The organism is Polynucleobacter ibericus (assembly GCF_018687955.1).
GTDB lineage: Bacteria > Pseudomonadota > Gammaproteobacteria > Burkholderiales > Burkholderiaceae > Polynucleobacter > Polynucleobacter ibericus.
In genome coordinates, this window is the sequence record NZ_CP061309.1 from 1,313,291 (window position 1) to 1,370,961 (window position 57,671).

Sequence of the window (57,671 nt, forward strand, 5' to 3'; positions counted from 1 at the left end):
TGGCCTTCTTGGCATTGGTGGCGGCATGATTCTCGTACCATTCATGATCCTGGTTTTTAATCACCAAGGATTCAGTCAAGAAGTGATTGTTCACATGGCAATTGCTACCGGCATGGCTACTATTTTATTTACAACTACCTCGGCAATTTGGGCACACCACAAGCATGGTTCGATTGATTGGAAGCTGGTTGCCTCTTTAAGTCCCGGCCTAATCATTGGGAGCTTAATCGGTGGCAGCGAAATCTTTGAGGCCTTAAATACCTCCTGGCTCTCACTGTTCTTTGCCATCTTTATTGTTTACACATCCATACAGATGCTACTCAATAAAAAGCCAAAACCTGGCAGAGACCTACCCGGGACGGCCGGCCTATTTTCTTTTGGGGCATTTGCCGGAGCGCTTGCTAGCCTAGTTGGGGCTGGGGGCGCATTTATTACCGTGCCTTTTATGCTTTGGTGCAATGTAAAACCTCACGTTGCTATGGCTAGCTCGTCTGGCTTGGGCTTTCCGATTGCGGCGGCAGCAACTGTGGGCTATATGTATGGCAGTTGGGGGCACCCCAACCTACCATCGGGGTCATTAGGCTTTGTTTACTTACCCGCCGTGGTTTGTATCGCAGTAGTTAGTATATTTACAGCACCACTAGGCGCAAAAATGGCACGCAAATTAGACGTTGCGCAACTGAAGCGTATTTTCGGGGTGATGCTGTTAATGCTTGCAGCCTTCATGTTTAATGAAAGCCGCAAAGCGTTTGGATACTAACTAGGCAGTGTACTGTTGGCGCAAAATATTCTTTTGCACCTTACCCATAGCATTGCGCGGTAAATCAGCAACAATCTCAACACGTTTTGGAATCTTAAAGTTCGCAATTTGCGTTTTCAATGTAGCAATCATTGCTTCAGCATTTAACTTTGCCCCAGCTTTAGGCACCACTACCGCCATCACTGCCTCACCAAAATCCGGGTGCGGAATACCAATGACAGCACTCTCATCTACACCAGGCATATCATCGATAAAGCTTTCGATTTCTTTTGGATAGACGTTGTAGCCACCAGAAATAATCAAGTCTTTGCTACGACCCACGATGCATAAATATTCTTTCGGAGCTTTGCCACCATTGGCATCACCACCCCAACGACCTACGTCACCCGTCTTAAACCAGCCGTCTTTCGTAAACTCTTCAGCCGTCTTCTCAGGCATGCGCCAGTAGCCCTTAAATATATTGGGGCCCTTCACCTGAATGCCGCCGATTTCATCTACTTTGCAAGGCTTATTGTCTTCGTTCACAACACGCACCTGTACACCCGGCAAAGGCAAGCCAACAGAGCCACCTACCCGCTTACCTTTATATGGGTTTGAGACCAACATTACCGTCTCGCTCATGCCGTAACGTTCAAGAATCGGTTGACCGATAACTTCCTTGAAACTGTTAAATGTTTCTGTCAGCAGAGGCGCTGATCCAGAAATAAACAAACGCATATTACGCGCTACGTTTTTATTAAAGCCCTTGTCAGCCAACAAGCGTACATAGAATGTTGGAACACCCATCATCACAGTTGACTTAGGCATATGCTTGAGCAACTGCGCCGTATCTAAGCGTGGCAACCAAATCATTTTGCTACCATTGATCAAGGCGCCATGCGCAGCTACAAATAAACCATGCACATGGAAAATCGGTAAGGCATGCAATAAGACATCGCCCTTCTTCCAACCCCAAAACTTTTGCAATACCTGTGCATTGCTACCCAAGTTTTTATGGGTCAACATGGCACCTTTACTGCGTCCAGTAGTACCTGATGTATACAGAATGGCTGCCAGGTCATCATCTTTAGCGGGTACAGTCTTGAACTGATCGCTTAAGCCACCTGCACGCTCTAATAAAGTACCCGTACGGTTCTCGTCTAAGGTAAAGACATGTTTAGTGCCCGCCTTCGCTGCCACCTTAGAAACCCAAGAGAGATTCTTGCTACTGCAAACCACGACTGCTGGCTCTGCGTTCTCCAAGAAGTACTGGATCTCTGCAGATTGGTAAGCAGTATTGAGGGGTAAATACACATAGCCCGCGCGAATAGTAGCCAAATACAGGAAAAGGGCCTCAGGTGATTTCTCAACCTGAACAGCAACCCTCGCCCCCTTTGGTAACTTCAAACTGGCAAGCAAATTTGCCAGCTTGGCAGTTGCTGCCTCTAGGTCACCCCATGAGTAATAGAGACCATCATGCGTCTCGAGAGCGCATGCTTTTTTATCTTTTGGAAAACCTTTTTCCAATAGTGAATATAAATTCATTCGAACCTCAAACCCCAGGGGTGATATTAATAAAAATTCTTAATCCAACTTAGCGCCAGAGGCCTTGGCAACAGCAGCCCAACGCTTAATATCGGCACTTACAAACCTGCCAAATGCATCCCCTGTGAGAGTTGGAGTTTCAGAACCGTTGTTTGCCCAAGTGGCCTTGATCTCTGGAGTGGAAAGCGCCTTTTGAACTTCAGAAATCATCTTATCGACGATAGGCTGTGGAGTGCCCTTAGGGGCAAATAAACCATACCAAGTGGAAACTTCATAACCCACTAAACCTGCTTCAGCAGCTGTAGGTACATTCGGAAATCCAGGGGCACGCTTCTGTGAAGCAACTGCTAAGGCTACGATAGAGCCATTTTTGATTTGAGGAGCCGAAGATCCAAGGCCATCAAATTCAACATCTACTTGACCTGCTATAAGATCTTGCATTGCTGGCCCAGCGCCGCGATAAGGAATGTGAGTAATGAAAGTCTTTGTCAACATCTTGAAATCTTCAGCAGCTAAATGGTGAGTAGTGCCATTACCAGCGCTAGCGTAATTAAACTTACCTGGGTTTTTCTTCAAGAGTGCAATAAATTCCTTCAAGTCTTTTACTTGAACGTTCTTTGGATTTACTACGATCACCTGAGGTGGGCTTGCAATCATCGCAACAGGGACAAAGCTTTTCTCAATGTCGTAATCTAAATTGGGGTACATGGATGGCGCAATTGCATGATGCGCAGCACCTACAAAAAAGGTGTAGCCATCGGGTGCAGCCTTAGAGGCAATAGAGGCGCCCAAAGTGCCACCAGCACCACCGCGGTTATCAATAATAAATTGCTTGCCTAATTGCTTAGTTAATTGCGCTGCTAAAGGTCTAGCAAATGCATCCGTTCCTCCACCGGCTGGAAACGGAACTACGAACGTAACTGGCTTATTTGGCCATTCCTGCGCCATTACTACTAAGGGTGCTGCACAAACTAAAAAAGCGACTCTCTTGATGATGGCCGCAAGGCTTGCTTGATTAAACATTGTTATCTCCTCCACCTGCCACTATTTGTGGCTATGTACATTATTAAAACTACCAAATCCGATACCATACTACTTTCTGAGTCTTAATGCCCAGTTCGCTCTTTTACTCTAAGGTGAACCTCTTTGGATTCTGCCCCAGAATGCCTCCTCCTGAATTCTTGACTAGGGTGCCATCAACTTCCCTACCGACCTGGAATAGACAATCTCTCCATTGGCAAATTTCTCATGATTCTCTTCCACGCTACCTAAGTCGTAGAGATAATTCACCATTAAACCGGCAGACTGACGCAAACCTTTGCGCGATAAATCTCCAGCCCAGTTCACTAAATGAAGTTTTGCGCCATTGCCCAAATGGAATTTAGCTACCGGATTACCATTGCGTCCAGTTGAACCCAATCCAAGGTAAATAGATGCCAAACAAAGTAGTGCATCTTGTTCTTTTGGTGATGCTAAATCAGGATGCCATCCAGCACTTAATTTTTCCGTCCAAGATTGCGCATCTAATTTCAAGGTGGCCAAAGCCTGATCACGAGCTGCTCTTAAATTAGGCTTTAATCTTTCTACTGGAACGTCCTCACCCAAATTAGCGCCTGCAGATACCCAATCCATAAATCCAGGGATCGGTGACAAGGTAACAAAAGTTTTCAGTCCCGGAAACTCTGCATGCAATTGCTCAGCAACGCGCTTAATCAAAAAGTTGCCCATCGAGACACCGCGAAGACCTGGCTCACAGTTACTAATGGAATAGAAAACAGCAACTTTGTACTGAGATGGCTGATCTACAGTCTCCGCCTTCTTATCCACCAAGGGAGTAATCACCGTAGGGATCTCAGGCAATAGCGCTACCTCAACGAAGATTAAAGGCTCACTGGGAAGTTGTGGATGAAAAAACGCAAAGCAACGACGATCAGGCTGCAGGCGGCGACGCAAATCGTCCCAGCCATCAATGGCATGCACCGCCTCATGTTGAATAAGCTTTTCCAAAACTTCAGCAGGAGATTTCCAATCAACGCGATGCATCTTCAAAAATCCTGGATTAAACCAAGATGAAAGTAGATGACGCATATCAAAGTCCACTGCAGCAAGCTCTGGCTTCTTGTCCAGAAGTTGCAAAAGGTCGCGGCGCATTTGCACTACCGCAGCAGTACCATGACCGGCACGATTGAGGCGGCGAAATAGTTCCTGCCGAGGGGACTCAGAAACTTTTTGCAGATAAATATAATTTCGCGCCGAAGCTTCGGCTGAAAAATTTTGTGCCGCTTTAAGAACGGCATCTACTTGAGGGTTTAACTTCTCGAATAGGTAAGTAAAAAATGGAATGTGCTGATCTTTAGTCAACTTGCGATAGTTGTTCACTACATCATCCGCCATGCTGACGGCATTGGATTCGCCTCGCTCAGAAATCAAGCGCTTAATGGCGTTATTTGCCTTCGATAGGTTGCGAGCTTTTGCTAACTTTTCTAGCATGTAATCTTTTCAAAAAGAAATCGACAAAATTAGATTCAATTCAATTTATTACTCAAGACATGCAAAATCAATTAAGTTGAATGAGTATTCATTAACTTAAGGTTAACTAAAGAAGCAAAGGGTTAGGGTAAATCAGGAGTTTTTGCGATGCAGCATGCGGGCTTCAGCTGCAAGTGCCAATATATTGGGATTAGATTCATTAGCTTGAAGGTACATTAAGCCGATTCTTTGGATAACCTGGTACTTTGGTAGCAAAGGGGTAAATTCAATCGCATTACCCATTAAAGCTTTTACCCTACCGGGCAATAAAGATCTTCCTAAATCGCCCGAAACCATGTTCATGAGGGAGAAAATATCTCCAACCTTCATGACCACATTAGGCTTAAAGCCAGCCAGCTGAAAAGCCTCATAAAACCCTGAGGTGGTAGCAAAGCCATCTTGCAGGGTCAGAAATTTTTCATGTCGATATTCAGATAGGTCGACCTCAGCTTGAGTGGGCTTAGCGCCTTTCGATGAAGCTAAAAACAATTGGTCCTCAAAAAGGGACACTACCTGTAAGCCTTCAGGGAGATCTTTTGCTGGGACTGCGATTACCACCGCATCCACACTACCCTCAGTCAATCTCTTCATAAGATCTTCATTCGAACCTAGATATAAATCAATATCTAGGTCTGGCCTACGAATTTTGGTGCCCATGATGATTCGTGGAATGATATTGGCAGTCAATGAGTACATCGATCCTAGACGAATCTGTCCACTCTCGACACCTGATTTAGCCCTGGTCTTTTTGAGAATGCGATCTACATCCCCCAATAAATCAGCGCTTTCTTCGGCTAAATAAAGGGCAGCAGGTAGGGCCTTTAATTGGCGCCCTTCTTTCACAAAAAGCGGACACCCAATTCCTGACTCAAGTGAGTGGAGGGCCTTATGAATGCTGACTGAACTGAGATGCAACTCTTCGGCTGTTTTAGAAAGACTTCCAGTCCGAACGAATGAGCAGAGTATTTCTAGCTTGCGTAGCGTAAGCTCTTCATTCAACATAAGTTACTGACTCTTGGCTTTAAATGTGGTCATGAGATAGGCACCAAACACCATCATGGGCACGCATAACCACTGGCCCATAGATAAACCCAAGCCCAGAAGACCTAAAAAGGAATCTGGTTCGCGTGCATACTCTGACAAGAATCGGCAAATGCCGTAACCCAATAGGAAGAGCCCAGAAACCTGACCAATTCTTCTAGGTTTGCCAGCATAGATCCACAGAATAATTCCTAGCAAAACACCTTCACCTAGCATTTGATAAATCTGCGATGGATGACGCGGCACTGAATCCACGAATGGGAAAATCATGGCCCAAGGTAAATCAGTAGGCCTACCCCAGAGCTCACCATTGATAAAGTTTCCTAAGCGACCAAAAGCCAATCCAAATGGAACTAAAGGCGCTACCAAATCACTCACCACAAAAAAAGTGGTTTTGCGTTTTTTAGCAAACCAATACAGTGCAAGCAGCACTCCGAGCAAACCCCCATGAAAAGACATGCCGCCTTCCCAGATTTTGAGAATGCTTAAAGGGTGAGACAAGTAAAAGCCAGGCATATAAAACAGGATGTAACCCAGGCGACCACCCAACACTACCCCAAGGACGCCCGCAAAGAGCAAGTCTTCCAGATCTTTATAAGTCCAACCGAGCGCTTGATAGCGTGGTGAGCGAATCCGTAAGCGACCTAAGAGCAAGAATTGAGCAAAGGCCATGAGATACATCAAGCCATACCAATGAATTGCAAAAGAACCAATACGAATTGCTGCAGGGTCAAACTCAGGATGAATCAACATGGATATTAACTTTTGGATTGGTCAAAGTTACGCAGCTCATGACCAAGATCCCGATAGGCCTTGTAGCGCTCGCGCCCTGCCAAGCGCTCTGCCTCATTGACGGTAACTACCTCAACGATTCTGGGGAAGCGCGCTACCAGGGCCGGTACGTCTGCTGGCATACGTATTCCCAAATGAATCATGACGTCCGCATGGGGAATACTATTTAGAGCCGAAGAAGCAAAATCATCTGTGAGGACTATGGGCGTTTCGGCAGCAGCTTCATCATCTATAAAGCAGTGGGGTAAAAAATCAACGCCACTAAAGGACCAAAGTAGCTCATTTAACTTTTGTAGATCCGCTTTCTCGCCTACCATCACAATATTGCGCACCGGCTCACCCTCGGATGTAGTACTCCATATCTTGCGGGTTAAACGACAAGCGTATTCCAGCTTATCGGAAACATTGCTATGAAAATCAATTCGCGCCATTCAATCGGTATCCAGTGATCTGCCGTCTTATTACTTACGCTCAAGCAAGAAATTCACTAAGAGCGGCACTGGTCGGCCAGTAGAGCCTTTGGCAGCGCCACTTTTCCATGCAGTTCCAGCAATATCTAAGTGAGCCCATTTGTACTTCTCAGTAAAGCGAGAGAGGAAACAAGCTGCGGTCACACTACCAGCGGGACGTCCACCAATATTGGCAACATCTGCAAAGTTCGATTTGAGTTGCTCATGATATGCGGCATCTAAAGGCAGACGCCACACTGTATCCAATGAAACGTGGCCCGCTTTAGTGAGTTCGTTCACTAAATTCTCATCCTCAGAGAATAAACCGCTATGCACATGACCCAAGGCAATCACACAAGCGCCAGTTAAGGTAGCAACGTCGATGACTGCTGCAGGCTTGAATCGCTCTACATAAGTAAGCGCATCACATAGAATGAGGCGTCCCTCTGCATCGGTGTTGAGAACTTCAATGGTTTGCCCAGACATACTCTTGACGATATCGCCAGGACGAGTGGCTCTACCTGACGGCATATTTTCACAAGTAGGCACTACACCAATCACATTCTTTTTTAAATTCATCAAAGCAACGGAGTACATCGTACCGATTACTGAAGCCGCACCACACATGTCGTACTTCATTTCATCCATGGCTTCGCCTGGCTTTAATGAAATACCACCCGTGTCAAAAGTAATACCTTTACCAACCAGAACAATCGGTGCCTCTCCAGCCTTACCGCCTTGATGGCGCATTACAATAAATTGCGGTGGCGTATCGGATCCTTTGGCCACAGACAAGAATGAACCCATACCTAGAGCCTCAATCTGCTTAAGCCCCAGTACCTCAACTTTGAGATTGGTCTTCTTGCTTAAGCCCTGTGCAGCCTTACCTAAATAAGTTGGCGTACAGATATTTGGCGGAAGATTGCCTAGATCCTTTGCCAAGTTCATACCCTCTACCATAGATATACCTTGCTCTACAGCAGCCTTTAATTCCTTGGCGCAAGCATCATTACCAGCAAATATCAAATGCTTAAATGCATCTGCACTATCTTTTGCTTTGAATTTCATGGCAGGCTGACGTACGCCAAAACGATAAGCTTGATCGCCGGCATATTGAACTGTTAAGCGTACCTCTTCTGCAATGAAGTCAGCTTGATGTGCAAGCGCAAAGCTGGGAGTAAACCAAAGAGCATTCCCAATCGATCCACCACTCAACACCTTCAATGCTGCACGAGCTACCTTGGAATAGGTCGTTAAACTACGCTCGCTAGCAAGATGAACATCACCCAAACTCACAAGCAACACCCTTTTCGCTTTAACGCCATTACTAGACCAAGATCTTTCTGCGCGCAACATGCAGACGTTTGCCTGCTTGGAATCTAGATCTCCAACGATATTGGCATGATTAACCGAGCCTCCCAGCAGTAGGTCTAATTCCGATAAAAAGCCCGTTTTTGCCTTAATACTCTTAACCCCTGAAAAGCTATCCAAATCCGCTTTCGAGTAAGCCAACACTACGCAGTCGGTGCTTTGGCTCAGCAAGGTCTTGAGGCTAGATTTCTGGAGTTTTAGGCTCTGCAGATCAGCTTGAGGGAAAATCTTGGTACTAAATTGGATTGTCATAATCTATTGCGGTATTTTGGTCGATTCAAAAGGGAGGTAAATGCTAATTTGGGACGTTTATCCATTATCCTCCGACATGAGATGAACTTCCCTTACTAGTATCAATATAAGCCATTTGTAGCCACCAATAACCACACAAATCCAGACTCTTATTTCACATGATTTTTAACCAGGCCCTTCGCCGCGAACTCAGTTTTACGACTGGCGGGGTCTTTTTGGTTTTAGTCACCATTATGGTGACTACTTTGGTCATCCGAATCTTGGGTTATGCCGCCAACGGGGCTGTGAATCCAGAGGATGCCCTTGTTTTAATTGCCTTGGCTACCTTGGGATATCTTGCGGTTCTTTTGACAGTATCCCTATTTGTTGCAACCCTGATTGTTTTAGTTCGTTGGTATAAAGACTCTGAAATGATCGTTTGGTTTGCAAGCGGCTTAAGTATTACCAATCTCATTCGCCCCATTCTGCAATTTGCTACCCCCCTGATTATTGTCATCGCCCTGTTAGCGCTTTTCGTATGGCCATGGGCAAATCGTGAGTCAACATTAATTAGTCAACGCTTTCAGCAACGCGATGATGTATCCATGGTGAGCGCCGGACAATTTAAAGAATCTGCAAAAGCAGAACGTGTATTTTTTATTGAAGAGCTTGACGTTGATAAGAGTGAAGTGAAGAACATCTTTGTAGCTGATTCTAAGAATGGTCGACTAAGTATTGCCGTATCTTCTACTGGCTATATCCAAAACTCTGATGGTGGCGAGAAATCCATCGTACTCAATAACGGTAGGCGCTATGAGGGACAACCCACTCAGCCTGATTTTAGGATTCTAGAGTTTGATGAATACAGCACTAAGATCCGCAGTAAAGATGCTTTGGCACCAGCACCGCGTGATCGCGAAAAGACCGTCCATGAGCTTTTGAATGACCCCAACCCTGCATCAATTAATGCTAATCGTGCTGAGTTACTCTGGCGTGTTGGTCTACCATTAATGGCCTTAGGCCTAGTGCTAATTGCCATACCTCTTGCCTATGTGAACCCTCGTCTAGGCAATTACACTGCCATGTTCTACGCAGTCTTAATTTATCTGATTTACAGTAACTTACTTAACCTTACTCAGAATTTTGTTTCGCAAGGTAAGGTAAGTGTGTTTACTGCAATCTGGCCAATTCATCTACTTGCGCTCTTGATGGCAGCAGTCCTGATTCGCAATCGTATTAATCCTTCTCTGAAATGGTGGCGGCGTCAACTGCCTGCCGCAGTGACTCGCAAATGAAATTACTTTTCCCCTTCATTTATGAGCGCTATTTAGCTAAGCAAATTTATGCTGCTTTTGGCTTCATCTTATTTGCTTTGGTTGCTTTGTTTTTGTTCTTTGATATCTTGAGTGAGCTCGGCTCCGTTCAAGGCGCCTACACACTGCCTCTGGCATTACTTCACGTTCTCTTAAAGGCCCCAAGCCGCATCTCTGAAATCATCCCCATTGCGGGCCTCATTGGCAGTATTTATGTGTTTGCCATGCTAGCAAGCCAGTCTGAGTTCACCATCTTACGTATCGCCGGGCTGGACGTTAAGCGGGGTTTAATCACCCTTACTAAGATTTCCATCCCCCTGATTGTGCTCACCCTCATCATGAGTGAATGGATTGGCCCGTATACCGAAGCTAAGTCTGATCAAATTCGCATGAGGGCAATGGGCTCTGCCTACTCATCCCAATTTAGAACTGGCGTCTGGGTCAAAGATCGCTTGCGTGATGAAGATGGTAGTGGTCCAGTTCGTCCTGGAGTGCGCTATGTCAACGTAGGAAAAGTCGATAAAGATAATGAGATTCACAATATCCGTATGTACGAGTTTAATGACTCCTACCACCTCCTCTCCATACGCAGCGCGGTCTCTGGACAGTTTGATGAAAGTGGTGTCTGGGTCTTAAATGATGTGACCGAAACTCGCTTCAAAGAAACCAAACAATCTGACCCACTCAATCCTGTTTTTTCTGCAAAAACTTTTACCCACCCAATTCTTACTTTAGAGTCTGAAGTCACGCCGCAAATTTTGAGCGTACTTTTAATCAGCCCAGAAAAAATGTCGATCATGAGCTTGGGTCGTTTCATTTCTCATCTACGTGATAACAAGCAAGATGCACATCGACATTCGATCGCCTTTTGGAAAAAAATCATTTACCCCTTCACTATTTTTGTGATGTTGACACTTGCCCTCCCCTTTGCCTATTTAAAAGTGCGGGCGGGTAGCGTTGGCATCAAGGTATTTGGGGGGATCATGCTCGGTATGAGTTTTCAGCTCTTTAATTCCCTATTCTCTAACGTGGGTCTGCTGGGATCGTGGCCCGCACTGATAACAGCCCTCACCCCGCCTTTGCTGTACTTCCTATTGGCGCTCGTGGGATTACGCTGGGTCTCCAAGGCTTAAGACCAAAAAATCATTTAGAATTTGATTCCTATATCTTTGTTGATATATAGATAGGAGTCCGCATGAATCTTCACCAGTTCCGCTTTGTCCGCGAAGCCGTTAGGCAAAACTTTAACCTCACAACCGCTGCAAAAGCGCTGTTTACATCTCAACCAGGCGTTTCTAAAGCCATCATTGAGTTAGAAGATGAATTAGGGGTGGAGATTTTTCGTCGCCACGGTAAACGTATTCGCTCCCTCACCGAACCAGGCAAACGAATCTTGACCTCAATTGAGCGCATCCTCGATGAAGTCGAAACATTAAAAAGAGTGGGCAAGGATTTTGCCAGTCAAGATCAAGGCAGCTTTGTCATTGCAACTACTCACACTCAAGCACGTTATGCACTCCCCAAAGTGCTTACGGAATTTACTAAGCGCTTCCCTAAGGTAAAGGTGAGTATTCAGCAAGGTAGCCCAGGTCAAATTGCTGAACTACTGACACACGATCGCGCTGATATTGCGATCGCAACCGAAGGCATTGCCAATACCCCTGGTGTGTTAGCCCTACCAGGCTACCAATGGCAACACGTACTCATGGTGCCTTTGAGTCACCCCCTTTTAAACCAAGCCACATTGACGCTTGAGGAGATTGCTAAGTACCCCATCATTACGTATGACAAAGCATTTGCTGGTCGCAGTAAGATTGATGCCGCTTTTGCCCAAAGAAACATTACACCCGATATTATTTTGGAAGCAATTGATGCAGACGTGATTAAGACCTATGTAGAAACGGGCATGGGTATCGGCATTGTTGCGGGTCATGCTTATGATCCGGACAGAGATCGCAATCTCAAAGTGATTCCCGCCGGACATTTATTCGGAAATAACGTTACCCATCTTGGAGTGAAGCAAGGTGCATACTTGCGCTCATTTGTTTACACCTTCATCGAACTCTTTTCGCCAACACTCACCAAGAAAATAGTTGAGCAAGCGATGTCGAACGAATCGGATTCTTACGAAATTTAGAGTGTCTAGGAATGCTCAAGGACAAATTAGTCTTTGAGTGGTGCCTCGGGGCGGACTCGAACCGCCACGCCTTGCGGCACCGGATTTTGAGTCCGGCACGTCTACCAATTCCATCACCGAGGCAGGTGTTTGCAGTGGAAATTCTGCTTACTTTGCTACTTTGTTACTGCTAAGACATGAGAGTGTAACAAAAAATGCTTAGATACCCCCTACCTTGGGTCTAGAACCCCTTAAAATGAGGTCTTCTAGCCAAATTATTAAAAGGACTTACCCGTATGGCCGGCCATTCGAAATGGGCCAATATTCAGCACCGCAAAGGTCGTCAGGACGAAAAACGCGGCAAGATTTGGACCAAACTCATTAAAGAAATTACTGTTGCTGCCAAATTAGGTGGCGGTGACGTTGCTACCAATCCCCGTTTACGTCTGGCAATTGATAAAGCTAAAGACTCCAATATGCCAAACGACAACGTGCAAAGAGCGATTCAACGCGGCACTGGATCACTTGAGGGCGTGAACTACGAAGAGATTCGTTACGAGGGTTACGGCATGAATGGTGCAGCCATCATCGTAGATTGTTTAACTGACAACCGTACTCGCACTGTTGCAGAGGTTCGTCATGCTTTCAATAAAAATGGCGGCAATATGGGTGCCGAAGGTTCAGTTGCCTTCTTATTTAAGCATTGTGGCCAGATGCTGTTCGCACCAGGCACGAGCGAAGATCAACTCATGGAAGTAGCTCTGGATGCTGGGGCAGAAGATGTCATTACTCATGAGGACGGTTCTTTTGAGGTGCTCTCCCCTGTTCCTGATTTTTCTAATGTGCAAGATGCCATTAGCAAAGCAGGTTTAAAGCCTGAGCTTGCAACCGTTGCTATGCGACCTGAGACTGAGATTGCTTTAGAGGGCGATCAAGCTGAAAGCATGCAAAAGTTGTTGGATGCACTCGAGAGCTTGGATGACGTTCAAGAAGTATTTACGAACGCTGCGCTTTAATTTTTTAGTTAATTACTACAGATAGCTTGTTATGAAAATTCTACTCATCGGATCTGGCGGACGTGAACATGCGCTTGCCTGGAAGTTGGCCCAATCTCCACAAGTGCAAACGGTTTATGTTGCCCCCGGTAATGGTGGTACAGCTACTGCCAAGCAAACTGCTGCGGGCATTGAGAACCTGCCAATTACTGGTTTGCAGGAGTTAGCTGATTTTGCTAAGCGTGAGAAGATTCATCTGACTGTTGTGGGCCCCGAGGCTCCACTCGCTGCTGGCATCGTGGATGTATTTCGCAATAATGGTCTCCGTATTTTTGGACCAACTCAACTGGCCGCTCAATTAGAGTCCTCTAAAGACTTCTCTAAAGCCTTTATGAAGCGTCATGGCATTCCAACAGCCGACTATCAAACCTTCTCTAATGCACTTGAGGCCCATGCATACATTAATGCCAAGGGTGCGCCAATCGTGATTAAGGCAGATGGCCTGGCTGCCGGCAAAGGCGTAGTTGTCGCGATGAATCTCGAAGAGGCCCATGCTGCGGTTGACATGATGTTGGCTGATAACAAACTCGGCAATGCAGGTGCCCGTGTAGTAATCGAAGAGTTCCTGACCGGTGAAGAGGCTAGCTTTATTGTTTTAGTGGATGGCAAAAATGTTCTTGCTTTAGCAACTAGCCAAGATCACAAGCGTTTACTAGATGCTGACCAAGGACCAAATACTGGCGGTATGGGCGCTTACTCCCCTGCCCCAGTGGTTACCCCAGAAATTCATGCACGTGCATTACGTGAAGTCATCATGCCGACAGTTCAAGGTATGAAGGCAGACGGCATTCCTTACACAGGCTTCCTATATGCGGGCCTGATGATCGCCCCTGATGGCAAGATCAAAACTTTGGAATTTAACTGCCGTATGGGCGACCCAGAAACGCAACCTATCATGGCGCGCCTCCGTAGCGATCTCGTCAATGCATTGGATCATGCGGTAGATGGCACGCTGAATGAAGTGGCACTGGAATGGGATCGCCGTACCGCCCTAGGCGTTGTGCTTGCTGCCCATAACTACCCAGACACTCCTCGCGCTGGTGATGTCATCACAGGCATTCCAGCCGATACCGAAGATCAAATTACTTTCCATGCAGGCACTAAGTTGCAAGATGGCAAATTGGTGACATCGGGTGGGCGCGTAATGTGTGTTGTTGGTCTTGCTGATACTGTTCGCGGCGCCCAACAAAAGGCATATGAAGCAATCAATCACATTAAGTTTGATGGCATGCAATATCGTCAAGATATTGGCTATCGCGCTATTAAGTAAACCCTCTAAGTTAGAACGCCTTGTCAGATCAACATACCCAAATTGATATCGCTGCCTTAAAGGATTATTTTTTAGGCTTACAGGAACGCATCACCAGCGCGATGAGCGCTTTGGATGGCAAACTTTTTGTTGCTGACGAATGGCACAAGCCAGAAGACAGCAAACTCAAAGGTTATGGTCGCACCTGTATTTTGGATGGCGGCAATATTCTGGAAAAAGGTGGGGTTGGTTTCTCACATGTGCGCGGCGATCAAATGCCCCCTTCTGCATCGCATCATCGCCCAGAAGTAGCGGGACGCAGTTTTGAAGCCATGGGTGTTTCCTTGGTCTTTCATCCCAATAATCCCAAAGTACCCACTACCCATATGAATGTACGCTGCTTTATTGCACAAGCACCCGGCAAAGAGCCAGTGTGGTGGTTTGGTGGTGGCTTTGACCTCACTCCTTATTACGGTGCGGATGAAGACTGCAAACACTTTCATCAAACCGCTAAAGATGCATTGGATCCATTTAGCGAAGAACTCTACCCTCGCTTTAAAAAATGGTGTGATGAATACTTTTACTTAAAACATCGTGAAGAGCCACGAGGTATTGGTGGTGTTTTCTTTGACGACTTTAATGAACTTGGCTTTGAGAAGAGCTTTGCCATGACTCGTGCAGTGGGTGATGCATTTATCAACGCTTATCTACCGATCGTACAACGTCGTTATCAAGATAGCTTCACACCAGAAGAAAAATCTTTCCAAGAATATCGTCGTGGTCGCTATGTTGAGTACAACTTGATTTTTGACCGAGGCACTATTTTTGGTTTGCACTCAGGTGGACGGACTGAATCCATTCTGATGTCGATGCCACCAGTAGTCCAGTGGTGGTACAACTGGCAACCTAAGCCAGACACACCTGAAGCCAAGTTGTATGACTACTACCTCAAGCCACGCGATTGGCTAGCCTGAGCATCCATCATTGAGTACCGTTAAAAAAATAGGCATTCTGGGTGGCACCTTTGACCCTCCTCATGCGGGTCATCTTCGATTAGCCTCACACTTTGCCAAACTGCTGCATTTAGATGCACTACTACTCATTCCGAGCGGTGAACCTTGGCAAAAAGGGACTGGTATCACCCCAGCCGAGACTCGTTTGCAATTAACTGAGGCTGCAGGCATTGATTTAGCACGGGCATTCTTGTACCTCAAGATATCTACCCAGGTTGGCATTGACCGCATAGAAATTGATCGGGCCGGCCCAAGCTATGCCATTGATACCGTGAAAACGCTGAGAGAACGATTTGGAGCCGATGCCAGTTTGACTTGGCTTATGGGGGCAGATTCCCTTATTGCTCTACCAAGTTGGAATTCTTGGGAAAAACTCAGTCAGTATGTCAATTTTGCTGTTGCCACTAGACCGCATCATGATTTAAACGAGCAGACGGACCCTGAACTCAGTCCCGATGTGAGTAAGTTTTTAAAGGAACATCGGGCAATGGATAGCACCGCTCTTGAAAATAGCGCTTATGGCCTCATATACCTTGATGAAAGCCTCAATGTTGATCTCTCCTCTACTGAGTTAAGGGATCGCCTGAAATCATCATCTCGGAGCGCCATTGCCTCCGAGGAAATTCCAACCCACACCCTTGAAATCATTACAAAACTGGGCTTGTATCAGTAATCAAGCTAAGATCACCCTAAATAGAAAAATTATTGTCGAGAAAATATGGACTTACGTAAATTACAACGCGTCGTAATTGATGCCCTTGAAGACGTCAAAGCGCAAGATATACGCGTGTATGACACCACTAAATTAAGTGAATTATTTGATCGCGTCATCATCGCCACTGGTTCCAGCAATCGCCAAACGCGTTCTTTGGCAATGTCAGTCAAAGAAGAGGTGAATGCCAAAGGTGGTGAAGTCATTTCCATCGAAGGTTTAGAAACCGGGGAATGGGTATTAGTAGATTGTGGCGATATCGTGGTTCACATTTTGCAACCGATGTTGCGCTCCTACTATCAACTTGAAGGTATGTGGGGTGCCAAACCAGTTCGCGTCAAATTAGCTGGTAGCAAAGGTCTTGCCAAAGCCAGCGATTCTGAAGACGACGACGAGTAAACTCGTCCAGACTTGCAGCAATGCGTCTCACTATAGTTTCAGTTGGTCATAAAATGCCTGAATGGGTTGCGACAGCAACCCATGACTACATCAAAAGAATGCCCGCAGATTGCAGTATTGAAATTAAAGAGATCAAACCTGATCTCACACCAGCAAAAGAGGCGGTAAAAATTGCAGCAGCCATACCCAAAGGATCCAGAGTCATTGCTTTGGATGAGCGCGGCAAAGATCAAACTACGCAAAATATGGCAACACAGTTGGCTAGCTGGCGCCAAGAAGGTTTTGACATCACCTTTTTAATCGGTGGCGCCGATGGCCTCGATCCCAGCTTGAAAACCACAGCCCAAGCCATGTGGCGCCTTTCTAGTCTTACCCTTCCTCATGCGATGGCCAGAGTCTTATTGGTAGAGCAACTCTACCGAGCTTGGACTATTCTGCAAGGACACCCCTACCATCGTGAGTAGAAATTTGTATTCTTTTATTTATCTCGCTTCACAAAGTCCCCGTCGCCAAGAGCTTTTAAAGCAAATGGGCATTCACTTTGAAATGCTGTTGCCTTTACCGAGTGAAGATAGTGAAAGCATTGAAGCGCTGCTCATAGGAGAAAAAGCGCGTATCTATGTAGAGCGCGTTACCTTGGCAAAAAGTGACGCAGCAATTTTGAGATGGCAAAAAAGTGGCTTACCCTGGGCGCCAATTCTCTGTGCTGACACTACCGTCAGCTTACCCAATAGTCCCGAAGGTGAAATTTTAGGAAAGCCGGCTGATGCAGCAGATGCTGCACGAATTTTGACCATGCTCAGCGGTAAAGTTCATGAAGTACTGAGCTGCGTTGCAGTGACTGCAAATCCCGATGAAAAACCTATGCAGCTAGTGCAGGTGTCTGAGGTTCAATTTGCCACCCTCTCTCCAGAGCAAATAAACTCGTACATCGCCAGCGGCGAACCCTTTGGCAAGGCTGGGGCATACGGTATCCAAGGCTTAGCTGGGGCCTTTATTCCCTCAATTCAGGGGAGTTATAGCGGTATCATGGGTCTACCCATATATGAAACCCAGCTTTTATTAGACCGCGCGCAAGTCGGCAGCATATGAACGAAGAAATACTGATCAACATCACTCCACAAGAAACGCGTGTTGCTTTAATTCAGCAAGGGGCGGTTCAGGAGTTGCAGATTGAGCGCACACGTCAACGCGGCATTGTTGGCAATATCTATCTAGCCAAAGTTGTACGCGTGCTTCCAGGCATGCAATCCGCATTTATCGAAATTGGTCTTGAGCGCACAGCCTTTATGCATGTTGCTGATATCACCCAAAATAACCCTCAAGCACAAATTGAAAAATTATTGTTTGAAGGTCAGACGATCCTAGTTCAAGTATTAAAAGACCCTTTGGGAACTAAAGGTGCGCGCTTAACAACGCAACTGAGTATTGCGGGACGTAATTTGGTTTACCTTCCTCCTGCTGGCAGCAATACTGCGACTGAAAAATATATTGGCGTCTCACAGCGTATCGATCAACCCGAAGAGCGGGAGGCAATTAAAGCCCGTCTTGCCAGCCTCATGGCTGATGATGAAAAGGGCGGCATTATTGTCCGCACCAGCGCTCAAGACGCCTCCGATACTGAACTTCAGCATGACATGCTCTACCTTCGCACCACCTGGGAAAACATTCATGCGGCCATGAAACATAATCCCGCCCCTACCCTGCTCTATCAAGACCTCAGTCTGGCTGAAAGGGTATTGCGTGATGTTGCTGGCGAAGAAACTACCCAAATCCGCGTGGACTCTGCTGAGAATTTTGAGAAACTCAAAGCATTCACCAACGCTTATATGCCCAACCTACTAGGTAAGCTAACTTTGCACCGAGGCGAACGAGCGCTCTTTGATTTATTTGATGTCGATGCTGAGATTAATAAGGCACTGGGTCGTCGAGTAGATCTTAAATCTGGTGGCTATCTAATGATCGACCAAACAGAGTCTATGACAACAATTGACGTCAACACTGGAAGCTATGTCGGCGCACGAAATCTCGATGACACTGTTTTTAAAACGAATCTAGAAGCAGCTCAGGCAATTGCTCGACAACTCCGCTTACGCAATCTTGGTGGCATCATCATTATCGACTTCATCGATATGGTCGGAAAAGATCATCAAGAATCTGTATTACATGAGCTAAATCGCAACCTAGATCGTGATCATGCTCGTACCTCAGTCAGCGACTTCTCTGCCTTAGGTTTAGTGGAAATGACTCGAAAACGCACCCGTGAATCCTTAGCCCATATCACCTGCGAGCCATGTGCCACCTGCCTTGGCAAGGGTGAGATTAAAACTGCTCAAACAATTTGTTACGAGATTTTGAGAGAGATTGTGCGAGAACATCGCCAATTTAATCCAAGAGAATTTCGAATTGTGGCTGCGCCTGATGTGATCGACCTCTTCTTGGAAGAAGAAAATCAATTCTTAGCGCAGCTGGGTGACTTTATTGGGAAGCCGATCACCCTTCAAGCAGAAGGCAGCTTCCGTCAAGAACAGTACGATATTGTTCTGAGTTAAGTTTTCTTAATTTGAGTTAAGCGTTAGAAAATTGAATGCGGTGTAAGCTTGCATAGAGACCATCCTGCTTGATGAGATCTTCATGAGAGCCATTTTCAATAATTTGGCCGTGCTCTAGCACCACAATACGATCAGCATGCTCAATTGTTGACAGGCGATGAGCAATCACTAAAGTAGTTCTGCCCGCCATCAGATGATCGAGAGCATCCTGTACCTGACGCTCAGACTCTGAATCCAACGCTGAAGTGGCTTCATCCAAAATCAAAATTGGTGCATCTTTATATATCGCACGCGCAATCGCCATACGTTGGCGTTGCCCACCAGATAAGCGATTACCGTTGTCACCCACTATTGAATCAATACCTTCAGGCAATTCTTTTATGAGGGCGGTTAAATTTGCAGCTTCTATAGCCTCCATTACTCGGCCACGATCGATACCCTCTTCACCGCCAGCTCCATAAGCCACGTTAGCAGCAATCGTATCGTTAAAGAGAACAACGTCCTGACTCACAAACGCAATCTGCTTACGGACATCAGCTAAGACAATCTCTTCCAAAGGAATATCATCCAAGAAAATATGCCCACTGGTTGGCTTAAAAAATCTTGGCAATAAATTTACCAAGGTGGACTTACCGCCACCAGAAGGCCCAACGAAGGCGACAACTTCACCAGGTTTAATATCTAGACTGATATTGCGTAAAGCATCTTTTCGTCCGGCCTCTTGTTGATATGAAAAACCAACATCATCAAAACGAATAGCGCCTTTTGCTTTGTCTAAAGATTGCATATTAATCTTCCGATCCTCGCCCTCCTCAAAAGGCTGATCCATCATGTCAAAGACCATTTCAGCAGCAGTTAATCCACGCTGTAACGGCTGATTGATATCTGCTAAGTGTTTTAGTGGTGAAATCACCAACATCATTGCAGTAATAAATGCTGCGAAGCCGCCAACAGTCGTACCTTCTGTGGCAGACTGCATCAAAGCAATCACTAGCACTACTGATAAAGCCATAGAGGCAATCAACTGAGTAATGGGCTGGTTCAAGCCTCCAGCAACAGCAGATTTCAAGGCAAACTGACGTGCGCGTTCAGCCTTTTGCCTAAAGCGATGCATTTCGTACTCTTCAGCTCCATGTACTTTGATGATCTTATAACCAGCAGCAGCTTCTTCAACGATATAAGCTAATTCACTGGTAAGTGTTTGCTGCTCTCTATTAAGTGATCTCAAGCGACGATTCACCTTACTCAGGACAAATGCAATAACAGGAAAAATAATGAGGACTACTAATGTCAATTGCCAGTTTAGGTAAATTAAATAACCTATTAATCCGATAACTGTTAATGAATCACGCACCAAGCTAATCAGCATGGTGCCCATTACAGAAAGCACATTATTGACTTCAAATACAACAGCATTAATCAGATTAGATGCGGAGTTCTTTTGAAAGAAAGTGGTGCTTGCGTGCAAAAGCGTCCGAAACATTTGCTCTCGTAATTTGAGCAACACCAAATTAATGACTCGGGTGAGCAAATAATTTGATAGAAATTGAGCCAAACTGCGGACTAATGCAAGGCCTACTAAGAAAACCGGTACCTGCCAAAGCTTGCTATTTAGCTGTCCAGTAAAACCGCGGTCCAATAAAGGCTTCATTAGGGCAGGAATAGAGGTTTCAGCGGCAGCCACTACGGCCATAGCCAAAAGTGACCCAATAATCAAGCCAGTATGGGGCTTTAGGTAGGTAATTAGGCGATTTAAGGCGGTACGGTCTTGAGCATTCATATAATGAATTATGCCCACCTTATCAGTCATACTCATCACCCGCAATGAAGAGGCCAATTTGGACGATTGTCTGGCCTCCCTGGAGGGTATTGCCCAACAGATCGTGGTTGTCGATACCAAAAGCTCGGATCGCACCCTGGAAATAGCCAAAAACCATGGGGCGACGATATCCCAGCCATCAGACTGGCCTGGTTTTGGGCCACAAAAGAACAGGGCATTGGATTTAGCTACAGGTGAATGGGTTCTCTCCCTGGATGCCGATGAAAGATTGACGCCGGCCCTCAAATCCGAAATTTTGACGGCGATTCACCATAGTGCCCACGTAGATTGCTTTGCTATCCCAAGATTGTCTTGGTATTGCGGACGCTTTATCCGCCACTCCGGCTGGAGCCCTGATTATGTCGATCGTTTATTTAAACGAGGAACTGCTCGCTTTTCGGATGATCTCGTTCATGAACGCCTTGTCCCGAACGGTCAAGTTGCTAGACTGGAAAACCCCATGTTGCATTACAGCTTTATGAACTACTCCCAAGTTCTACAAAAGCTAGATCGATATTCCACAGCATCGGCCGAGCAAGCCTTTGCTAAAGGTAAAACAAGTAGTCCACTCAAAGCAGTCCTTCATGGAGCTTGGGCATTTTTTCGAACATATATTCTGCGCGCAGGATTCTTGGATGGTCCTCAAGGATTTGCATTAGCAGTATCCAATGGTCAAGGCACTTACTACCGATATATTAAGTTGTGGCATCTAAATCAGGAAGCTAGTAAATGATTTCGATTTTGCTGGCCACCTATAACTGGCCGCAAGCGCTCAAGCTCTGCCTGGAATCGCTAGCCACTCAAACCGATCGAAACTTTGAAATCATCATTGCAGACGATGGCTCGACTGAAAGCACAAAACAGCTTATCGATTCTCTTCAAGGTTCACATCCTGCCACCATCAAGCATCTATGGCAGGAAGATCAAGGTTTTAGGAAGACCAAAATTCTAAATCAAGCCATTAATGCAGCGCATGGTGACTACCTAGTATTTTTAGATGGTGATTGCATCGTCCAACCAGACTTTGTGGCACAACATCGCAAGCTCGCACAAACAGGCTACCTAGTCACTGGTAGCCGAATTTTGCTTAATGAAAGCCTTACAGCAGAGTTACTTACTTGGCCCAACTGGAGTTTTCAGAAATTCTGCTCAAGCCTTTTAAGCAGACGCCTCAATGGCAGTATTAATAAATACTGGCCACTCAAAATAAAACTGGGTAATGGCTCTTGGCGCGATTACAAAAAGTTTGTTTGGCGTCGCATTAAAGGCTGCAATATGGCGTGCTGGAAAGCGGATGCTGAAGCCATTAATGGCTTTGATGAAACCATGACCGGCTGGGGTCATGAAGATGCGGACTTTATCTTTCGTTTGCAACACCATGGCATTCGACGTAAATCAGGATCATGGTCTACCGAGGTACTGCATCTCTTTCACAAAATTAACGACCAAAGTAATGCTGCTGAGAATGCACGTCGCGTACGTGAAAAGATTATGGCGAAGGCTCTTTAAGCATTCAGGCTGTTATGACTACTTATTCCACCCTCAAACCTAAAAAGGTCTTATTTATTGCCACTCGGCAAATAGGCGACGTTTTAGTAACAACGCCTCTGATTAGCAAGGCTAGAGAGCTTTGGCCTGATGCGGAGTTTCATTTCTTGGGATATCGCGGCAAGCTAGAGATGCTGCATGGCAATCCCGACATCGCCGAAGTCATTGAAACCTCAGATCGTCCTGGATTTTCTGAGTACCTCTCCTTATTTAATCGCCTTTTTCAGCGCTATGACTTGGCTATAGTGACGCAACCAAGCGATCGCGCCTATCTGTATGGGCTGGTAGCTGCCTTTAGAAGGGTTGGCGTACTCGGTGGCCATCCCCAAGGCAAGGATGCTCAAGATCAGAACAAGCGCAGTAAGAGTGAGAAGCAAAATGCTTGGAAGAAATTCATCTGTCTGCATACCGTAGATGTGGATTACTTTAAACAGCATGTGATTACTGAAAAACTATGTCTACTAGAGCCCTTCTTTAGAAATCCTGCAGAGTTATTTTCTAAGCCTATTGTGGTTACTCCACCCGCCGGAGAACCATTAACGCCTATTATTGCGAGTGAACTAAAGCAACCCTATGTCGTTGTACATCCAGGCCCTCTGACTGCCTACAAACGCTGGCCGCTAGCTTATTGGCAAGAACTCATTACTTGGCTAGTAAAGCAAAATTTTCAGGTGGTATTGAGTGCATCTCCAGCTAAGCAAGATGTGCAACTGAATCACGACATCATGTCTTTAATCGATGATGAAAGCAAAAAACAAGTCATCAATGCTGCCGGTCAATTATCCATTCCACAGGCAGGCGCTCTCATTCGTAACGCTGCCTTATATATTGGAGTTGATACCTCCATTACCCATTTGGCGGCAGCATGCAATACCCCAACCATTACGCTCTTTGGTGCCACCCCGCCAACAAACTTTGGCCCTTGGCCCAATGGCTTTGTTGGTGAGCAGCCCTATCAGTTACGCGCCCGCATACAAACGGTTGGTAATGTCACCATCCTGCAGGGGCCTGGCGAATGCGTACCCTGTCGCAAAGCAGGATGTCTAGACAAAGCGGATAGTTATAGCGAGTGTTTGGATTTACTTGAACCTAAGCAAGTGATTGAGGCAATCCTGAAAGTTTTGCCAAACTAAACCACTTCAGTACTAAAAGCAGTGCTTAGTGGTATTGAATCTGGACAGGATCTTTTTGCTTAGAAGCCAAAATTTGATTTAAGCCATGCAAACAAGCATCATCCGGATAAATTCTGAGCTCTTCAGGAAATTGCATCAGACAAGCGCCACCACTAGTTGTTACGGCAGCAGTCAACATTAAGCCCTTCATGCCCTCATTTGATCCTGGTGCAGCTGGAGCATGAGCTCCCTGTTTGGGATCACGTACTCGATTAGCCATCAGGTAAGGGTTGATTTGGCTACGAAGCATCTTGATATCAATCGCGTTATCAATGCATACATGAACATTACGAGCAAAACGCATACGTGCGCCAGTAATATCCATTACCGCCTCAGACACAATACGCACGCCGCCTGAGAATTTATCTGGCGTCACATTCACCTTAGCTACCAAAAGCTCGTCTTCTTTAAGCCATGAACGGTTTGGCTCATATACCTCGCTATACAAGGTAACCTCTAGAGCAGCAGTGCCATCATCGATCGTCGCAATCATCATGCGGCCACGTTGACCAGTCAACATCCGCGCAGAAGTAATAATGCCGGCAATCAACTGATCCTTGCCTTCAGTAACTTTTGATAAAGGCTGACGAATAAAGTGAGAAGTCTCATCACGATAGGCATCAAACATATGGCCTGTTAAACAAAGGCCCAATGCATTCTTCTCTTCTTGCAGGCGCTTCTTCTCAGACCAGACAGGCTCGCGCACCAACTCTGGAAGATGGCGATTTTCTTCTCCAGCCACTTCAAACAAACTCACTTGGTGAATCGATGCTTCAGCTTGCTCAGCTGCTTCGATTGCTCTCGCTAATGATGCTAGCAAGGTAGAACGAATGTCATATAAGTTGCCACCCGCAGGAACAGAGTCGCGATACAAGCTATCAAAAGCGCCAGCACGCATCAGCGCTTCAATAGCGCGGCGATTCACTTGGCGGCGATCAACACGCGCACAGAAATCAAATAAATCTTTAAATGGTCCACCAGTTTCACGCGCTTTAACAATTGATTCAATTGCAGCCTCACCGGTGCCACGCACCGCACCTAAACCGTAGCGGACATGACTAATTGGAGAATCTGGAGCAGCATCCGGTGCGCGTAATGGGGTGAACTCATAGACGCCTGTATTAATGTCTGGTGAGAACACCCGAATATTATTCGCCAAGCAATCGTCATACAGAATCTTCACCTTATCGGTGTCATCCATGGCGAGTGATAAGTTGGCTGCCATAAATTCAGCTGGGTAATACGCTTTAAGCCAAGCTGTTTGATAGGCCAATAGAGCATAAGCGGCAGCGTGGGATTTATTAAATCCATAGCCAGCAAATCGCTCCATCAAGTCATAGATTTCGTTAGCCTTACCTTCAGAGATACCGCCCGCTTTTGCGCCATCACTAAAGATCTTGCGATGCTGAGCCATCTCTTCTGGCTTTTTCTTACCCATTGCACGACGCAACATATCGGCGCCACCTAATGAGTAGCCACCAATCATCTGCGCCATTTGCATCACCTGCTCTTGATAGACCATGATGCCGTAGGTCTCACGTAGAACGGGCTCAATACGAGGGTCTGGATACTCTACTTTTTGACGACCATGCTTACGTTCAATAAAGTCAGGAATCAAATCCATTGGACCTGGGCGATACAAGGCTACCAAGGCAATAATGTCCTCAAAGCGGTCAGGCTTAGCTTCACGAAGCATGCCTTGCATGCCGCGGCTCTCTAGCTGGAACACAGCAACGGTATTAGCACGCTTGAGTACGTCAAATGCTTTTTCATCATCGAGTGCAATCTCGCCGATATTCCAATCTTTACGATCGGCATGCAAAGATTTAATCCAGCGCTCTGCTGCTGCCAAGATGGTGAGGGTAGTCAAGCCCAGGAAGTCGAACTTCACCAAGCCAATTGCTTCTACGTCATCCTTGTCGAATTGACTAATAACCGAACTACTGTCCTGATCTTTGCTCTCTTGTGTGTAAAGAGGACAAAAATCAGTGAGACGTCCTGGAGCAATCAATACACCACCCGCATGCATGCCGACGTTACGTGTCATACCTTCTAGTTGCTGAGCCAAAGAGAGCAACTGACGCACTTCATCTTCATTCTTTTCGCGCTCAGCTAACTGCTTCTCTTCCTTCTTCGCCATCTCAATAGTCATGTACTGACCTGGCTTATTTGGCACCAGCTTAGCAATGCCATCAACGAAGTTGTAACCTTGCTCGAGGACACGGCCTACGTCACGAATCGCCGCTCTCGCAGCCATGGTTCCAAAAGTAGCAATCTGGCTCACCGCATCCTTGCCGTACTTATCCTTTACGTACTGAATGACACGGTCACGGCCGTGTTGGCAGAAGTCGATATCAAAGTCGGGCATCGATACCCGCTCTGGATTTAAGAAGCGCTCAAAGAGCAAGTTGTAACGCAATGGATCTAGATCGGTAATACCAAGTGAATATGCCACTAAAGAGCCTGCGCCCGATCCACGACCTGGTCCTACTGGAACACCATTGTTCTTTGCCCAGTTAATGAAGTCTGCAACGATTAAGAAGTAGCCCGGAAAACCCATTTGAGCAATTGTCTTGACTTCAAAGACCAACCGCTCGTTATAACGAGCCATTTCTTTTTCGCGCTCTTCCGCATCCGGGAAGTTGCGTTCCATGTGACGCTTCAAACCGACCTCGGATTGCTGCAGTAAATAGTCTTCCAAAGTAATACCAGGTGGTATTGGAAAGTCTGGCAAGCGGGGTTGACCCAACACTAAAGAAAGATTGCAACGCTTGGCGATTTCCACTGAGTTAGCCAATGCCGCTGGCAAATCTGCAAAACGTTTTTCCATCTCTTCCTGAGTTAGGAAGTACTGTTCATCATTAAACTTTTTGGCACGACGCGGGTTACCCAGCAATTCGCCTTCGGCAATACAGACACGGGCTTCATGGGCCGTAAAGTCGCTCTTTTGCATAAACTGCACTGGGTGCGTTGCCACCACCGGTAAATCCAGCTCGCTAGCTAGATGACAGGCAAGTTGCAATTGCTTTTCATCTTGAGGATTGCCGCTACGTTGTACCTCAATGTAAAAAGACTGAGGGAAAAGCTTTTCGTAACGTCTCGCAATAATCTTGGCTTGATCTTCTTGCCCGGCCAATAAAGCAGCTCCAATCTCGCCCATGCGCGCACCAGAGAGCGCAATCAAGCCATAAGAGAGTGTTCGTTTGGCTGCTTTATCTTCCGCTTTGGCAGCAGGCTCACTGAACCAAGCTGAATCCACTTCAGCACGGCCACGCGATTGATTATCTAAAGAAGCCCTACTGAGTAATTCGCATAAATTGAGATAGCCAGAATGGTTTTGTACGAGCAGCAATAAACGATGGGGTTGGTCGGGATCTTGAGGATTGCTGATCCAAACATCAGCTCCAGCAATAGGCTTAATGCCACCAGAGCGGGCGGCGGTATAGAAACGCACTAAACCAAATAAATTACTTAAATCAGTAATAGCCAAGGCGCCCATCTCATCCTTAACGGCAGCAGCGACTGCATCGTCAATGCGCACGACTCCATCCGTAATCGAAAACTCGGAATGGACGCGAAGATGTACAAAACGGGGTGAAGCCATGAGATGATTTTAGCTGTGTCCAAGCTCAAAAACCCTTCATCCCCAGCTGACGGCTATCGCGGGCGATTTGCCCCCTCGCCCACTGGCCCCCTTCATGCGGGATCGCTAGTTGCCGCCCTCGGAAGCTGGCTAGATGCCCGTAAAAATGGGGGTAAATGGCTGCTCAGAATTGAAGATTTAGATACTCCACGCTGCGTACCCGGGGCAGCCCAGCAAATACAAGCCCAATTGCTCGCCTGCGGCCTGTCTTGGGACGAGGAGGTTGTTTATCAATCTCTGCGCCAAGATGCTTATCAGAGGGCTTTACAGCGTTTAAATGAGCTCAAATGCCTATACCCATGCACCTGCTCCAGACAAACCATTGCTAACGCCCTAGCAAGCGCAGGAATACAGACCCCTCGCAACCAAGAAATGATCTATCCCGGTACCTGTCGCCCTATCAATTTAGTCAGCAACCCCATAGAAACTTTAGGGGATTTGAAAAAAGCTTGGCGTATTGCCCTGCCCCAGAATTGCCATGTTGAATTTCAGGATTTAGCGCTCGGTCCGCAAAGTCAAAATCTCAATACTGAAGTGGGTGATTTTGTCTTACGCAGGAGCGATGGCTTATTCACCTATCAGCTAGCCGTCGTTGTTGATGATGCCGAGCAAGGCATTACGCACATTGTTCGCGGCCAAGATTTGTTGAGCAACACCGCAAGGCAAATTTATCTTCAAGAAGTTCTTGGATACAAGCGACCAGAATATCTGCACCTGCCACTAGTGCTCGATGAGCATGGCGAAAAACTCAGCAAGCAAACCCTAGCAACACAGATTAATACCCAAGATGAAAAACATGCGTTAATTGAGTTACGCAAAGCAGCAAATCATTTGGGAATGAAAAACTTGCCGGATGGTGAGAATGTCACCATTACAGAGTGGCTATTGGCAGCCACTCATGCATGGCAAAGTTAATTATTTGAAGTGAATTATTTTTTCTTAAAGCCGCCAAGCAAAGCACCAACAGCTGGCTTGGCTGGAGTAATACCAACTTTTTTCTCTTCTGGCTTTGCAGCATCTGTTGCAGATGCTGGTGCAGTAGATGGCTCATAAGGCTTATAGAAGAAAGGATCTGACATTTTGGCTGGAGCGCTGTAAGAGCTCCTGGATCCACTTGAGCTGCCATAACTACTAGACGATGGACGACTTTGTGAAGGTTCACCTTCAGGTAAAGGCTTCACATCCAACTTACGCTTCATGAGCTTTTCGATATCGTCGAGCAAGCGCTTCTCACTAGCATCTACCAAGGCAATCGCATCACCTTTGCTACCGGCACGGCCAGTACGACCAATGCGGTGAATAAAGTCTTCTGCGTTGTAAGGAAGTTCGTGATTTATCACGCACGGCATATCCGGAATATCTAAACCGCGTGCAGCAACATCGGTTGCTACCAAGGCTTCAATTGCGCCAGACTTAAAAGCATCTAAAGTTAAAGTACGCTCGCCCTGACTCTTATCACCATGAATCGCGCCCGCTTTAATGCCATCGCGTTCTAAGGCACGCGAGAGTTTCGCACAACCTAAACGGCTATTGGTAAAGATGATGCATTGACGTGATAAACCGGCACGGGTACGCGCTTCTAAGACTTTAACAATGGCGCGTTGCTTATCCGCAGAGGACACCATATGCACGACTTGTTTAACAGTATCAGCAGCAGCGTTCTGACGAGCTACCTCAACCGTTACTGGAGTACGCAAGTAGCTTTGTGCCAGCTTTTTAATTTCTGGCGAAAAGGTTGCGGAGAACAATAGGGTTTGTCTTTGCGCAGGGATCAAATCAATAATGCGTTGCAGATCAGGCAAGAAACCCATATCGAGCATGCGATCGGCTTCATCCAAAACCAAGATCTCTACCTGGGAGAGGTTGGCAACCTTAGAGCTAATGTGATCCAGCAAACGTCCTGGGGTAGCAATCAAAATTTCTACGCCATTGCGCAAAATCGCTACCTGCTCCTTCATATCCACGCCACCATATACAACAGCAGCGCGTAAATCCGTATGTTTAGAGTAACTTGCAGCGTTTTCAGAAACCTGTACGGCCAACTCGCGTGTTGGTGTCAACACTAACGCCCGAATCGGATGACGTGCTGGTGAGGCACTACTGCTAGCATGACGCAAAATCTTTTGAATGATCGGCAATACAAAGGCGGCAGTCTTGCCGGTACCGGTTTGGGCTGCGCCCATCAAGTCGCTACCTGCCAATACATGCGGTATCGATTGCGCTTGAATCGGAGTCGGAATGGTGTAACCCTGCTCGAGAACCGCTTTTTGAATTTTCGGATCTAAACCAAAGTCAGCAAAAGTGATTGTTGCTGAGGGTGCAGCAGAAGCTGCAGCAGTCGTGTCGGTAACACTAGGGGCAGCGCTTTCGCTAACCCCTGATGAAGAATTTAAGTCAGTAGCAGTATTTGTCAAGGTAACTTACAGAATGGCAGCAATGCCGGCCTTCGCGGTTTCGGCATCCTCTGCTGATTTAACGCCGGAAACGCCGACTGCGCCGATGGTAAACCCGTTTACCTCGATATTGACGCCACCCTCCAACATGCCTGATACGTGCGGGGCAGATAAAAAAGCATGGCGACCGTTATTAATAATTTCTTCGTAAACACGAGTCTCGCGCTTACCCATTGCTGCAGTTCGCGCCTTCTCTTGTGCAATGTATGAAGACAAAGGAGCGCAACCATCGCGACGGATTAAACCCAACATATGACCACCATCATCACAAACAGCAATCGTTACTGCAAAATTATTTTTAGCAGCATGTTGATCAGCTGCATTCAAAATCTTTTGAACATCAGCTTGAGTTAAGTAAGGTTTAGTAGCAGTCATGTTTAATCTTTCTGTCTCGAATTTGTTTTATCTGATGAAAGTACCATCAATATAAGTACTTGAATTATAAGGGGTGTAGCCCGACTTCAGTCTAGAAGCCTTGCTACACCCTGTCTCCACCCAACTAATTGAATATTTGAGGCTATTTGAGAAATTCTTGGGCAGCAACGACTCCACTAGCCTTGGGCTTATAGCCCATAGAGCCCAGACTCATCTCCACTCCACTCAAGGCAGCCATCAAGCTCAATTCATTGCAATCGCCTAAATGGCCAATGCGGAATGCCTTGCCTTTAATCTTGCCCAAACCTGTTCCCAAGGAGAGATTAAATTTCTCCAAAGCATGTTTACGTAAAACATCCGCATCCATGCCTTCAGGTGTAGCAATACAAGTCAGTACTGGTGAATAGCAATCTTGATCCTGACACTGAATCTCCAGACCCCATGCTTTGACTGCTTCACGACAAGCTGCAGCTAAACGCTGGTGACGTGCAAAGATCGTATCCAATCCTTCGGCCATCATCATGTCCATCGCTTCATGCAAGCCGTACATCAAATTAGTACTTGGAGTCGTTGGCCAATAGCCTGTTTTATTGGATTCGAGAATTTCATCCCACGCCCAATAAGCTTTATACATTTTGTTATTTTTGCTTACTTCAATTGCTCGCGGTGATAAAGCATTAAAGCCAATACCGGGAGGCAACATCAAACCTTTTTGTGAGCCAGAGATCGTAACGTCAGCGCCCCACTTGTCATGCTCATAATCCGCTGAACCTAAGCCAGATACGCTATCTACGAGCAATAAGGCTGGGTGCTTCAAGGAGTCAATCGCCTTACGAACAGCAGCAATATTCGATGTAACGCCGGTAGAAGTTTCGTTATGCACTACGCACACTGCTTTGATTTCATGCTGTGTATCTTTGCGCAAACGCTCTTCAATCACAGAAGCATCTACACCCCAGCGCCAAGTATCTTGCCCCGCTTTGCCAACTACTTCCACATCCAAACCAAGACACTTGCCAAGGGCACGCCACAAGTTTGCGAACTGACCAGTTTCATAGAACAACACTTTGTCGCCGGGATTGAGGACATTTACCATTGCGCCTTCCCAAGATCCTGTTCCAGATGCGGAATAAATGATGACGGGTTGCTCAGTCTTAAAAATCTTTTTGATGTTTTCCAACACCTTGAGACCAAAGGCACCAAACTCAGGACCACGATGGTCAATCGTTTGATAGCTGATGGCGCGCAATACGCGTGGAGGCACAGGGCTTGGGCCAGGAATATGTAAAAAATGGCGTCCTGATGCGTGGTTATCAAGTTTCAACATGCTTTGTCTCACTTATGGTGGTTTTATAGATTGTTAGTGGGCGTTTATTTCTGACGCTAGTGTATGACAATTATGCAGAAATTTCCATTTTGTATACAAATTATTTAAAATAATCCTCAAAATAAAGCCTTAATAAGGCATTTAAAGCCTGTATTTATACCTAAAGATGGTTTATTCTTATTTTTGTATACAAAATAATCAGAGAACCGCTTAAACAGAGATTAACCCATGACAGTGATAGAACAGCCTAATTCACAAAATTTGCATGAAGCAACTTACGAGACGCTGCGCTCCCTTTTGGTCGAAGGCAAGATCGCTCCTGGCAGCAAACTCAATGAACGTGAATTAGCTGAGAGTCTGAATGTGTCACGCACCCCAATTCGGGAGGCAATTCGTCGCTTGGCCGCTGAAGGTTTAGTTGAGCTCATTGCTAATCGCGGTGCGATCGCTGTGCAACTTAGTCTTGAGGATGTTTTGCATACCTTTGATGTGATTGCAGATTTAGAGGGATTCTCTGGAGAGTTAGCTGCCAACAATATTAGTGATGCCACCCTCTCCGAGTTAGAGGCCCTTCAATATGAAATGATGGCTTCTTATGCACGTCGTGATTTATCGACTTACTACAAACTGAATTTACGTATTCATCATCTGATTAATCAGGCTGCCAATAACCCCGTCCTATCAAAGCTCTTTACTCAAGTGAATGCTCGCATTGAAGCACTACGCTTTCGCTCCAACCAAGACGGCGTGAAGTGGGAGAAGGCCGTAGAAGAACATCAAGAAATGCTCGACGCTCTTAAGGCGCGTGATAGCGCCCGTATGCGCAAGATCATGATTCAGCATGTCAAAAATAAACGCGATGTCGTTGCGCAATTACTTCAATCCGAGGCTGCAAAAGTATGAACAAACCCCTAGACCTTAAAGAACTCATGGTTGATCAAGTCGCTTTAGCTAAGCGCCTACGCCAAGAGACCTCTGGTGAAGTGATGACGGATAGCGCGAGCCGTGGACGCTATGCAACGGATGCTTCTATTTATCAAGCAATGCCAGTCGCTGTCTTTGTGCCTAAAACTGCACAAGATATTGCGAGCGCTATTCAGATTGCAGCTGAGCTCGGAGTACCCGTATTACCACGTGGTGGTGGCACCAGTCAGTGCGGCCAAACTACGGGCGCTGCACTCGTAATTGATAACACCAAATACTTCAGAAATGTTTTAGATCTCAATCTAGACAAAGGCTATGTTGAAGTTGAACCGGGCATCGTTCTTGATCACCTCAATGGCTCACTCAAGCAGCATGGTCTTTGGTATCCAGTCGATGTTTCTACTGCGGGACAAGCAACCATTGGAGGCATGGCAGGCAATAACTCTTGCGGTAGTCGCTCAATTGCTTACGGCAATATGGTGCACAACGTTTTAGGGATTGACGCTTGGCTAGCAGACGGAAGAATTGCCAACTTTAGTGATTACGCCAGCAGTACTGGCGCTGCCAAACAGTTGGGTGACTTTGTAAAAAATCTAGCCGCCACCCTCCAACCAGAAATCGAAGCGCGCTTTCCGAAGGTATTGAGAAGAGTTGCTGGCTATAACCTGGATATCTTTCATCCACAGAGTGAGTTGCCCTATACCCAGGATGGTAGCGTCAATCTTGCACACTTATTAGTTGGCAGTGAAGGCACCTTGGGCTATTTCAAGTCACTCAAACTCAAGCTAGCACCGTTGCCACAGCACAAGGTACTGGGCATTGTGAACTTTGCTAGCTTTTATAAGGCAATGGATAGCGCCCAACATATTGTTAAGCTTGGTCCTACTGCAGTTGAGTTAGTGGATCGCACCATGATTGATTTAGCACGCAGCAATCCTAGCTTTAAGAAAACCATCGAAACCGCCTTAATCGATCACACTGCGCAAACTCCTGAAGCAATCTTATTGGTAGAGTTTTCGGGTGAAGCACATGCCCCGCTCTTAGAAAGGCTCAAGGCCCTCCAAGAGCTCATGAGCGATTTGGGATTACCGGGCTCTGTTGTGCCAATGCCGGATGCACCTCTGCAAAAGAACTTATGGGAAGTCCGTAAAGCGGGCTTAAACATCATGATGAGCTTAAAGGGTGATGGCAAGCCGGTGAGCTTTATTGAAGACTGCGCTGTTCCGCTGGAGAGTTTGGCTGATTACACCCAGGCATTGACGGATGTATTTTCTAAATATGGCTCACGTGGTACTTGGTATGCCCATGCTTCTGTAGGCACCCTACATGTACGCCCTATTTTGGATATGCGCAGAGATGGCGCCCAGAAGATGCGTGCAGTTGCCGAAGAAGCGTCCGCCTTGGTACGTAAGTACAAAGGTGCCTATAGCGGCGAACATGGTGATGGCTTATGCCGTGGTGAATGGATCTCCTGGCAATTTGGCCCAAAGATTACCGAAGCACTCGCAGAAATTAAGTACGCTTTTGATCCCAAAGGATTATTTAACCCGGGCAAGATCATCGATCCACCAAAGATGGATGACTCTACTCACTTTAGATTTCCGCCAAGTTACAAAGTCATTCCACTGCAGCCAGCATTAGACTGGTCCGCCTGGAACGTGCAAAACGATCCAGTCACTGAAGCTATAACTGCACCTGGTACTGGTGGCGATCCAGCGATGGGTTTGGCTAAAGCAGTGGAGATGTGCAATAACAATGGTCACTGCCGTAAATTTGACGCGGAAGTGATGTGTCCCAGTTATCGCGTCACACGCGATGAGAAGCACCTCACCCGCGGTAGAGCCAACACCTTACGTCTTGCCCTTTCAAATCAACTCGATATCAAAGATGAAAGTTCTCCACTAGGCAGCGATGCCATCAAAGAAGTGATGGAGCTCTGTGTGAGCTGTAAAGCGTGTCGCCGCGAGTGCCCTACAGGCGTAGACATGGCCAAGATGAAGATTGAGTTCTTATCCGCTTATAAGAAGCGCGTGGGTCACTCACTCAGGGATCTGGCTGTTGCTTATCTTCCTAAATACGCGGGCACTATCAGCAATATTCCGCTGTTGCCAGCAATCCTAAACTTGCGCAACCACATTGCACCAATTGCCAAGCTTCAAGAGTGGATCATGGGCATTTCAGCGCAAAGAAGTTTGCCAATTTGGAAGGGTAAGAACTTCTGGAATAAGAAGGACAAGAATTCTTATCAATACACTCCAGAACAATTAGCAAGCAATGAAAACGGTAAAGGTGTCGTGCTGTTAGCCGATACATTTAATGCTTACTTTGAAGATGAAAATCTCATCGCAGCATTAAAGGTGCTAAAGGCTGCAGGCTATCGTGTGCATATTCCCAATAAAAGTCAAAGCAAGAGTCAAAGCAATGCGGCTAAACCAGCGAATAAAGCAGAAAGCGGCTGCTCTAAAGAGTTTTGCTGTGGCAGAACTTATCTTGCAGCCGGCATGGTCGACAAAGCTAAAGCTACTCTGGGTGAGTTAGTTGATCATCTCGCGCCTTATGCAGATCAGAACATTCCGATTATTGGCTTGGAGCCTTCTTGTCTCTTTACCTTAAAGGATGAAGCTTTAGTGATGGGCTTTGGCGAGCGTGCTGTGAGTGTTTCTAAGCAAGCACAACTCTTAGAAGAGTTCTTGGCTAGTGAAGTCAGAGCCGGCAAGCTCAAGCTCAATCTAAAAGCAGCAGATAAATCTGTACTCTTTCATGGTCACTGCCATCAGAAGTCATTTGCAGCCGTTACCCCTGCAATGGAATTACTCAAACTCATTCCGAATGCTGAGCCAAAGTTAATTGAATCTTCTTGCTGCGGTATGGCTGGTAGTTTTGGTTATGAGGCGGAGCATATTGAAGTCTCTAAGCAAATGGCCGAAGCCAGTTTATTGCCAAGTATTCGCAAATCACCAGATACTTGGGTGGTGGCTGATGGTACGAGCTGTCGTCATCAAATTGCTGATGGTACGCAAAGAGAAGCGGTGCATATCGCCAGAATCTTGGCAGCACACCTGTAATACTACTAAGAAGAAAAGTAGATCAGCTATGGCGTGATTAACGAATCACTCCATAGCCCACCATCAGCAAAGTTCCCGTCAGTAAGGCCGGAACCAATCGCTTGGTGGGTTTAGAAATCATTACGCCAATCGCTAGAGCGCAGATCAGAATGCGGATCCACAAAGGCACAGTTGCCATCAAGCCGAGTGGCATCACAATCAAGCGCACAGTTAAAGCAGCAACCATTGCATAAGTTACTGCAGCTAACCAGCGGAAGATCTCGCTATCTTGATTAATACTCTGCGACAAAAACACGCCAATGGCACGGCAGAAGTAAGTGCCTAGACAAGCGCCTACCAAAGCGATCCATAAGCCCCACCCAGTAAGAGCATCACTCATATGGTTGAGAGTATCCATCGCCCCGCTCATCCCAGCACTCCAGCTTTTTTGCGCAAGAACTTGCGATCAATAAAGTAAGCCAAGGTGCCCGCAACTACACCAGCTGTTAACAAGCTGGTGTCACGATCAATAATAAAAAAGATAGGGCCAAAGATGCATCCCAATAAAAGTGCGATGCGATTAATCCAAGGCTTCACCTCAGTAAAGGTCAGCAGGAAGAACAGTGGGTTAATAAACACCAAGCCTAAGGTAACTGCCTTAGGCACCATGCCAGCCAGGTAATAACCTAAGACTGTTCCAGGTACAGAGATCAACCAACACAAGAGTCCTAGCCCAACAAAGTAACTCAGGCGATGTTTAATCTCAATCGCATGAAACTCCCTCATTGAGATCGCCCATGCTGTCATAGCTAACAAATGTACTGAAGCATAGAGACTGCGATTGCGATCTTTTTGATGAAACTGCGGAAAGAGTGTCACCGTCATCGTAATAAAGCGTGTTGAGGTGAGTGTGACAGCTAGAGCAATGGCAACAACGGATGAGCCAGTAATTGCCATCTCTAGCAATACGACCTGCCCTGGTAAGGCGAACATGAAAAATGAGGTAAAGGTCGTAAACCAAACATCAAAGCCATTGGTTTTACCCATTGCCCCAAATCCCACCATGCCAGCAAAGAGGACCATCGCAGGAGCGCCTGCTGCATCCCGAATGCCAGACCAAAATGCATGACTTGGATTTTTAAAACGTTGAACCGCGTTCTCTTCTAGCGCGATTTCACTAGGATCAATAGAGGGCTGGTTAGAGGAACACATGGATGAATTGTAAGCCTTGTAAGCCTTGTAAGTCTTCCAAGGCTCTAAGGCCCCAAGGCCCATTTGATATGTTCAGCCACTAATGTGTCTGCATCGGCAAGAGCATCGCTTAATGCTAAGCGTATTGCACCCTTATCAACATCGGCTACTTGATCACTCGCAAGCGCATTGCCCATGGCTACTGCTAAATTACGGCGCCAGCGGCTATAGCCAATTCTCCGAATAGCACTTCCTTCATGGCGTTGCTCAAACTCTACTTCAGTCCATGACCATAGGTGTAATAGTGATGCCTGCCCTAAGCCATGGCGCTGTGCAAAGTCTGGTAACTCAGTGCGCTTGGCAAATTTATTCCAAGGACAAATCAATTGGCAATCATCGCAACCATATACACGATTACCCATGGCAGATCTGAATTCCACCGGAATGGCCTCTGGATTTTCAATCGTGAGATAAGAGATGCAACGCCGCGCATCCAATAGATATGGCGCAGTAATGGCTTGTGTAGGACAAACATCAATGCAAGAGGTGCAAGTGCCACAATGCTCTTCAATCTCTTGATCTAGCGGTAATGGCACATCTACCAAGATCTCACCCAAGAAAAACGTGGAACCAGATTCTCGATTGAGCAAGAGCGTGTGTTTGCCACGCCATCCTAATCCAGCCTTACGCGCTAACTCTACCTCCATTAATGGCGCAGAGTCTGTAAATACGCGATACCCAAACGCACCAATTTTTTCTTTGATCAGCTTGGCAAATTCTTGTAAACGGTTACGCAGCACCTTGTGATAATCGCGCCCACGGGCATACATCGACACCACTGCTTGCTTAGGATCTTCAAGCCGTTGCCATTCGCCATCAAAATTAGTATCAGGCGGCAAATAGTTCATCGACACGCAAATCACGCGCACTGTACCGGGCACTAAGAGTTCTGGGTTGGCGCGTAAATCTGCGTGACGCTGCATGTACTCCATATGACCATGGCGCCCTTCTGCTAGCCAATCATTGAGGCGCTCACTGGCGGGTCCAAGGTGGGTATCCGTAATGCGCAAGCCATCAAAGCCCAAGGCCGTAGCTTGAGCGCCAAGCCAACCACGTAGGCTGGACTCATCTAAAGACTGAGGGTTGGCAGATAAAGACATATGGAATACAGAATGTAGCGCAATAATTGAATAAACTAGAGAAATGGCGCAAACACAGGCAATCCCTTCCCCAAATACTGCAATAGATCTCTATTGTAGGCAGGAAGCCGATACCGCCAAAATTGCCGAGCAGCTAGCTGCCAGTTGTGAGCAGTTTTTGACTAAGCAGCTTGGATCGCATCTCAATATCTCCCTGGAGGGGGATTTAGGCGCCGGCAAAACCACCTTTGCGAGATACCTCATTCAGGCACTCGGCCATGAAGGCAAAGTAAAGAGTCCAACCTATACCTTATGTGAACCCTATCCACTGCAATTACAAGAACAAATGGTCACTGTTCATCATTTTGATTTGTATCGCATGCGCGATCCATTGGAATGGCAAGAGGCTGGATTTGCAGAACACTTTGATGTTCCAGGTATTTGCCTAATCGAGTGGCCAGAAAAAGCAGAAGGTACTTTGCCAGGTTTTGATATTCAGATTCAATTAAGTGCAGGTACAGATGAAAATGAGCGCACGATGAAGATTAATGCAATCACTGCATCCGGAAAAATAGCATTACAAGAGTTTCAACTGAAGTAATACATTAGTAATTAATGAGTACAAAAAAGACCAATCTCTCTCGAAGGCAGCATCTCAAGACTTCAGCAAAGTTCTTGAGCTTTGCGCTCTTGCTGACTGAGGTCGATATTGCTTGGGGAGCTAAAATCTTGGGCGTGCGTGTCTGGCCTTCCGAGGACTACACCCGCGTTACTTTAGAGTCCGATACACCGCTACCGATTACCCAGCAGATTTTGACGAACCCAGATCGTTTAGTGGTGGATGTACAGGGACTAGAACTTAATCCTACGCTGAAAGATTTGGTAGCCAAAGTAAAACCCAATGACCCGTATATCTCACAGGTTCGCGTTGGGCAATTTCAGCCAGGCACAGTACGTTTGGTATTTGATCTTAAAGAGCCGATCAAACCACAACTCTTTACTTTAGACCCCATTGGTGAATACAACTACCGTATGGTATTTGATCTTTATCCGACTACACCATTAGATCCATTGATGGCTTTAGTGAAAAGTAGCGCCAAAAAAGAAAGCGCGCTAGAGAAATCCAATGAAGAAGTAGATTTGATTGCTCAGTTCGCCACCAAGAAAGAAAAGGAGCTTGCTAAGACTCCAGCGGCACCTGTAGCACAAGCTATTCCAGAAACTAAAGAGCTGCCTGCACCCGCTAAATACAAGCGCTTGATCACAATCGCGATTGACCCCGGGCATGGCGGCGAAGATCCAGGCGCTATTGGAGCAGCAGGGTCTCGAGAAAAGAACGTAGTTCTATCTATTGCGAAGCGTCTCAGAGATAAGATTGAAGGCGAAGCGTACATGCGCCCTTTCTTAACCAGAGATGGTGATTACTTTGTGCCACTACATGCCAGGGTGCAAAAAGCACGACGGGTTGAAGCTGACCTATTTGTATCCATTCATGCAGATGCGTTTATTGAGCCAAGAGCCAGGGGAGCATCAGTATTTGCACTCTCGCAAATGGGTGCCAGTAGCACGACGGCACGCTGGATGGCCAATAAAGAAAATGCCTCTGACCTGATTGGCGGCATCAATATCAAGACACAAGATAGGCAGGTTGCGAACCTACTCCTCGATATGTCCACTACTGCGCAGATCAAAGACTCTTTGCAAGTAGGCAATTCGATTCTGAAGCAAATCGGTGGCTTTGCAGCACTACATAAACCTAAGGTTGAACAGGCCAGCTTTGCTGTTTTGAAGGCTCCAGACATCCCCTCTATCCTGGTTGAGACTGCTTTTATTAGTAATCCCCAGGAAGAGGCAAGATTGAATGATGAGGGCTATCAAGACCGCATTGCGGAGGCTATTTTGAGAGGAATTAAGGATTATTTTTCCAAAAATCCACCAGTCGCCAGACGGGTCAACTCCTAGGAACTTGTAAGTACAAGGGCTGAGGGGCAGGCCCCGCAGACCTAAGGAAGACCAACAAACTTCTTGCTATAATTTATGGCTTAACTGGGTCGGTAGCTCAGTCGGTAGAGCAGCGGACTTTTAATCCGTTGGTCGCGAGTTCGAATCTCGCCCGACCCACCAGTTATACAAAGGGATCACAGAAATGTGGTCCCTTTTCTTTTGGTTGAATGAAATGCGGCGGTCACTGCGAGGACTCAATAGAAGATCTGTTGGACCGTGATGAGTGGGGATGGTGGGCGCTGAAAGAGACTGAGCGTCTCGATACACGACGGTTGTCGGGTTAACCGACATTTCATATATGGATAGCTAAAGGCAACTAACGACTCGTAGAAGACACCCAAAGAAAAACCACCCGAAGGTGGTTTTATGGGGTAGCTTATTTTAAGAACTCTGTCGTCACATCATTTTGTGGGTATGGTAATTTATCGACCTGCCAAGTCTTTGATTTGCCGGACTTAAATACTTCATTCAAATTAATCTCAATAAAGTTCGTACGATTTGCATAGTTTGCAATTTTCATGCGATTATTTTTTAAGTCCTTGATATTGACCCACTGTGTGTAATCAGAAGTAATCTGCTTACCATCCATTGACCGAGCAACTCCAACAGGAATATCAACGTTATTCAATATATGATCAGCAGCCTGCATAGCATCAATACTATTGCTTGGCTGATAGGTAAAATGCTTCAGATAAGTTGCTCTGACAAAACGTGATGGAGGAGTGTAATCTGCTGGTAAACCCATTAAACCACCACCCTGACCCAATTCAGTCACATTCGTATTGCCTACAGTTACAGATGACGTTGCTGTGGATGTAAGTGATAGATAGTTGCGCACATTATTAAGATGCCAGTCATAGGTCGGGGCGTTAGTTAACACCCCCGCAACGTTGTTGTGGATCATCATTTGACCCTTCACAAACTCAACAACAATACTGTCGCCCCCACGATCCGTTAACACCAGATGCAGCCAAGGCGGAGTTGGCAAACCTTTAACTTCGTTTGGGTCAAACCACACCTTATATTTAGGAAGCTCGCTTCGTAACTCCTTAACCGAGCCAAACATGCCTAAAATAAAGCCTCCTAAGTTCAAGATAGAAACGTAGTTCTTATCTTGTGGAGTAACGGTTTGATATTCAGTAAAGCCAGGTAAAAAATTTCCGCTAATGGCAAGGCCAGCCTCATTTTGACCCTCTAAATATGCAGGGGGCCCTGCTAATACTCCGGGCGCAATTGCGACAAAAGCATACTTACTCGATAGGCTTGTTGCAGGCAGCTTTAGTGATGCTGGTGCGCTAAGGGAAATAGGCGTGCCTTTGGGGTTTGCCGTGAGCTGCCACTTCATATCAAAAGCCCATTCCATGGTTCTTCCCGCAACTACCGATCCATCTTTTGCAACTATATTGACGGCGGTACAGGCATCACTTATTAATGGGGAAAATACTAGGGCAGCTGAAACTGAAGCGGCTACTACTTTATTAATCATAGTTTGTTTCATAGTCATCTTTCTGGGTGGCTTAAGTTGATCAACAAAATACTAATATTCATATGTAAATATAAATATTAGCGGCAGGTAAACGCAATACAACATTTAAAGTATCTGTATTTGTAGTGAGCTTTATCTTATTTTTTGGCATTGTGATTAGTCAGTTATGAATGGGCGCTAATACGCATTATTTAAATTCGATAAATCATTAAGGAGTAAGGAGATGTCATATCCAATAAAGTACTCCCCTATTTTGGAAGAAGCACAGTCAAACCTAGGTATCCACCAAACCCCTTAGCACTTGTAGGTGTAGTTGTAACCATATAGGTTGGACCAGCTTGCACTTGAGTATGGTAACCAAAGAGATTGACAGTTTTTCCGCCACTCAAAGTGAGCTGATTCGTGGCTGCCTTGGCATCATAGTTATAAGTCATCTGACTACTTAAGTTATAGGTCCAGGCAGCATCTGTTGTATAGGAAATACTAGGCTGAATATTGAAGACATTGGCAGATCCCCCGGCCATATTGCTACCAACACCCCATGAGTTATAAGCGACAGCCCCGATGACCCAATGGTCTGGGGTAAAGTAGGCGCCAGCTGAAATTCCCAGTCCTGTTTGCTTGGAGCCATTATTTGTATTGGTTGCGGGAAGTTGAAAATAAGGTCCAATACCAGCATAAAAATACTTTGCGTATGCGGGCCCAAAATATGTAGCTAACTGTAATGGTTGAGCTTGATTAGTAACTTGCTGATCATTGGTATTGTGATTTAGAGTTAGCATGGGATTTACGATCAACTGCAAATCACTTCCAAGCGCTACTGGGATGATCGGGTTAAAGCCATATTGATTTTGTTGGGATAAATTATTTGCACCCAACTTTTGGTTATAGTTGTATGTAACCGGTAACTGAATCTGTGGATACAACACATTTTGCATCTTTTGAGCTGACTTAGCCTCATCGCTCATTGTGCTCTGAGATGTTTGCGCAATTGCAGCGCTATTGAAGATACCAATCACCAAGAAAATAGCCCTCTGAAACGGGTATAGGGTAGTTTTTTTCAACATCTTATTTATTCCAGAATAATTAATAACTTAGGCGACATCTTCATTAATTGGTTTGTAATTTAAGACACCAAAATATGATTTGCTAATACTTTCTTGGCTTCATGTTCATTTTTGATAGGAATTAGCTTTAGACCTCACGCTTCCTAAATCTTGGAGCATTGTAAAAAGACCGGCGCCCGAGATTGAGGCTGAGAAGAGTCCAGTAAAGCCAATAATAAAAGGTAGGCCGCGCCATTCGGGAGCAAGTTGATAGCTTCCATATCCTAGGGTGGTGTACATTTCACCGGCAAAATAAAAAGAAGTTAAATGATCAGAAAAGACATTCATACCATCTAGCATGTAAGCCAAATAAAGCAAATCTATTAGATGAGTAGACATTATTACAAGCATTGTCAACGTATACGGAATAAAGCTAACCCTTGACCTTAAGCCGATTGAATTGTTATGTAAAAAATGCTCATACTTTTCCGTAATAAGAAGAATAGTAAATCCATGAAGTGCAAATATGGCGATTGACGTTAATACAAAAACAACCACATTAAATTGGAAAATATTTTCAAAGTAGAAAGCAATAAGAGTTAATGGGTTTTGGAAATTTGTCATAAATGTAAATTCACTAAGACCTAAATTATTGTGAAAGTGGCTTTGAATCGCCATCCAAGAGAAACTCTAATGAAGAAACGTCTATTGATGGATTTGAATCGTACCCACCTCCTAACGAACTTAACAAGGCAATCCGATTTAAACGCAGTAGTGCGTTATCCCTAATGAGCTCTGAATCAGTTGTAAGTTGGGCATTTTGAAGGTTCGCAACCCATAAAAGATCACGCTTACCAACCTTGTACTGAATGGTGGCAATATCGACGGCAGTAGCACGATTTAAAGCAGCTTTACGCGTACTTGATACCCTTTTCATGAGGTATTGTTCGTTATAAAGTGCGCCCTCAACTTCGCTAAATGCTTTAAGAACAGCACTTCCGTAGCGGGCTACTTCTGTTGATTGTTGGGCGGAGGCAATTTCGATTTGCGCTCTTAGTGCACCACCCTCATAAATTGGCAAGAAAGCACCTAATGCTCCTGTTGCCAACCAAGGATTTAATTTCAATAATGCGAGTGCTGGATCCGCTATATCGCCACCCAAAAAAGTTAAGCGGAATGAAGGTAAAAGCGCCAACTTGGTAGCTTGAGACCGTCTAAATGAGGCTAGAACCCTTTTTTCTGCGGCAATGACGTCTGGGCGTCGATTCAATAGTTCCGCAGGAGCGCCAGTATTGGGTAGGGGCGTTAACTCAGGAAATTCCTTGGCAACTGCAATTTCAGCGGCAGGATACCTTCCAAGTAGCAACTCTAATGATCGACGAATTTGAGAGTAGGCATCTTCTGCTGCATCTAAAGCAGCTTGTGCGGAGTCAACATTTGCCCTCATCACCATCAAATCTAATTCTGTATCTTTTCCAGCTTTAACCCGAACCTCTACTAAGTTGAGTAAATCGCCGTAAATTTTGACCCTCTGCTGAGAAAGTAGCACGAGGCGATGTGCTTCAATTGCTGTGTACCACGCTCTAGCAACTGTCGCAGCCAAAGATTGGCGGGCATTTGCATACTCCATTGCAGTAGCTTCAAATGCTTCAGAAGCTGCCGCCCGCTCAGACCGAAACCTGCCCCAAACATCAATTTCCCAGGCCGCACCAATATAGGCCATTTTTGAATTTGATAGGCCACTCACGCCCTCGCTTGTAATAGTTCTGCCTCCACCCACAGCACCAATACTTGGTAATAAGGCCGCACCCACTACAACTACACTTTGCTGGGCTACTCTGACTCGCTCTGCAGCAATAACTAAATCAGGGTTGTATTTAATTGCTTCGAGTACTATGGCCTCTAACGTAGGGTCATTCAGAGACTTCAGCCAATCATTTGCCACAAATCCTTTAGGGAATTGTTGGCTTTCAGAAGACTTCCAAACGCTTGGAATTTTTGTATCGGCAGGTAATGCATTTTTAATGATTTCATCTTGGGTTGGCTTTGGCGCAAGGGCACAACCATCAAGCACTAGGCAGGCAGCAATAGTGCCCATGATCTTTAAACGCATCACTCAAACAAAGAGAATGGGTATAGGAAATTTGTCCAAGAGTATGACCGAATATCTACTTTTCGCATTGCAGAGAATAAGCTAGCAGGATGCGTGTAAATTGTTGCTCTAGCTTGTGCCCCAATCGGAAACTTGACCTGATCTGAGTCATTCATCTTAATAGCCACACCAAATTGATTTCTTGGACGATCGGGCGACTTATAGTTAAATGTTGGCAAATAGCCGCTGGGTAACAATTGGCCTTCTCTACTTCCCATCCATACTGATTCCACCTTCCCCTTGAAGATTTGACCGGGATATAAATTAAATGCCACCTCTACCTCTTGACCTGGTTTTACATACTTCAGATTCTCTTGAAAGAAATCAGCCAGCAAAAAACGGTCAGCATCACAAATAAATGAAGCAATTGCGCCAACACGATAATCTCCAGCAAGAGTACCTGGACGAACTTGAATATTGATTAAGTATCCATCCTCTGGCGCTGTAATAAGTGTGTTATCCAAATAAAATTGAGCCTGAGATTTCGCCACTTCTGCAAGTTTGATAGTTGCCTCTTCAGCCACCAGCTGAGATTCCCATTTCTGAACGTCTTCTTGTGGGCCGGCACCCTTTCTCACCAAGTCCTTAGATAACTTTAATTGGTACAAAGCGTAATTCATTAAGCCCATTGCTTTTGCATGTTGAGCTATAGCCTGATCAAGCTTGTCCTGATAAGGGCGTTTATCCATTTGGAATAGAGGCTGCCCTTTTTTTACATGGGTATTGGCCTGAACGAGCACATCAGTAACTAAAGTAGGCTCCGGTAATCGCGGAGTAATTTGAATGGTTTGTTGAATCATATTAGCCTCTGTTGAATAAGGCGTCATAAAACGTAGACCAATAAAAAAAATTAAATATAAATGTATATACGATATGACTAATAATACAGCCCATATCTTTGTGAATTTCAACCACTTTAAGCGTACAAATACCAACCAAGAAACAAAAATATCAGCAGAGATAATGACGAAACCCAGCAACATATTTCTATCTCAACTCTTATTTAATTCGCTGTGAGAAGAAGATGTTTTAGTAAAAATACCTCTCTCTTCATTTTTTAGCTCAGAATTTTCTGCCTTGATGGCAGCCTGCTCCTCCTTTGGAAAGCGTCGGATATCTACTATGCTACTGGGGTTAAATGCCCACATAAATGCCTTTAACCAAGGAACAATTGCCACCAACCCCAGAAGACCCATGAGTTTTATGGCTTCTGCATCAGGGTGATTACGTGTACTTGCAATTCGCCCTGGAATACTTGCTATTAACAGTACGATCGTTAACAAAATAAAGCCAACTAACGCCAAAGTAATAAAGGTGACCAAATCCCAAAAGGTGATATCAAAATCTTGCATCTAATCCAACTTTCTTTTGCGATGTTGCAGGTGGCTTTCGATTCTTTTCCCTAGATCGGTAAAAGCTAACACTCCGGCAACGAGAGTGGCGACTAGGTAAAAGCAAAATGACAGACTCAGACTTTGATTGCTATCGAAAAGCCTATCAATCGACATTAATGTGACAATCAAGGGATATGGAAGCACTAATAATGCAGTCCGTTGCATTTGGGTTTTAAACAATTCATTCTTCATGGCAGCAGTTTAGATAAATTTACAGCAATAGCCCCCACAAAAAATGTGGGGGCATACCTTTTTTATCGATCTAAATTAATTGCATTCGTGGTTTATTAATTAATGTCTACAAGCTAATAATTAAGCGGTTCCAAATACAAATGGCTCTGTAGGGACAAAAAAACTTGCCGCATTGCCTGCGTAATATTTACCGCCTGCAACAGCCAACTTCTTAACTGGCGCGCCTTTAGAAAGGTCCACATCCTTTAAATCAACCCAGAAAGTATTCGGTGTCGTAGCAGAGTCAAAGTAATAAATCATATTTTGGTGATCTGTAACTGTGCGCCAAATAGTAGATGAGACATTAGGCTTGCCAGGGGTGGTAATACCCAAGGGGGTACTTGCACTTCTCATGATTCCCATAACAGAAGCAACGGCTTGATATTGCATTTTTTGTTCTGGGACGGCAGAGATGTAGTTCTTATCTATAGACTTTGGAACGACTCCTACAAAATAAGAAGCTCTAGCAAAGCGATCTGCTGCGCTAATTGTTCCAGGCAAGAACTCATCGCCCATGGTCTTCCAATATGCATTGAGAGCAAGCTGCTGATCAAAGACGGGGGAGTTGGTCATCACTTGGTATTCTCTACCATGATGAATGGTCAATTTTCCCTCAATGTATTCTAAAATTGCAGAGTCGCCACTTGGATCAGACAGCGACAAGTGCAAGCTCGCTGCACGGCCATTAGGCAAGATTGGGGATATAACTCTAAATGGCTCTAGCTCTAGTCCGGCAACGGCCTCGGCAACAGTTGCATAGTTATCAAATGCATATTGAGCCCATAAGGTAATAGAGACGGGGGCCTTACCATTCAACGTCCCGTAATCAGATTCCGCCAGATAGAGTAAATTACCAACTAGGCCTTTTTCGTTAACCCCGTCCGCCGTTCCGATGTTGTAACCAGAAACAATCAGGCTGCCATATTTTGAAGTCCATTCCAGCGAACCTGCGCCACAAGCGCCATTGCGAGCCATACCTGCTGGGAATACCCATAGATCGCTCTGCATATCTTCACCCCAATCCATTGAGCGGCCAGTTACAACTAAATTATTGTCGCCAAGGTAAGTAACTCTTGTACACATGCGAATCTCCTATAAAGGTTTAGTCAAAATATTACGCATTTAATTGCTGTTTAAAATAAAGCTAATTATTAGCTTCAACTATCGTTGGGGCATTGCTATTCTGTAGGGCAATAAAAACAATCTTGCTATGTGGCATTTGCATACCCCAGTTGCCAGCTGGCTCTACTTTTGCATTTTTACCTACTAGTTGAAAGACAAATTTTGAATCTGGATATTCTTTCAAATACAGAAAGCCTTTACCTCGAACGGTTTCAGATGGTAGCTCGTTTAATAGTTTTTGAAATTCTGCCTCCGTAGTAGGGGTCGCAGATTCAAAGATCCAACTACGAAAGAGCTCTTCCGCCTTAGGAACCTGCATTTGCAACCCATCTAAAATTAAACTACTACCTTGCTGACCAAGTGTCCTAGTGCTTGCTCCCAAAAGAAATTCAAGATTAATTTGGCCAGATAACTCATTGAATAGCAGCACTCTCGGATTAACGCTACTCACAAAACCCTCTGCTGCAACTCGTGCATCCCCAGGTAATGAGAGAGACTTAGATAAAAAAACAATATTAGAATAAGTTAGTTGCAACTTAATTAGCTTTAATTCTTCTGGTGTGTAAGTGGGCAATCTTTCGCAATCTAGCAAAGTAACAACTATTTCAAGAGCAGCATAGTCTTGCATTGCGCTGTCACTTAAGATTCTTAGAACTTCACCTGGATTGGATGCGCCAGAAGCTTCGATGATGATGGCATCTGGACGTTGCTCACGTTTTAAAACTTTGAAGATTGCGCCTTGTAAACCTGAAGCAATCGAACAGCAAATGCAACCGTTTTGTAATGCAATTACTCCATCAACAGCCCCATCGATTAAATTAGCATCGATATTTATAGCGCCAAAATCATTAACTAAAATAGCCAGCCTTTGGCCTTGGGCTTCGGAGAGTAGGCGATTAAGAAATGTAGTTTTGCCAGATCCAAGATAGCCCGCAATCAGAATGATTGGGATTGCGTATACCACTGTAGTATTGCCTTTATTCTCAGTCATTACCTAGAGCATATTAGGCAGCAATTGGTCGTCGCACTGGACGACCTGGGCGCACCTTCACATCCAAATTTCCATTCTCAATAAGTAGAGTCCCGTTCACTATTACATGAACCATCCCAGTCGATACCTGGTTTGGCTTCACAAACGTACCACGGTCCTCCACTTGGTTCAGATCGAACACCACAATATCAGCATCAGCCCCTACCTTGAGGCGCCCTTTTTGGGTCATTTGAGGCGTAGATTTTTCAAGAATTTGCGCTGGAATCAAAGACGTCTTACGAATAGCTTCTAGCAATGGAATGCTCTTGGCATCGCGAACATACATTTTAATAAATCTCGCAAAAGTGCCACAACTTCTTGGATGAGAATAGGCATCATCTGGTAAAGGCCATACCCCCTCCTCAATAAATGTAGGAACTTTAACGTCGGGCCCCGATGTCATCCATGGCATTGCATCGCTAGCGATTGCACCACCCGGAAATAGAACAGATTTTGCCAAATCGTCAGCATCTTGAGGATTGGTTTCAGGGCGTAAAAAATGGCAGACAATAATATTGCCAGGGTCTGCCTTCTGCATTGCCGGCAACGAATTATCGTTTAGCGGAAGACCGTTATATTCAATATCGTTGGCTTGCAGACCGCCTAATCTTTCTGCCCAGTTAGGCAACATCAAGAATGCAGCGCCAACTACCGTACTGAAAGCACCGTATGGATATGCTTCAACAGAAATATTGGCGCCATTTTTCTTGGCTTCAGAGACCATATTCTCAATATCACCAATATCGCGCATTGATACGCTATTCAAGTGGCAAATATGCATATGAGCGCCGGGGTTGAATGAAAGGCCAATTAGCTCTTCAATCGCTTGAAATGTGCTTTCAGGTTCACTGGTACTAAAGTAACGTACATGCGTAAATGTGGGCACATCGTATTTTTTAGCAAGCTCAGCTAATTGATAGTATTCCTTGTAACCTAAACCCGGAGCATAGCCAGCATTAACGCCGATTCCAATTCCGCCATCTTTAAGGCCCTGCTCAACTTCACTTAGAATAGTTTTAAGTTGATCGGCTGTTGCAATGTCATATTGCCAGTCGCTTTTATCCATGGACTCAAGAGCCCAGCCTAGAGTTGGTTGTGGAACCTCCTTTTCGAAGGCGCTAACACGAGCCATCACACAGGAGGCTGAGGCACCGTAATTTAGTGGCCGCCCTTCTTTTTGAAGGTTTTCATAGTATTGCGCAATGGGCAGCATCCCTAACTCCAACTCTAAGGCTGTTGTAACCCCATCAAATGCTTGCATCCAGTTAGCGCTAGTAAATTGCCCATGAGCATGCAAGTCAATAAATCCAGGAGCTACAAATAACCCAGTAGCATCAATTGTTTTTACACCCTTAAGCGGATCCTTCGATATTGCAGCAATTTTCCCTTGATTAACCCCCACATTACCCAGTCCATCCCATCCAGAATCTGGATCAACAATATGGCCATTGCAAATTACCAAATCAAAATTAGTGTTAGTCATGTCCGTGTCTTTCTTAAAATTAGTTAATTGATATATATGTTCAAGTTATTGGTAATGGGTTATTCAATTAATGAGCATGAAGCGAACTAAATACCTCAGTCGAGAAACCCTGTACTCCACCTATGAAAATTTGGACACCAATTGCAAGCAATATGAATGCAAAAAGGCGCATGATTGCATTTGTGCCTGCGGGACCCAATACTCTCTGAATGAGGGAGGATTCTCGATAAATCACATAAATCACTAGAGAAAGAGCAAATAAAGCAAGTACCGTTCCAACTACTGCGGGCATTTCCTTAAAAAGATCTAGGGATCTACCATCTTGATAGCCAGCTACCAAAGAAATTGATGTTGCGATGGACCCGGGTCCAGCTGTCAGAGGAAGAGTTAGTGGGAAAAAGGCATTACTACTTGCATTAGCATCTGTGATTCCAGCAGAATCATCATCACCTTTACTTGAGCTTTTCTGATTAAGTAAGCCCCACCCCATTCCAATGACAACCGCACCACCTGCTAACTTTAGGGCTGGCAACGAAATCCCAAAGAACATCAGTAACTGAGTTCCAATTAGCATTGAAGTTAGCAATAAGATGAAACAATAAATACTTACACTAAGCGCCAATCTATTCTTAACCTCTTTAGAACAACCTTGAACCATATTAAGAAAAATTGGCCCATCACCCAATGGGTTAATTACTGGGAATAAGGCTGTAAAAACAGCTATAAAACTTCCAAAAGCAACTGGAATCATTTCCATTCAAAGTATCCCTAACTGTAACTAATTTTTAAAAGTTAAAAGTTGCCGCCAATTGCGGGCCCTTCATAGTTGTTTTTTGCAAAAGACCGTTATTACTCATGTCGTAATACAAAGCACGATAGGCCAAGGAAACGTCTATCCATTTGTCAAAAGTCTTGCCTACGCCAATCATTCCCTGCCAAGTCATATTGGTTGTGCCACCTCCTCCACCAATATCGGCATATAAAGGGATATACCAAGTAGAGTCAGCTAAGCGATATCTACCTTTGAAGCCGACAATTGGATCAACTGTTGAGGTTGATTTTGAGTCGCTAGCATTTAATGAGGTTCCATCCAAAACCAAGCCAAGAGTTGCAGTAATGGCAATACTTCGTACGCCAACCAATCCATCAAAATAGGCATCTTTATTGCTAATGACTGTATATGTTGCGGCACCAGTCAGAATAGTCTGTTGCAGGGTTGCACTGGTAGCAAACTTTGCTGGAACGGCCCCTTGAGCTGTGGGCACCGTAGTACTGATGGTTTGATTTTGATGCAACGTTGCAGAAACTAAATCACCCATAATGCCCCAATTGCCATAGTGGGCCTCTGCTGAGATCATGCCGCCAGATTTTAGATCTCCAAGTACATTACTAGATGACAACGCTGCTGTATTTAAATATTTGTCGTTAAAAAATAATGTCGAGTTAATTCCAGGAGCCCATAGGTATGGAGTGACTTCAAAACGCCAATGATCAGACACTTTTGGAATTGGAGAGCCATCTGACTGGGCATAAGCGCCAGACATCAAAAAACTCATAGTAGTGGCGCTAACGATCTTGAATAATTTGTGTTTCATTTAAATTAGGGCTTAATTGGAATTTAATTTCGATCAGGTGGTTTATATCCAGAAGCCCTCAACTTGAAGACTTCTGAGTAGATTCAATTTTTAGCTTACAAAGTGTTCTTAAAAATCTTGCCGTCTTTCATAATGACGCGAAAGTTTTTAGCAGGATCTGCAACGATCTCTAGATTCACTGTAGGATCGCCGTCCACCAAGAGCAAGTCTGCATAAGCACCCTCTTGAACTACGCCCAACTTACCCTCTGTATAAGGATTGCGTGGACCAGATAAGGCAAATAACTGCGCATTATCATGAGTAACCATTTTGAGCGCTCTTGCTGGCGTCATCCACTTCTTCATTTTGGATAGCTGGATATTTTGGACAACTCCATCAGGCTGGAAGAAAAAGTCAGTACCCCAAGCTAATTTGATGTTGTTTTGAAGCGCCCATTTAAATACATTGCTCTCACCCATCACAACTTGATGCTCTTTATGGATTTGAAATGGGGTATATGGGGCGCTGAATTCCTCAAAATTCTGAGTGCTTAACCATATGTTCTTATTCTTTAGGTACTTAATAGTTGGTTCATCAAGTAACTGGCCATGCTCAATTACTTTGACCCCTGCTTCTACTGATCTGCGTACTGATTCAATGTTGTAAGCGTGCACTGAAACATAAGTACCAAAATCTGATGCTGCCTCTACTGCTGCCTTGATTTCATCAGCAGTAAATTCATGCACTGTAGGTGTATCTGCCGGTGAAGAAACGCCGCCACTAGTAGCCAACTTAATTTGGGTTGCTCCATTGCGAAGATTGAAACGGGTTGCCGTTAATACTTGAGCTCTACCATCGACCACCGAAGAAATACGGAGCTGCTCACCAATAGATAGAGGGCCGCCAAGGCTTCTTGGAAGAGCTTCTGGCGCACTAAAATCTCCGTGACCAGATGTTTGGGTAATCATGGTGCCGCTTGGATAGATGCGCGGGCCAATAGTCTTGCCCGAATCGATATCACTTTTCAGCTGAAATACAGGTCCAGCCATATCTCTTACAGTAGTCCAACCATTCATCAGCATGCTTTTTGCTGTTGCAGAGGCTGCCGCATTCAATTGCTTGACATCACCTTTGAGAATTTCATCCATAGTTGGTGTTAACCAGATATGAGTATGTGCATCACTTAGACCAGGCATCAGCGTACGACCACCACCAGCAATCACAGTAGCAGTTGTACCTGCTGGAATCTGAATGGGCTTGGCAGAAATTGTTTTGATGAGATTATTCACAACCAACACATTGGTTGGGGGCGTTAGCTTTTCTGAAGTTCCATCAAAAACACGGACATTTTCATAAAGCGTTGCTACTTGAGGGTCGGGTTGAGCAAATGCCAACGATGCATTAAATACTATAGATAGAATTAAAAAAGGTTTGATTGAAAGTTTCATTCTTAATTGACATTTGATTGCGATGTGAGAAAAATAACAGCGCTATCAATAAAGAAATACACCATAAAGTACTATGTACTAAAGTATGTAGTACTTTATGGCTTATAAAATGGAGCATTGTTTTCAAGTTAATATCTAATTAAGCTCAATTAGATATACCTCTCCCCAAATTGGGGCACTATTCATTCACACAGGATTGATGTGGTTGAAATTGGATTTGAAATAGGCACTTTAAAAGGAAAACGGCTTCATGCAACCCATTAGCGTGCTGATTATCATCTATAGCTTCATTACTCTTGGTACAGCAGCAACACTTTACTTCACATTTAGAGGGAAGTTTGATACTTCGGCAATGCTCTTTCTCGCGGTAGAGATATTGATGCTCGGAGTTGTCGGTCTTAATTTTTTAGCAAGACAAAATCCAAATTACGCTGTGCCATGGCTATTTTTTCTGTCTAATTTTCTAGTCATCACCTCTGAAATTGTGCTCATTTTTAGTATCTATGGACTTGATCGCAAAGTAAATTTTACAAAGCTATATCTTTTAATTTTTCTTAGTGCTATCTACTGCATTTTTATGGAATACGCGCGGGTTAATTTAGGTGCCACTTCACCAATTGCATTCCAGTGTAGCGTCTCTGCTTTACTTGCTTTTATTGCTGCTTACGTCTGTAGGACAAGTATTGATGTAGATTTGAAGCGTAACCAGTTTCTTAAATTAATTTCCTATTTACAAATTGGCGTAGGCTTAATATCCATGATTCGCTTTATTAGCTTCTTCACCTCAGATCCTATCGCCCCAAGAAACCCCAATGTTACAAGCCCCATCGTTATATTTTTTGCGATCTACTTAACGTTAAATGTATTTCGCTACATTACCTACCAGTCCTTACGTATAAGCTGGGTTAGTATGGGCAATACAGGTATTAACTTCTTAAATAGGAACCTTTTTAATTTAATTCATGAGAAAGAGCAGTTGCTCCAAAATCTCATAAACTCCAACAGGATGATCGGAGTTAGCGCACTTGCATCCTCACTCTCACATGAACTTAGCCAGCCACTAACAAGTATCGCCCTTCAAACTGAGGCCGTTAAAAGAGATCTCAGCATCAACACAGATAATACGAGATCCATAAAGTCGCTCGATAACATCGGCTCACAGATTAATAGACTATCTGTTTTAGTCAAAAACCTGAGGCAACTATTTAAATCTCAGAATAGCCAATTAGCTTCTGTTGATCTGGCTAGCATTACAGATGAGCTCATTGAAATCCTAAATTTCAATCTTCATTCTCCAAAAATTACTTTAACTAAAAATTATCAATCTAAGCCGATAATTGATGCGGATCCAATTCAGATTCAGCAAGTACTAATTAATCTCTTGAATAATTCTATTGAATCGATTTCTGAAACTAACTTACCTAATAAAGAAATCACTATTTCAATATGGCAAGATGATAAAAATGCAATGGTATCTGTTCATGATACGGGTATAGGAATTAGGAGCGAGCTGTTACCAATCATTTTTGACTTATATAAATCCTCAAAAGGATCCGGACTTGGAATTGGCTTGTGGCTCTCTAAGACCATCATAGATAAACATAAGGGTACTATTGCTGCATCGAACAACTCCGGTGGAGGCGCAAATTTCACTATCGCCATCCCCTTATCCCAAGTTAAATCATGAAAAATTGCAGAGTTTTAGTCGTTGATGACGACAAAGAGGTGAGACGTGGGTTGTTTGAATGGCTCTCTTATGACTATGAAGTGCAATGCTTTGATTCAGCTAAGTCAATATTGTCAGCAATAAACCAACTCGCATTTGAAAATGGGCCTCCAACTTGTATTTTGCTTGATTTACAAATGCCAGATATGAATGGCATGGAGCTATTGAATCAACTTCAGCAGCTAAAGATTATCCACCCCATTATTTTTATGAGCGGCAACGCAAATCAGGCCGATATCATTGAAGCCTGGCATGGGGGCGCCGTTGACTTTGTTCTAAAACCATTTAGTGCGGCACAAATTAGCTCAACACTAAAATCTTTATTCACTGAAATAGCAGAAATAAGGGATGAAGATTCATCAGGCTCTTCAGCAGGTAAACATCCTGATACTCCAATTCCCATCACTAGTAGAGAAGCGCAAGTCTTACTTTTGCTTGGAAAGGGGCATAAGCAAATAGAAGTGGCGCAAATGCTAGGGATATCCATAAGCACCGTCAAGATGTATAGAAATTTCTTAAAAAATAAACTTAATCTCAATACACTTGTTGAGTTAGCATTATTCTGTGATGAGCATCGCCAGTCAATCTCTGCTTTAGTCAATACTAAAGCTGAAAATCAGGATTAGGATTCACCAATCGCCGACAGTAACCATTCTAAGATGTCGGTTAACCCGACAAAACCAGTGTCTCGAAACACGACACTCCAACTTGGTATTGTCGAAGCTATTTGAATTCCAACAGTTCATATCCGGCACCAGGAGACGACCCGCCGATATCGCGGTACTTTCTTGGCAGGTTTAAAACAATGTCTAAGTTACTGTTTTAGAACAATTTTATTTCTTTTAATCCGTTGGTCGCGAGTTCGAATCTCGCCCGACCCACCAGCATTACTAAGCCTCGCTTATGCGGGGCTTTTTATTAATTACGATACCCTTCAAAAATAGCTCTTTAAACCCCGTTTTAGCGCCATTTTTTGACTAGGAAATCCACCTTAAATCTATTAAAATAGTAGTATGCCGATTAAGCTTGCCACCCAATCTCAGGTACGCCAATACAACGTTTCTAATGCTGTAGCGTCTGCTCGTATTGAAGGCGTTGTTCCAACTAAGCAGTTAGAGCAAAACCTTACTGACTATATTTCTGGCAAAAAGAGTATTGCGCAATTAGTGGAAGAAACTAAACAACGTTATGTCACGCTACGACGCGGATGACACTTACTGCTACCCAGGTACAGACGTACTTCGAAACAAAGCAGAAATTACTAACGCACAAGATTTAGACTCCTACGAAGGGGAGCTATCCACTCTGCGTTCAATTGAAATTCTAGAAAATCCTGTAGCTGGTCAATTTGATCTTGCCCATCTTCAACGCATTCATCTAGCCCTCTTTCAGGATGTATATGATTGGGCCGGAAAGATCCGCACAGTAGATATTAGTCGCGGCAATAGTCGTTTTGCCAATGTGCGCTTTATTGAATCAGCCGCAAACGATATCTTCAATAAATTAGCCCGTGAAAACTGGCTTAAGGGGCTGGATGCTGACACCCTGTCAAAAAGACTGGCTCACTACCTATCAGAGATCAACGCCCTACACCCTTTTCGAGAGGGGAATGGTCGCGTACAACGCATATTTATCTCCCAACTTAGTCAATCAGCAGGCTATCAACTCGACTACTCCGACCTGGAGCAGGAGCAAATTTATCGAGCAATGGAGCTAGCCTTTAATGGCGATGAACTCATTCTTGCCAATCTCATTCTTGAGCGACTAGAGAAAAGCCAATAGGCTTGCGCAAGTTGCAACCCTGTCTGAGCCAATTAAATCTCTTTAAGCCCGTTGGTCGCGAGTTCGAATCTCGCCCGACCCACCAATTATGCAAAGGGATCACAGCAATGTGGTCCCTTTTCTTTTGGCTGAATGGAATGGATTATTGAAGGTATCCATTTCTACTTCTACTATAGAGATTTGGCGCTGGGACTTAAGTCTCTTTTTTATAGTCCACCCAAAAGGCCATTAATACAAAAGCTACTAACGCACAACTGCCTGAGAACATGAATGCATAAATCGGCGCTACCGATTCGTATATCCAACCAAAGAAAAATGAGGCTGGGAAAAGCATTAATCCCGTGATTAAATTAAACCAACCAAAAGCTGTACCAGCCAATCCCTTGGGGGCCATATCTGCTACCAACGCTTTCTCAACCCCTTCTGTAGCCGCCTTAAATAGACCATAAATGCCAAAGAGTGCAAATATTTGGTAGGTGGTGAGCCCAGGTAAACCCATGCATATGTAGAAAAAAGCAAAAGCAATCCAAGCAATCAGAATAAATAGCTTTCGCCCAAATCGATCAGACAAAGCCGATAAAGGTGTTCCAAATAAAGTAGTGATGAGGGAGATTGCGGCCCATAAAAGCGGAATTTGCTCTTGAGGAACCCCTGCCTCTCTCGCCCTTAACAACAAAAACATATCTGAAGAATTGGCCAAAGCAAAGATTCCAGCTACTACTAAATACCTTTTAAATTGATCTGGCATGCCTTTCAGAGACCAGCTAAATTTACTGGCTTGCGGGTTGGCCTCCCTCTGCGGTTCTTTAATGCACAAAGCAAGAGTCACTGTAATGACTGCCGGCACGATTGCCCAAAGAAAGATATCTTTAAGCGGAACACCCATGGATAAAAATAAAGCAGCCAACAGGGGGCCAATTACAGCGCCTGCGTTGTCCATCGAGCGATGTAAACCAAATGTAACGCCGCGTTGATTCTCATTGACTGTTTCAGCCAGCAGAGCATCTCTCGGAGAACTGCGCAGACCTTTACCCATGCGATCTGTAAAACGAATCGCCAAAACCCATAACCATGAGTTAGCAATCGCAATGAGCGGTCTCCCAATACCTGCTAGCGTGTAACCCAGAACAATCCAAGGCTTTGCTTTTTTAGTGCGATCAACAATGACGCCTGAAACTAATTTAAAAATACTAGAAGTTGCTTCAGCAATTCCTTCGATGATACCCAGCGCTTTAGGCCCTGCCATTAATACTGAAGCTAGGTATAAAGGCATTAGCGGATAAAGCATCTCGCTAGCCGAATCATTTACTAGGCTAATAAGTCCAATCAGCCAAACGGTGCGAGGAAGGGCGAGGATGGTTTTAAGCATTACAGACTCAATTTAGCACCATAGTCTCATTTTTTGTCGTTTTAAATGGCACTCCTATAATGGGGTAACCCTTCAACAACAAA

The 57,671-nt window shown here is 45.0% G+C and carries 51 protein-coding genes, 2 tRNA genes and 1 pseudogene (1 of these 54 cut by a window edge); 25 read left to right on the forward strand and 29 right to left on the reverse strand.

The genetic code is table 11. The features are described from left to right. Positions 1 to 760: the 3' portion of a sulfite exporter TauE/SafE family protein gene (locus AOC20_RS06685; RefSeq protein ID WP_215359558.1), read on the forward strand. Its footprint begins 59 nt before the window's first position; the window shows 760 of its 819 coding nt (coding positions 60-819); the start codon falls outside the window, past its left edge; the stop codon is at positions 758 to 760. Here the strand turns inward: AOC20_RS06685 and AOC20_RS06690 are convergent, their stop codons facing one another. From AOC20_RS06690 to AOC20_RS06720, 7 genes are all read right to left on the reverse strand, one after another. After that, entirely contained in the window at positions 761 to 2,284 is a 1,524-nt protein-coding gene (locus tag AOC20_RS06690) for a malonate--CoA ligase (RefSeq protein ID WP_215359560.1), read from the reverse strand. It lies immediately after the preceding gene. 39 nt (positions 2,285 to 2,323) lie between these two features. Continuing rightward, positions 2,324 to 3,307: a Bug family tripartite tricarboxylate transporter substrate binding protein gene (locus AOC20_RS06695; RefSeq protein WP_215359562.1), complete on the reverse strand. Its 984-nt coding sequence runs from the start codon at positions 3,305 to 3,307 to the stop codon at positions 2,324 to 2,326. 162 nt (positions 3,308 to 3,469) lie between these two features. Next, positions 3,470 to 4,774, reverse strand: coding sequence for a malonyl-CoA decarboxylase (locus AOC20_RS06700; RefSeq protein WP_215359564.1), 1,305 nt, complete (start codon positions 4,772 to 4,774; stop codon positions 3,470 to 3,472). Positions 4,775 to 4,906: 132 nt separating this feature from the next. Further along, the gene (locus AOC20_RS06705; RefSeq protein ID WP_215359566.1) at positions 4,907 to 5,815 is read right to left on the reverse strand and encodes a LysR family transcriptional regulator; all 909 of its coding nucleotides are present in this window, start codon (positions 5,813 to 5,815) and stop codon (positions 4,907 to 4,909) included. A 3-nt stretch (positions 5,816 to 5,818) separates the two neighbouring features. Next, positions 5,819 to 6,607 (reverse strand): prolipoprotein diacylglyceryl transferase, encoded by a 789-nt coding sequence (lgt, locus tag AOC20_RS06710; RefSeq protein WP_215359569.1) that lies wholly within the window; start codon positions 6,605 to 6,607, stop codon positions 5,819 to 5,821. 5 nt (positions 6,608 to 6,612) lie between these two features. Then, positions 6,613 to 7,077 carry a DNA polymerase III subunit chi gene (locus AOC20_RS06715; RefSeq protein WP_215359571.1) on the reverse strand — a complete coding sequence of 155 codons (465 nt, stop codon included), beginning with the start codon at positions 7,075 to 7,077 and terminating at the stop codon, positions 6,613 to 6,615. Between the two features lie 30 nt (positions 7,078 to 7,107). After that, positions 7,108 to 8,712: a leucyl aminopeptidase gene (locus AOC20_RS06720; protein ID WP_433915472.1), complete on the reverse strand. Its 1,605-nt coding sequence runs from the start codon at positions 8,710 to 8,712 to the stop codon at positions 7,108 to 7,110. A 164-nt stretch (positions 8,713 to 8,876) separates the two neighbouring features. On the opposite strand from AOC20_RS06720, the gene lptF reads away from it, so the two are divergent. The 3 genes from lptF to AOC20_RS06735 all read left to right on the forward strand — a co-directional run bounded on the left by lptF (position 8,877) and on the right by AOC20_RS06735 (position 12,147). Continuing rightward, positions 8,877 to 9,992 carry an LPS export ABC transporter permease LptF gene (gene lptF, locus AOC20_RS06725; protein WP_215359575.1) on the forward strand — a complete coding sequence of 372 codons (1,116 nt, stop codon included), beginning with the start codon at positions 8,877 to 8,879 and terminating at the stop codon, positions 9,990 to 9,992. Continuing rightward, positions 9,989 to 11,143 carry an LPS export ABC transporter permease LptG gene (lptG, locus tag AOC20_RS06730; RefSeq protein ID WP_215359577.1) on the forward strand — a complete coding sequence of 385 codons (1,155 nt, stop codon included), beginning with the start codon at positions 9,989 to 9,991 and terminating at the stop codon, positions 11,141 to 11,143. The genes lptF and lptG overlap by 4 nt, the downstream gene beginning before the upstream one ends. Positions 11,144 to 11,205: 62 nt before the next feature. After that, the gene (locus AOC20_RS06735; RefSeq protein WP_215359579.1) at positions 11,206 to 12,147 is read left to right on the forward strand and encodes a CysB family HTH-type transcriptional regulator; all 942 of its coding nucleotides are present in this window, start codon (positions 11,206 to 11,208) and stop codon (positions 12,145 to 12,147) included. A gap of 38 nt (positions 12,148 to 12,185) precedes the next feature. On the opposite strand, the gene AOC20_RS06740 is transcribed toward AOC20_RS06735, so the two are convergent. Further along, positions 12,186 to 12,270 (reverse strand) — tRNA-Leu (locus AOC20_RS06740). 152 nt (positions 12,271 to 12,422) lie between these two features. Here AOC20_RS06740 and AOC20_RS06745 point away from each other — a divergent pair. From AOC20_RS06745 to rng, 8 genes and pseudogenes are all read left to right on the forward strand, one after another. After that, positions 12,423 to 13,142 carry a YebC/PmpR family DNA-binding transcriptional regulator gene (locus AOC20_RS06745; RefSeq protein WP_215359582.1) on the forward strand — a complete coding sequence of 240 codons (720 nt, stop codon included), beginning with the start codon at positions 12,423 to 12,425 and terminating at the stop codon, positions 13,140 to 13,142. Between the two features lie 31 nt (positions 13,143 to 13,173). Further along, positions 13,174 to 14,451, forward strand: a complete 1,278-nt coding sequence (gene purD, locus AOC20_RS06750) for a phosphoribosylamine--glycine ligase (protein WP_215359584.1) — start codon at positions 13,174 to 13,176, stop codon at positions 14,449 to 14,451. A gap of 41 nt (positions 14,452 to 14,492) precedes the next feature. Then, positions 14,493 to 15,404 carry an oxygen-dependent coproporphyrinogen oxidase gene (gene hemF, locus AOC20_RS06755; protein ID WP_215362244.1) on the forward strand — a complete coding sequence of 304 codons (912 nt, stop codon included), beginning with the start codon at positions 14,493 to 14,495 and terminating at the stop codon, positions 15,402 to 15,404. Positions 15,405 to 15,414: 10 nt separating this feature from the next. Continuing rightward, the gene (gene nadD / locus AOC20_RS06760) at positions 15,415 to 16,116 is read left to right on the forward strand and encodes a nicotinate (nicotinamide) nucleotide adenylyltransferase (protein ID WP_215359587.1); all 702 of its coding nucleotides are present in this window, start codon (positions 15,415 to 15,417) and stop codon (positions 16,114 to 16,116) included. A gap of 45 nt (positions 16,117 to 16,161) precedes the next feature. Next, positions 16,162 to 16,551, forward strand: a pseudogene (gene rsfS, locus AOC20_RS06765) (ribosome silencing factor); the annotation flags it as partial. A 23-nt stretch (positions 16,552 to 16,574) separates the two neighbouring features. After that, complete coding sequence (rlmH, locus tag AOC20_RS06770; RefSeq protein ID WP_215359592.1) at positions 16,575 to 17,018, forward strand: 23S rRNA (pseudouridine(1915)-N(3))-methyltransferase RlmH; 444 nt, start codon at positions 16,575 to 16,577, stop codon at positions 17,016 to 17,018. Beyond that, complete coding sequence (locus tag AOC20_RS06775; protein ID WP_285896895.1) at positions 17,011 to 17,646, forward strand: Maf family protein; 636 nt, start codon at positions 17,011 to 17,013, stop codon at positions 17,644 to 17,646. Before rlmH ends, AOC20_RS06775 begins: the two co-directional genes overlap by 8 nt. After that, positions 17,643 to 19,106 (forward strand): ribonuclease G, encoded by a 1,464-nt coding sequence (rng, locus tag AOC20_RS06780; protein WP_215359594.1) that lies wholly within the window; start codon positions 17,643 to 17,645, stop codon positions 19,104 to 19,106. Before AOC20_RS06775 ends, rng begins: the two co-directional genes overlap by 4 nt. 16 nt (positions 19,107 to 19,122) lie before the next feature. Here the strand turns inward: rng and msbA are convergent, their stop codons facing one another. Further along, positions 19,123 to 20,886 carry a lipid A export permease/ATP-binding protein MsbA gene (gene msbA, locus AOC20_RS06785; RefSeq protein WP_215359596.1) on the reverse strand — a complete coding sequence of 588 codons (1,764 nt, stop codon included), beginning with the start codon at positions 20,884 to 20,886 and terminating at the stop codon, positions 19,123 to 19,125. 10 nt (positions 20,887 to 20,896) lie between these two features. On the opposite strand from msbA, the gene AOC20_RS06790 reads away from it, so the two are divergent. From AOC20_RS06790 to AOC20_RS06800, 3 genes are read left to right on the forward strand one after another with little or no spacing between them, the layout of a single operon-like run. Further along, positions 20,897 to 21,658, forward strand: a complete 762-nt coding sequence (locus AOC20_RS06790) for a glycosyltransferase family 2 protein (protein ID WP_215359598.1) — start codon at positions 20,897 to 20,899, stop codon at positions 21,656 to 21,658. Beyond that, positions 21,655 to 22,434, forward strand: coding sequence for a glycosyltransferase family 2 protein (locus AOC20_RS06795; RefSeq protein WP_215359600.1), 780 nt, complete (start codon positions 21,655 to 21,657; stop codon positions 22,432 to 22,434). The genes AOC20_RS06790 and AOC20_RS06795 overlap by 4 nt, the downstream gene beginning before the upstream one ends. Before the next feature lie 14 nt (positions 22,435 to 22,448). Beyond that, a complete protein-coding gene (locus AOC20_RS06800; protein WP_215359602.1) occupies positions 22,449 to 23,606 on the forward strand; it encodes a glycosyltransferase family 9 protein in 1,158 nt (385 codons plus the stop codon). A 25-nt stretch (positions 23,607 to 23,631) separates the two neighbouring features. On the opposite strand, the gene dnaE is transcribed toward AOC20_RS06800, so the two are convergent. Beyond that, the gene (gene dnaE, locus AOC20_RS06805; RefSeq protein ID WP_215359605.1) at positions 23,632 to 27,249 is read right to left on the reverse strand and encodes a DNA polymerase III subunit alpha; all 3,618 of its coding nucleotides are present in this window, start codon (positions 27,247 to 27,249) and stop codon (positions 23,632 to 23,634) included. Positions 27,250 to 27,252: 3 nt separating this feature from the next. On the opposite strand from dnaE, the gene gluQRS reads away from it, so the two are divergent. Beyond that, entirely contained in the window at positions 27,253 to 28,203 is a 951-nt protein-coding gene (gene gluQRS, locus AOC20_RS06810) for a tRNA glutamyl-Q(34) synthetase GluQRS (RefSeq protein ID WP_215359607.1), read from the forward strand. Between the two features lie 14 nt (positions 28,204 to 28,217). Here the strand turns inward: gluQRS and AOC20_RS06815 are convergent, their stop codons facing one another. The 3 genes from AOC20_RS06815 to AOC20_RS06825 all read right to left on the reverse strand — a co-directional run bounded on the left by AOC20_RS06815 (position 28,218) and on the right by AOC20_RS06825 (position 31,443). Next, positions 28,218 to 29,702, reverse strand: coding sequence for a DEAD/DEAH box helicase (locus AOC20_RS06815; protein WP_215359609.1), 1,485 nt, complete (start codon positions 29,700 to 29,702; stop codon positions 28,218 to 28,220). A gap of 6 nt (positions 29,703 to 29,708) precedes the next feature. Next, on the reverse strand, positions 29,709 to 30,116 hold the full coding sequence (locus tag AOC20_RS06820) for a GlcG/HbpS family heme-binding protein (RefSeq protein WP_215359611.1): 408 nt from the start codon (positions 30,114 to 30,116) through the stop codon (positions 29,709 to 29,711). A 142-nt stretch (positions 30,117 to 30,258) separates the two neighbouring features. Beyond that, the gene (locus tag AOC20_RS06825) at positions 30,259 to 31,443 is read right to left on the reverse strand and encodes a pyridoxal-phosphate-dependent aminotransferase family protein (RefSeq protein WP_215359613.1); all 1,185 of its coding nucleotides are present in this window, start codon (positions 31,441 to 31,443) and stop codon (positions 30,259 to 30,261) included. Between the two features lie 228 nt (positions 31,444 to 31,671). Between AOC20_RS06825 and AOC20_RS06830 the strand changes: the two genes are divergently transcribed. Further along, the gene (locus AOC20_RS06830; RefSeq protein ID WP_215359615.1) at positions 31,672 to 32,346 is read left to right on the forward strand and encodes a GntR family transcriptional regulator; all 675 of its coding nucleotides are present in this window, start codon (positions 31,672 to 31,674) and stop codon (positions 32,344 to 32,346) included. Next, positions 32,343 to 35,432 carry an FAD-binding and (Fe-S)-binding domain-containing protein gene (locus AOC20_RS06835; protein ID WP_215359617.1) on the forward strand — a complete coding sequence of 1,030 codons (3,090 nt, stop codon included), beginning with the start codon at positions 32,343 to 32,345 and terminating at the stop codon, positions 35,430 to 35,432. Before AOC20_RS06830 ends, AOC20_RS06835 begins: the two co-directional genes overlap by 4 nt. Before the next feature lie 37 nt (positions 35,433 to 35,469). Here the strand turns inward: AOC20_RS06835 and AOC20_RS06840 are convergent, their stop codons facing one another. The 3 genes from AOC20_RS06840 to queG are packed head-to-tail and all read right to left on the reverse strand — an operon-like array spanning position 35,470 to position 37,762. Further along, entirely contained in the window at positions 35,470 to 35,829 is a 360-nt protein-coding gene (locus tag AOC20_RS06840) for an AzlD domain-containing protein (RefSeq protein ID WP_215359619.1), read from the reverse strand. A gap of 8 nt (positions 35,830 to 35,837) precedes the next feature. Further along, complete coding sequence (locus AOC20_RS06845) at positions 35,838 to 36,623, reverse strand: AzlC family ABC transporter permease (RefSeq protein WP_215359621.1); 786 nt, start codon at positions 36,621 to 36,623, stop codon at positions 35,838 to 35,840. A 44-nt stretch (positions 36,624 to 36,667) separates the two neighbouring features. Further along, positions 36,668 to 37,762 carry a tRNA epoxyqueuosine(34) reductase QueG gene (gene queG, locus AOC20_RS06850; RefSeq protein WP_215359623.1) on the reverse strand — a complete coding sequence of 365 codons (1,095 nt, stop codon included), beginning with the start codon at positions 37,760 to 37,762 and terminating at the stop codon, positions 36,668 to 36,670. 43 nt (positions 37,763 to 37,805) lie between these two features. On the opposite strand from queG, the gene tsaE reads away from it, so the two are divergent. The 3 genes from tsaE to AOC20_RS06865 all read left to right on the forward strand — a co-directional run bounded on the left by tsaE (position 37,806) and on the right by AOC20_RS06865 (position 39,865). Further along, the gene (gene tsaE, locus AOC20_RS06855) at positions 37,806 to 38,342 is read left to right on the forward strand and encodes a tRNA (adenosine(37)-N6)-threonylcarbamoyltransferase complex ATPase subunit type 1 TsaE (protein ID WP_215359626.1); all 537 of its coding nucleotides are present in this window, start codon (positions 37,806 to 37,808) and stop codon (positions 38,340 to 38,342) included. 14 nt (positions 38,343 to 38,356) lie between these two features. Beyond that, positions 38,357 to 39,703 (forward strand): N-acetylmuramoyl-L-alanine amidase, encoded by a 1,347-nt coding sequence (locus AOC20_RS06860; RefSeq protein ID WP_215359628.1) that lies wholly within the window; start codon positions 38,357 to 38,359, stop codon positions 39,701 to 39,703. 86 nt (positions 39,704 to 39,789) lie between these two features. Continuing rightward, positions 39,790 to 39,865, forward strand: a tRNA-Lys gene (locus AOC20_RS06865). Between the two features lie 256 nt (positions 39,866 to 40,121). Here the strand turns inward: AOC20_RS06865 and AOC20_RS06870 are convergent. The 12 genes from AOC20_RS06870 to AOC20_RS06925 all read right to left on the reverse strand — a co-directional run bounded on the left by AOC20_RS06870 (position 40,122) and on the right by AOC20_RS06925 (position 52,711). After that, positions 40,122 to 41,243, reverse strand: a complete 1,122-nt coding sequence (locus AOC20_RS06870) for a choloylglycine hydrolase family protein (RefSeq protein WP_215359630.1) — start codon at positions 41,241 to 41,243, stop codon at positions 40,122 to 40,124. Positions 41,244 to 41,479: 236 nt separating this feature from the next. Continuing rightward, the gene (locus tag AOC20_RS06875; protein WP_215359632.1) at positions 41,480 to 42,298 is read right to left on the reverse strand and encodes a hypothetical protein; all 819 of its coding nucleotides are present in this window, start codon (positions 42,296 to 42,298) and stop codon (positions 41,480 to 41,482) included. Positions 42,299 to 42,403: 105 nt separating this feature from the next. Next, complete coding sequence (locus AOC20_RS06880) at positions 42,404 to 42,955, reverse strand: ion channel (protein ID WP_215359633.1); 552 nt, start codon at positions 42,953 to 42,955, stop codon at positions 42,404 to 42,406. Then, positions 42,927 to 44,390, reverse strand: a complete 1,464-nt coding sequence (locus AOC20_RS06885) for an efflux transporter outer membrane subunit (RefSeq protein ID WP_215359635.1) — start codon at positions 44,388 to 44,390, stop codon at positions 42,927 to 42,929. Before AOC20_RS06885 ends, AOC20_RS06880 begins: the two co-directional genes overlap by 29 nt. Then, positions 44,390 to 45,229 (reverse strand): efflux RND transporter periplasmic adaptor subunit, encoded by an 840-nt coding sequence (locus AOC20_RS06890; RefSeq protein WP_251373071.1) that lies wholly within the window; start codon positions 45,227 to 45,229, stop codon positions 44,390 to 44,392. Before AOC20_RS06890 ends, AOC20_RS06885 begins: the two co-directional genes overlap by 1 nt. 192 nt (positions 45,230 to 45,421) lie before the next feature. Continuing rightward, a complete protein-coding gene (locus tag AOC20_RS06895; RefSeq protein WP_215359639.1) occupies positions 45,422 to 45,781 on the reverse strand; it encodes a DUF3302 domain-containing protein in 360 nt (119 codons plus the stop codon). 354 nt (positions 45,782 to 46,135) lie between these two features. Then, the gene (locus AOC20_RS06900) at positions 46,136 to 47,137 is read right to left on the reverse strand and encodes a linear amide C-N hydrolase (protein WP_215359641.1); all 1,002 of its coding nucleotides are present in this window, start codon (positions 47,135 to 47,137) and stop codon (positions 46,136 to 46,138) included. Between the two features lie 61 nt (positions 47,138 to 47,198). Then, positions 47,199 to 48,167, reverse strand: coding sequence for a CobW family GTP-binding protein (locus tag AOC20_RS06905; RefSeq protein ID WP_215359643.1), 969 nt, complete (start codon positions 48,165 to 48,167; stop codon positions 47,199 to 47,201). 13 nt (positions 48,168 to 48,180) lie between these two features. Beyond that, positions 48,181 to 49,689, reverse strand: coding sequence for an amidohydrolase family protein (locus AOC20_RS06910; RefSeq protein ID WP_215359645.1), 1,509 nt, complete (start codon positions 49,687 to 49,689; stop codon positions 48,181 to 48,183). Between the two features lie 67 nt (positions 49,690 to 49,756). Continuing rightward, positions 49,757 to 50,446 carry a MarC family protein gene (locus AOC20_RS06915; RefSeq protein WP_349814554.1) on the reverse strand — a complete coding sequence of 230 codons (690 nt, stop codon included), beginning with the start codon at positions 50,444 to 50,446 and terminating at the stop codon, positions 49,757 to 49,759. 28 nt (positions 50,447 to 50,474) lie between these two features. Then, complete coding sequence (locus AOC20_RS06920) at positions 50,475 to 51,284, reverse strand: hypothetical protein (RefSeq protein ID WP_215359647.1); 810 nt, start codon at positions 51,282 to 51,284, stop codon at positions 50,475 to 50,477. Between the two features lie 95 nt (positions 51,285 to 51,379). Then, the gene (locus tag AOC20_RS06925; RefSeq protein WP_215359649.1) at positions 51,380 to 52,711 is read right to left on the reverse strand and encodes a metal-dependent hydrolase family protein; all 1,332 of its coding nucleotides are present in this window, start codon (positions 52,709 to 52,711) and stop codon (positions 51,380 to 51,382) included. Positions 52,712 to 52,961: 250 nt separating this feature from the next. On the opposite strand from AOC20_RS06925, the gene AOC20_RS06930 reads away from it, so the two are divergent. The 4 genes from AOC20_RS06930 to AOC20_RS06945 all read left to right on the forward strand — a co-directional run bounded on the left by AOC20_RS06930 (position 52,962) and on the right by AOC20_RS06945 (position 56,219). Then, positions 52,962 to 54,398 carry a sensor histidine kinase gene (locus AOC20_RS06930; protein WP_215359651.1) on the forward strand — a complete coding sequence of 479 codons (1,437 nt, stop codon included), beginning with the start codon at positions 52,962 to 52,964 and terminating at the stop codon, positions 54,396 to 54,398. After that, positions 54,395 to 55,063 (forward strand): response regulator transcription factor, encoded by a 669-nt coding sequence (locus AOC20_RS06935; RefSeq protein ID WP_215359653.1) that lies wholly within the window; start codon positions 54,395 to 54,397, stop codon positions 55,061 to 55,063. The genes AOC20_RS06930 and AOC20_RS06935 overlap by 4 nt, the downstream gene beginning before the upstream one ends. A 387-nt stretch (positions 55,064 to 55,450) precedes the next feature. Further along, positions 55,451 to 55,648 (forward strand): antitoxin VbhA family protein, encoded by a 198-nt coding sequence (locus AOC20_RS06940; RefSeq protein WP_215359655.1) that lies wholly within the window; start codon positions 55,451 to 55,453, stop codon positions 55,646 to 55,648. Further along, positions 55,626 to 56,219: a Fic/DOC family protein gene (locus AOC20_RS06945; protein WP_215359657.1), complete on the forward strand. Its 594-nt coding sequence runs from the start codon at positions 55,626 to 55,628 to the stop codon at positions 56,217 to 56,219. The genes AOC20_RS06940 and AOC20_RS06945 overlap by 23 nt, the downstream gene beginning before the upstream one ends. 193 nt (positions 56,220 to 56,412) lie before the next feature. Here AOC20_RS06945 and AOC20_RS06950 read toward each other — a convergent pair whose 3' ends face one another. Then, positions 56,413 to 57,588 carry an MFS transporter gene (locus AOC20_RS06950; protein WP_215359659.1) on the reverse strand — a complete coding sequence of 392 codons (1,176 nt, stop codon included), beginning with the start codon at positions 57,586 to 57,588 and terminating at the stop codon, positions 56,413 to 56,415. Positions 57,589 to 57,671 lie beyond the last annotated feature (83 nt).

Coding starts and splice junctions, on each gene's coding strand:
- AOC20_RS06705 (WP_215359566.1), bottom strand. CDS start 5,815: ATGTTGAATGAAGAGCTTACGCTACGCAAGCTAGAAATACTCTGCTCA.
- AOC20_RS06840 (WP_215359619.1), bottom strand. CDS start 35,829: ATGGATACTCTCAACCATATGAGTGATGCTCTTACTGGGTGGGGCTTA.
- rlmH (WP_215359592.1), top strand. CDS start 16,575: ATGCGTCTCACTATAGTTTCAGTTGGTCATAAAATGCCTGAATGGGTT.
- AOC20_RS06830 (WP_215359615.1), top strand. CDS start 31,672: ATGACAGTGATAGAACAGCCTAATTCACAAAATTTGCATGAAGCAACT.
- AOC20_RS06875 (WP_215359632.1), bottom strand. CDS start 42,298: ATGTTGAAAAAAACTACCCTATACCCGTTTCAGAGGGCTATTTTCTTG.
- AOC20_RS06905 (WP_215359643.1), bottom strand. CDS start 48,167: ATGACTGAGAATAAAGGCAATACTACAGTGGTATACGCAATCCCAATC.
- tsaE (WP_215359626.1), top strand. CDS start 37,806: ATGGCGCAAACACAGGCAATCCCTTCCCCAAATACTGCAATAGATCTC.
- AOC20_RS06940 (WP_215359655.1), top strand. CDS start 55,451: ATGCCGATTAAGCTTGCCACCCAATCTCAGGTACGCCAATACAACGTT.
- AOC20_RS06870 (WP_215359630.1), bottom strand. CDS start 41,243: ATGAAACAAACTATGATTAATAAAGTAGTAGCCGCTTCAGTTTCAGCT.
- AOC20_RS06825 (WP_215359613.1), bottom strand. CDS start 31,443: ATGTTGAAACTTGATAACCACGCATCAGGACGCCATTTTTTACATATT.
- AOC20_RS06845 (WP_215359621.1), bottom strand. CDS start 36,623: ATGTGTTCCTCTAACCAGCCCTCTATTGATCCTAGTGAAATCGCGCTA.
- AOC20_RS06860 (WP_215359628.1), top strand. CDS start 38,357: ATGAGTACAAAAAAGACCAATCTCTCTCGAAGGCAGCATCTCAAGACT.
- AOC20_RS06945 (WP_215359657.1), top strand. CDS start 55,626: ATGTCACGCTACGACGCGGATGACACTTACTGCTACCCAGGTACAGAC.
- lptG (WP_215359577.1), top strand. CDS start 9,989: ATGAAATTACTTTTCCCCTTCATTTATGAGCGCTATTTAGCTAAGCAA.
- AOC20_RS06735 (WP_215359579.1), top strand. CDS start 11,206: ATGAATCTTCACCAGTTCCGCTTTGTCCGCGAAGCCGTTAGGCAAAAC.
- AOC20_RS06835 (WP_215359617.1), top strand. CDS start 32,343: ATGAACAAACCCCTAGACCTTAAAGAACTCATGGTTGATCAAGTCGCT.
- AOC20_RS06895 (WP_215359639.1), bottom strand. CDS start 45,781: ATGCAAGATTTTGATATCACCTTTTGGGATTTGGTCACCTTTATTACT.
- AOC20_RS06690 (WP_215359560.1), bottom strand. CDS start 2,284: ATGAATTTATATTCACTATTGGAAAAAGGTTTTCCAAAAGATAAAAAA.
- AOC20_RS06900 (WP_215359641.1), bottom strand. CDS start 47,137: ATGTGTACAAGAGTTACTTACCTTGGCGACAATAATTTAGTTGTAACT.
- rng (WP_215359594.1), top strand. CDS start 17,643: ATGAACGAAGAAATACTGATCAACATCACTCCACAAGAAACGCGTGTT.
- AOC20_RS06745 (WP_215359582.1), top strand. CDS start 12,423: ATGGCCGGCCATTCGAAATGGGCCAATATTCAGCACCGCAAAGGTCGT.
- lgt (WP_215359569.1), bottom strand. CDS start 6,607: ATGTTGATTCATCCTGAGTTTGACCCTGCAGCAATTCGTATTGGTTCT.
- AOC20_RS06935 (WP_215359653.1), top strand. CDS start 54,395: ATGAAAAATTGCAGAGTTTTAGTCGTTGATGACGACAAAGAGGTGAGA.
- AOC20_RS06950 (WP_215359659.1), bottom strand. CDS start 57,588: ATGCTTAAAACCATCCTCGCCCTTCCTCGCACCGTTTGGCTGATTGGA.
- queG (WP_215359623.1), bottom strand. CDS start 37,762: ATGTCTTTATCTGCCAACCCTCAGTCTTTAGATGAGTCCAGCCTACGT.
- AOC20_RS06715 (WP_215359571.1), bottom strand. CDS start 7,077: ATGGCGCGAATTGATTTTCATAGCAATGTTTCCGATAAGCTGGAATAC.
- AOC20_RS06925 (WP_215359649.1), bottom strand. CDS start 52,711: ATGAAACTTTCAATCAAACCTTTTTTAATTCTATCTATAGTATTTAAT.
- AOC20_RS06885 (WP_215359635.1), bottom strand. CDS start 44,390: ATGCGTTTAAAGATCATGGGCACTATTGCTGCCTGCCTAGTGCTTGAT.
- msbA (WP_215359596.1), bottom strand. CDS start 20,886: ATGAATGCTCAAGACCGTACCGCCTTAAATCGCCTAATTACCTACCTA.
- AOC20_RS06930 (WP_215359651.1), top strand. CDS start 52,962: ATGCAACCCATTAGCGTGCTGATTATCATCTATAGCTTCATTACTCTT.
- AOC20_RS06910 (WP_215359645.1), bottom strand. CDS start 49,689: ATGACTAACACTAATTTTGATTTGGTAATTTGCAATGGCCATATTGTT.
- purD (WP_215359584.1), top strand. CDS start 13,174: ATGAAAATTCTACTCATCGGATCTGGCGGACGTGAACATGCGCTTGCC.
- AOC20_RS06695 (WP_215359562.1), bottom strand. CDS start 3,307: ATGTTTAATCAAGCAAGCCTTGCGGCCATCATCAAGAGAGTCGCTTTT.
- AOC20_RS06795 (WP_215359600.1), top strand. CDS start 21,655: ATGATTTCGATTTTGCTGGCCACCTATAACTGGCCGCAAGCGCTCAAG.
- AOC20_RS06820 (WP_215359611.1), bottom strand. CDS start 30,116: ATGACTGCTACTAAACCTTACTTAACTCAAGCTGATGTTCAAAAGATT.
- AOC20_RS06915 (WP_349814554.1), bottom strand. CDS start 50,446: ATGGAAATGATTCCAGTTGCTTTTGGAAGTTTTATAGCTGTTTTTACA.
- AOC20_RS06880 (WP_215359633.1), bottom strand. CDS start 42,955: ATGGCGATTCAAAGCCACTTTCACAATAATTTAGGTCTTAGTGAATTT.
- lptF (WP_215359575.1), top strand. CDS start 8,877: ATGATTTTTAACCAGGCCCTTCGCCGCGAACTCAGTTTTACGACTGGC.
- gluQRS (WP_215359607.1), top strand. CDS start 27,253: ATGATTTTAGCTGTGTCCAAGCTCAAAAACCCTTCATCCCCAGCTGAC.
- dnaE (WP_215359605.1), bottom strand. CDS start 27,249: ATGGCTTCACCCCGTTTTGTACATCTTCGCGTCCATTCCGAGTTTTCG.
- AOC20_RS06800 (WP_215359602.1), top strand. CDS start 22,449: ATGACTACTTATTCCACCCTCAAACCTAAAAAGGTCTTATTTATTGCC.
- AOC20_RS06790 (WP_215359598.1), top strand. CDS start 20,897: ATGCCCACCTTATCAGTCATACTCATCACCCGCAATGAAGAGGCCAAT.
- AOC20_RS06890 (WP_251373071.1), bottom strand. CDS start 45,229: ATGATTCAACAAACCATTCAAATTACTCCGCGATTACCGGAGCCTACT.
- AOC20_RS06700 (WP_215359564.1), bottom strand. CDS start 4,774: ATGCTAGAAAAGTTAGCAAAAGCTCGCAACCTATCGAAGGCAAATAAC.
- AOC20_RS06920 (WP_215359647.1), bottom strand. CDS start 51,284: ATGAAACACAAATTATTCAAGATCGTTAGCGCCACTACTATGAGTTTT.